Source organism: Streptomyces sp. R33 (genome assembly GCF_041200175.1).
In the GTDB taxonomy this organism is placed as follows: Bacteria; Actinomycetota; Actinomycetes; order Streptomycetales; family Streptomycetaceae; genus Streptomyces; species Streptomyces katrae_B.
In genome coordinates this window covers 1-56,105 of sequence record NZ_CP165728.1, presented here as the reverse complement: position 1 = coordinate 56,105, position 56,105 = coordinate 1, and the positions used below count along the sequence as shown (strand labels likewise).

Annotated in this window: 53 protein-coding genes and 2 pseudogenes (1 of these 55 running past the window's edge); 27 read left to right on the top strand and 28 right to left on the bottom strand. The window is 69.8% G+C overall.

What is annotated here, in order from left to right; genetic code table 11:
- Together AB5J51_RS40630 and AB5J51_RS40625 are read right to left on the bottom strand one after the other, a co-directional pair.
- Positions 1–585: the 5' portion of a bifunctional DNA primase/polymerase gene (locus tag AB5J51_RS40630; RefSeq protein WP_369780471.1), read on the bottom strand. 528 nt of this gene lie to the left of the window's left edge; the window shows 585 of its 1,113 coding nt (coding positions 1–585); it begins with the start codon at positions 583–585; its stop codon lies off the left edge, out of view.
- 482 nt (positions 586–1,067) lie between these two features.
- Entirely contained in the window at positions 1,068–1,922 is an 855-nt protein-coding gene (locus AB5J51_RS40625) for an alpha/beta fold hydrolase (RefSeq protein ID WP_369780469.1), read from the bottom strand.
- A gap of 117 nt (positions 1,923–2,039) precedes the next feature.
- On the opposite strand from AB5J51_RS40625, the gene AB5J51_RS40620 reads away from it, so the two are divergent.
- Positions 2,040–2,492, top strand: coding sequence for a MarR family winged helix-turn-helix transcriptional regulator (locus AB5J51_RS40620; protein ID WP_369780467.1), 453 nt, complete (start codon positions 2,040–2,042; stop codon positions 2,490–2,492).
- Between the two features lie 57 nt (positions 2,493–2,549).
- Here the strand turns inward: AB5J51_RS40620 and AB5J51_RS40615 are convergent, their stop codons facing one another.
- Both AB5J51_RS40615 and gdhA read right to left on the bottom strand, forming a co-directional pair.
- Complete coding sequence (locus AB5J51_RS40615; RefSeq protein WP_369780709.1) at positions 2,550–3,902, bottom strand: AMP-binding protein; 1,353 nt, start codon at positions 3,900–3,902, stop codon at positions 2,550–2,552.
- A gap of 180 nt (positions 3,903–4,082) precedes the next feature.
- Complete coding sequence (gdhA, locus tag AB5J51_RS40610; protein WP_369780465.1) at positions 4,083–5,486, bottom strand: NADP-specific glutamate dehydrogenase; 1,404 nt, start codon at positions 5,484–5,486, stop codon at positions 4,083–4,085.
- 179 nt (positions 5,487–5,665) lie between these two features.
- On the opposite strand from gdhA, the gene AB5J51_RS40605 reads away from it, so the two are divergent.
- Positions 5,666–6,160, top strand: a complete 495-nt coding sequence (locus AB5J51_RS40605; protein WP_369780464.1) for a DUF1772 domain-containing protein — start codon at positions 5,666–5,668, stop codon at positions 6,158–6,160.
- A gap of 21 nt (positions 6,161–6,181) precedes the next feature.
- Here the strand turns inward: AB5J51_RS40605 and AB5J51_RS40600 are convergent, their stop codons facing one another.
- The gene (locus AB5J51_RS40600; protein WP_369780463.1) at positions 6,182–6,709 is read right to left on the bottom strand and encodes an anthrone oxygenase family protein; all 528 of its coding nucleotides are present in this window, start codon (positions 6,707–6,709) and stop codon (positions 6,182–6,184) included.
- 112 nt (positions 6,710–6,821) lie between these two features.
- On the opposite strand from AB5J51_RS40600, the gene AB5J51_RS40595 reads away from it, so the two are divergent.
- Complete coding sequence (locus AB5J51_RS40595) at positions 6,822–7,301, top strand: GNAT family N-acetyltransferase (RefSeq protein ID WP_053789503.1); 480 nt, start codon at positions 6,822–6,824, stop codon at positions 7,299–7,301.
- On the opposite strand, the gene AB5J51_RS40590 is transcribed toward AB5J51_RS40595, so the two are convergent.
- From AB5J51_RS40590 to AB5J51_RS40580, 3 genes are all read right to left on the bottom strand, one after another.
- Positions 7,298–8,302 (bottom strand): AraC family transcriptional regulator, encoded by a 1,005-nt coding sequence (locus AB5J51_RS40590; RefSeq protein ID WP_133900164.1) that lies wholly within the window; start codon positions 8,300–8,302, stop codon positions 7,298–7,300. The two genes, AB5J51_RS40595 and AB5J51_RS40590, sit on opposite strands and share 4 nt — an antisense overlap.
- Before the next feature lie 40 nt (positions 8,303–8,342).
- Positions 8,343–9,182 (bottom strand): NAD(P)H-binding protein, encoded by an 840-nt coding sequence (locus tag AB5J51_RS40585; RefSeq protein ID WP_136226532.1) that lies wholly within the window; start codon positions 9,180–9,182, stop codon positions 8,343–8,345.
- Positions 9,183–9,268: 86 nt separating this feature from the next.
- Entirely contained in the window at positions 9,269–9,484 is a 216-nt protein-coding gene (locus AB5J51_RS40580; RefSeq protein WP_133900166.1) for a DUF4287 domain-containing protein, read from the bottom strand.
- 200 nt (positions 9,485–9,684) lie between these two features.
- On the opposite strand from AB5J51_RS40580, the gene AB5J51_RS40575 reads away from it, so the two are divergent.
- Positions 9,685–10,239, top strand: coding sequence for a flavoprotein (locus AB5J51_RS40575; protein ID WP_053789506.1), 555 nt, complete (start codon positions 9,685–9,687; stop codon positions 10,237–10,239).
- Positions 10,240–10,246: 7 nt separating this feature from the next.
- On the opposite strand, the gene AB5J51_RS40570 is transcribed toward AB5J51_RS40575, so the two are convergent.
- Both AB5J51_RS40570 and AB5J51_RS40565 read right to left on the bottom strand, forming a co-directional pair.
- Positions 10,247–10,753 carry a DinB family protein gene (locus AB5J51_RS40570; RefSeq protein WP_053789507.1) on the bottom strand — a complete coding sequence of 169 codons (507 nt, stop codon included), beginning with the start codon at positions 10,751–10,753 and terminating at the stop codon, positions 10,247–10,249.
- Positions 10,754–11,088: 335 nt separating this feature from the next.
- Complete coding sequence (locus tag AB5J51_RS40565) at positions 11,089–12,339, bottom strand: cation:proton antiporter (RefSeq protein ID WP_369780461.1); 1,251 nt, start codon at positions 12,337–12,339, stop codon at positions 11,089–11,091.
- A 340-nt stretch (positions 12,340–12,679) separates the two neighbouring features.
- Here AB5J51_RS40565 and AB5J51_RS40560 point away from each other — a divergent pair, with 340 nt between their 5' ends.
- The 5 genes from AB5J51_RS40560 to AB5J51_RS40540 all read left to right on the top strand — a co-directional run bounded on the left by AB5J51_RS40560 (position 12,680) and on the right by AB5J51_RS40540 (position 18,988).
- Positions 12,680–13,354 (top strand): ScbR family autoregulator-binding transcription factor, encoded by a 675-nt coding sequence (locus AB5J51_RS40560; protein WP_133900169.1) that lies wholly within the window; start codon positions 12,680–12,682, stop codon positions 13,352–13,354.
- Between the two features lie 194 nt (positions 13,355–13,548).
- Entirely contained in the window at positions 13,549–14,820 is a 1,272-nt protein-coding gene (locus AB5J51_RS40555) for a ParA family protein (RefSeq protein WP_053785231.1), read from the top strand.
- On the top strand, positions 14,817–15,725 hold the full coding sequence (locus AB5J51_RS40550; RefSeq protein WP_369780460.1) for a ParB/RepB/Spo0J family partition protein: 909 nt from the start codon (positions 14,817–14,819) through the stop codon (positions 15,723–15,725). The genes AB5J51_RS40555 and AB5J51_RS40550 overlap by 4 nt, the downstream gene beginning before the upstream one ends.
- Before the next feature lie 122 nt (positions 15,726–15,847).
- Positions 15,848–18,427, top strand: a complete 2,580-nt coding sequence (locus tag AB5J51_RS40545) for a helix-turn-helix domain-containing protein (RefSeq protein WP_369780459.1) — start codon at positions 15,848–15,850, stop codon at positions 18,425–18,427.
- A 6-nt stretch (positions 18,428–18,433) separates the two neighbouring features.
- Positions 18,434–18,988, top strand: coding sequence for an XRE family transcriptional regulator (locus AB5J51_RS40540; RefSeq protein ID WP_369780458.1), 555 nt, complete (start codon positions 18,434–18,436; stop codon positions 18,986–18,988).
- Positions 18,989–19,171: 183 nt separating this feature from the next.
- Here AB5J51_RS40540 and AB5J51_RS40535 read toward each other — a convergent pair whose 3' ends face one another.
- The 3 genes from AB5J51_RS40535 to AB5J51_RS40525 all read right to left on the bottom strand — a co-directional run bounded on the left by AB5J51_RS40535 (position 19,172) and on the right by AB5J51_RS40525 (position 22,356).
- Positions 19,172–19,549: a DUF6009 family protein gene (locus tag AB5J51_RS40535; RefSeq protein ID WP_030303970.1), complete on the bottom strand. Its 378-nt coding sequence runs from the start codon at positions 19,547–19,549 to the stop codon at positions 19,172–19,174.
- 180 nt (positions 19,550–19,729) lie between these two features.
- Positions 19,730–21,328, bottom strand: coding sequence for a phage/plasmid primase, P4 family (locus tag AB5J51_RS40530; RefSeq protein ID WP_136226527.1), 1,599 nt, complete (start codon positions 21,326–21,328; stop codon positions 19,730–19,732).
- Complete coding sequence (locus AB5J51_RS40525; RefSeq protein WP_369780707.1) at positions 21,325–22,356, bottom strand: bifunctional DNA primase/polymerase; 1,032 nt, start codon at positions 22,354–22,356, stop codon at positions 21,325–21,327. Before AB5J51_RS40525 ends, AB5J51_RS40530 begins: the two co-directional genes overlap by 4 nt.
- 1,209 nt (positions 22,357–23,565) lie before the next feature.
- On the opposite strand from AB5J51_RS40525, the gene AB5J51_RS40520 reads away from it, so the two are divergent.
- Positions 23,566–24,222, top strand: coding sequence for a DUF5701 family protein (locus AB5J51_RS40520; protein ID WP_369780457.1), 657 nt, complete (start codon positions 23,566–23,568; stop codon positions 24,220–24,222).
- A gap of 29 nt (positions 24,223–24,251) precedes the next feature.
- Here AB5J51_RS40520 and AB5J51_RS40515 read toward each other — a convergent pair whose 3' ends face one another.
- The 4 genes from AB5J51_RS40515 to AB5J51_RS40500 all read right to left on the bottom strand — a co-directional run bounded on the left by AB5J51_RS40515 (position 24,252) and on the right by AB5J51_RS40500 (position 27,368).
- Complete coding sequence (locus AB5J51_RS40515) at positions 24,252–24,620, bottom strand: VOC family protein (RefSeq protein ID WP_369780456.1); 369 nt, start codon at positions 24,618–24,620, stop codon at positions 24,252–24,254.
- 319 nt (positions 24,621–24,939) lie between these two features.
- Complete coding sequence (locus tag AB5J51_RS40510; RefSeq protein ID WP_030303978.1) at positions 24,940–25,725, bottom strand: ABC transporter permease; 786 nt, start codon at positions 25,723–25,725, stop codon at positions 24,940–24,942.
- Complete coding sequence (locus AB5J51_RS40505) at positions 25,722–26,684, bottom strand: ATP-binding cassette domain-containing protein (protein WP_369780454.1); 963 nt, start codon at positions 26,682–26,684, stop codon at positions 25,722–25,724. The genes AB5J51_RS40510 and AB5J51_RS40505 overlap by 4 nt, the downstream gene beginning before the upstream one ends.
- Before the next feature lie 15 nt (positions 26,685–26,699).
- A complete protein-coding gene (locus AB5J51_RS40500) occupies positions 26,700–27,368 on the bottom strand; it encodes a DUF4097 family beta strand repeat-containing protein (protein ID WP_369780453.1) in 669 nt (222 codons plus the stop codon).
- Positions 27,369–27,629: 261 nt separating this feature from the next.
- Between AB5J51_RS40500 and AB5J51_RS40495 the strand changes: the two genes are divergently transcribed.
- Entirely contained in the window at positions 27,630–28,364 is a 735-nt protein-coding gene (locus AB5J51_RS40495; RefSeq protein ID WP_369780452.1) for a helix-turn-helix domain-containing protein, read from the top strand.
- Between the two features lie 30 nt (positions 28,365–28,394).
- Here the strand turns inward: AB5J51_RS40495 and AB5J51_RS40490 are convergent, their stop codons facing one another.
- Positions 28,395–29,162, bottom strand: a complete 768-nt coding sequence (locus AB5J51_RS40490; protein ID WP_369780451.1) for a YqjF family protein — start codon at positions 29,160–29,162, stop codon at positions 28,395–28,397.
- Positions 29,163–29,199: 37 nt separating this feature from the next.
- A complete protein-coding gene (locus AB5J51_RS40485; RefSeq protein WP_369780449.1) occupies positions 29,200–29,736 on the bottom strand; it encodes a hypothetical protein in 537 nt (178 codons plus the stop codon).
- Positions 29,737–29,944: 208 nt separating this feature from the next.
- Between AB5J51_RS40485 and AB5J51_RS40480 the strand changes: the two genes are divergently transcribed.
- The 4 genes and pseudogenes from AB5J51_RS40480 to AB5J51_RS40465 form a co-directional block, all read left to right on the top strand.
- Positions 29,945–31,036: a PP2C family protein-serine/threonine phosphatase gene (locus AB5J51_RS40480; RefSeq protein ID WP_369780447.1), complete on the top strand. Its 1,092-nt coding sequence runs from the start codon at positions 29,945–29,947 to the stop codon at positions 31,034–31,036.
- 144 nt (positions 31,037–31,180) lie between these two features.
- On the top strand, positions 31,181–31,825 hold the full coding sequence (locus AB5J51_RS40475; protein WP_369780446.1) for a dihydrofolate reductase family protein: 645 nt from the start codon (positions 31,181–31,183) through the stop codon (positions 31,823–31,825).
- A gap of 568 nt (positions 31,826–32,393) precedes the next feature.
- Positions 32,394–33,032 (top strand): SRPBCC family protein, encoded by a 639-nt coding sequence (locus AB5J51_RS40470; RefSeq protein ID WP_369780444.1) that lies wholly within the window; start codon positions 32,394–32,396, stop codon positions 33,030–33,032.
- 62 nt (positions 33,033–33,094) lie between these two features.
- Positions 33,095–33,235 (top strand): annotated as a pseudogene (locus tag AB5J51_RS40465) (PadR family transcriptional regulator); the annotation flags it as partial.
- A 110-nt stretch (positions 33,236–33,345) separates the two neighbouring features.
- On the opposite strand, the gene AB5J51_RS40460 reads toward AB5J51_RS40465, so the two are convergent.
- Positions 33,346–33,612: a hypothetical protein gene (locus AB5J51_RS40460; RefSeq protein ID WP_133900183.1), complete on the bottom strand. Its 267-nt coding sequence runs from the start codon at positions 33,610–33,612 to the stop codon at positions 33,346–33,348.
- 245 nt (positions 33,613–33,857) lie between these two features.
- Between AB5J51_RS40460 and AB5J51_RS40455 the strand changes: the two genes are divergently transcribed.
- Together AB5J51_RS40455 and AB5J51_RS40450 are read left to right on the top strand one after the other, a co-directional pair.
- Positions 33,858–34,586 carry a helix-turn-helix transcriptional regulator gene (locus tag AB5J51_RS40455; RefSeq protein ID WP_369780443.1) on the top strand — a complete coding sequence of 243 codons (729 nt, stop codon included), beginning with the start codon at positions 33,858–33,860 and terminating at the stop codon, positions 34,584–34,586.
- Between the two features lie 38 nt (positions 34,587–34,624).
- Complete coding sequence (locus tag AB5J51_RS40450; RefSeq protein WP_369780706.1) at positions 34,625–35,074, top strand: nuclear transport factor 2 family protein; 450 nt, start codon at positions 34,625–34,627, stop codon at positions 35,072–35,074.
- Positions 35,075–35,330: 256 nt separating this feature from the next.
- On the opposite strand, the gene AB5J51_RS40445 is transcribed toward AB5J51_RS40450, so the two are convergent.
- Positions 35,331–35,645 (bottom strand): 4a-hydroxytetrahydrobiopterin dehydratase, encoded by a 315-nt coding sequence (locus AB5J51_RS40445; protein ID WP_369780442.1) that lies wholly within the window; start codon positions 35,643–35,645, stop codon positions 35,331–35,333.
- A 1-nt stretch (position 35,646) separates the two neighbouring features.
- Entirely contained in the window at positions 35,647–36,900 is a 1,254-nt protein-coding gene (locus AB5J51_RS40440; protein WP_369780440.1) for a Twin-arginine translocation pathway signal, read from the bottom strand.
- 179 nt (positions 36,901–37,079) lie between these two features.
- Here AB5J51_RS40440 and AB5J51_RS40435 point away from each other — a divergent pair, with 179 nt between their 5' ends.
- Together AB5J51_RS40435 and AB5J51_RS40430 are read left to right on the top strand one after the other, a co-directional pair.
- On the top strand, positions 37,080–37,415 hold the full coding sequence (locus AB5J51_RS40435; RefSeq protein WP_369780439.1) for a DUF6415 family natural product biosynthesis protein: 336 nt from the start codon (positions 37,080–37,082) through the stop codon (positions 37,413–37,415).
- Between the two features lie 200 nt (positions 37,416–37,615).
- Positions 37,616–38,095: a hypothetical protein gene (locus tag AB5J51_RS40430; protein ID WP_369780438.1), complete on the top strand. Its 480-nt coding sequence runs from the start codon at positions 37,616–37,618 to the stop codon at positions 38,093–38,095.
- A 303-nt stretch (positions 38,096–38,398) separates the two neighbouring features.
- Here AB5J51_RS40430 and AB5J51_RS40425 read toward each other — a convergent pair whose 3' ends face one another.
- On the bottom strand, positions 38,399–38,533 hold the full coding sequence (locus tag AB5J51_RS40425; protein WP_369780705.1) for a helix-turn-helix transcriptional regulator: 135 nt from the start codon (positions 38,531–38,533) through the stop codon (positions 38,399–38,401).
- A 457-nt stretch (positions 38,534–38,990) separates the two neighbouring features.
- Between AB5J51_RS40425 and AB5J51_RS40420 the strand changes: the two genes are divergently transcribed.
- Positions 38,991–39,356, top strand: coding sequence for a hypothetical protein (locus AB5J51_RS40420; protein WP_369780437.1), 366 nt, complete (start codon positions 38,991–38,993; stop codon positions 39,354–39,356).
- Positions 39,357–40,193: 837 nt separating this feature from the next.
- A complete protein-coding gene (locus AB5J51_RS40415; protein WP_369776429.1) occupies positions 40,194–41,465 on the top strand; it encodes an IS256 family transposase in 1,272 nt (423 codons plus the stop codon).
- An 835-nt stretch (positions 41,466–42,300) separates the two neighbouring features.
- Here AB5J51_RS40415 and AB5J51_RS40410 read toward each other — a convergent pair.
- Positions 42,301–43,477 (bottom strand): annotated as a pseudogene (locus tag AB5J51_RS40410) (IS110 family transposase).
- A 660-nt stretch (positions 43,478–44,137) separates the two neighbouring features.
- On the opposite strand from AB5J51_RS40410, the gene AB5J51_RS40405 reads away from it, so the two are divergent.
- On the top strand, positions 44,138–44,380 hold the full coding sequence (locus tag AB5J51_RS40405; protein ID WP_369780436.1) for a hypothetical protein: 243 nt from the start codon (positions 44,138–44,140) through the stop codon (positions 44,378–44,380).
- 78 nt (positions 44,381–44,458) lie between these two features.
- Here AB5J51_RS40405 and AB5J51_RS40400 read toward each other — a convergent pair whose 3' ends face one another.
- On the bottom strand, positions 44,459–44,848 hold the full coding sequence (locus AB5J51_RS40400; protein WP_369780435.1) for a hypothetical protein: 390 nt from the start codon (positions 44,846–44,848) through the stop codon (positions 44,459–44,461).
- Positions 44,849–44,909: 61 nt separating this feature from the next.
- Positions 44,910–46,820 carry a hypothetical protein gene (locus AB5J51_RS40395; RefSeq protein WP_369780433.1) on the bottom strand — a complete coding sequence of 637 codons (1,911 nt, stop codon included), beginning with the start codon at positions 46,818–46,820 and terminating at the stop codon, positions 44,910–44,912.
- Between the two features lie 1,175 nt (positions 46,821–47,995).
- Between AB5J51_RS40395 and AB5J51_RS40390 the strand changes: the two genes are divergently transcribed.
- Positions 47,996–48,277 (top strand): hypothetical protein, encoded by a 282-nt coding sequence (locus tag AB5J51_RS40390; RefSeq protein ID WP_369780432.1) that lies wholly within the window; start codon positions 47,996–47,998, stop codon positions 48,275–48,277.
- Between the two features lie 427 nt (positions 48,278–48,704).
- On the opposite strand, the gene AB5J51_RS40385 is transcribed toward AB5J51_RS40390, so the two are convergent.
- The gene (locus AB5J51_RS40385; RefSeq protein WP_369780431.1) at positions 48,705–48,926 is read right to left on the bottom strand and encodes a hypothetical protein; all 222 of its coding nucleotides are present in this window, start codon (positions 48,924–48,926) and stop codon (positions 48,705–48,707) included.
- A 174-nt stretch (positions 48,927–49,100) separates the two neighbouring features.
- Between AB5J51_RS40385 and AB5J51_RS40380 the strand changes: the two genes are divergently transcribed.
- Entirely contained in the window at positions 49,101–49,295 is a 195-nt protein-coding gene (locus AB5J51_RS40380; RefSeq protein ID WP_369780430.1) for a hypothetical protein, read from the top strand.
- Positions 49,296–49,663: 368 nt separating this feature from the next.
- Positions 49,664–50,206, top strand: a complete 543-nt coding sequence (locus AB5J51_RS40375; RefSeq protein ID WP_369780429.1) for a hypothetical protein — start codon at positions 49,664–49,666, stop codon at positions 50,204–50,206.
- Between the two features lie 495 nt (positions 50,207–50,701).
- Here the strand turns inward: AB5J51_RS40375 and AB5J51_RS40370 are convergent, their stop codons facing one another.
- A complete protein-coding gene (locus tag AB5J51_RS40370) occupies positions 50,702–53,131 on the bottom strand; it encodes a hypothetical protein (RefSeq protein ID WP_369780428.1) in 2,430 nt (809 codons plus the stop codon).
- A 109-nt stretch (positions 53,132–53,240) separates the two neighbouring features.
- Here AB5J51_RS40370 and AB5J51_RS40365 point away from each other — a divergent pair, with 109 nt between their 5' ends.
- Positions 53,241–53,441, top strand: coding sequence for a hypothetical protein (locus tag AB5J51_RS40365; RefSeq protein ID WP_369780427.1), 201 nt, complete (start codon positions 53,241–53,243; stop codon positions 53,439–53,441).
- Between the two features lie 1,249 nt (positions 53,442–54,690).
- Complete coding sequence (locus AB5J51_RS40360; protein ID WP_369780426.1) at positions 54,691–55,326, top strand: hypothetical protein; 636 nt, start codon at positions 54,691–54,693, stop codon at positions 55,324–55,326.
- The last annotated feature ends 779 nt before the right edge of the window (positions 55,327–56,105 follow it).

Here is a 56,105-nt window from a genome sequence, read left to right as displayed (position 1 = left end):
CGATCCCGCGGAGCACTGCCACCGGTGGCCTCCGGCGTTGCGGTACCACACGTGCAGGCCCCCGGAGGGCGTGCGCACGCGCAGGGTGGACTCGTCGTCGGCCGGACTGGCTGCGCCCCGCAGCGCCGCCAGCACGCCCAGGGTGTGGAAGCCGTTGGCCAGCCCGGTCAGGTCGACCGTGTCGGCTATCCGGACGCCCGGCAGCAGCCGTTCGCGGTCGGGGAGTTCGCGCGCGTGCGCGTCGATGTCGATGACGACCAGGCCTGCGGGGCCCGTGGCGACCCCGACCCCGAGCTCGGGGCGGGCACCCCACCACTGCTCGATCCGTTCGAAGTCGAGCGTGGCTGCATGGAATCCATGGCACCAGCCACCGGCCCGAAGGCAGTCGCACGCCCCGCGGTTGTGGCCCGGGGCGCGGCACGCGTCGCAGTTGCCCACCGGCGTCTTGCGGCCCGGGGCAAGGGGGTGAACCGGCCACCCCTGACGCGCACACCATCTGGCAGTCGTCAGAGGCTGCGATGCGACCGTTGCAGCTCTGGTGAACTGCCGTGGGTCGCTGCGCGAAACCCGCAGCTCAGCTGCCATTCACTTCCCCCATCAGCGACTGAAGCGACTCAACGCTCAAAATCAGATTAGCGAAACCCCTGAGGGACGAGAGGCATATGAGCCAGAACAGGTGTACGCGTCCACAGGGAGCCCCAGCGACCGAGCGACTGACGGGTCAGCTACCGAATCTCTTTCAGTCGCTCGCCGAGCAGCTCACAGAACACCAGGTCACAGGCCTGCGCAAGACAGAACAGCGACCGAAGCGACTCAAGTCGCCTATATATGACGCACACGCGCACACACGCGCACGCACGCCAATGTCTCCATATACCTGAGCCTTCAGTCGCTTCAGTCGCTGCCGCATCCAAATCAGCCCTCTGACCTGCACCTTTCCCCAACCGCCCCCAGCGACCCAGCAATCGTTCAGTCGCTCCCGTTCAGTCGCTGCCCCCGCACCCCCCGCTCCCGGGCCGTTCGAGTCCGCCTGGGCCCGGGATCTAGCAGGAAGCAAGCGACACGGGTCAGCGCGTCGTGGCGAGCAGCGACCGGAGCTCCTCCGCGTAGGCCCTGGGGTGCGTGGTGTTCCCGTTGTGCCCGCCCGGGAAGGTCCGTATCTCGGCACCCAGGAGGTCCGCCAGTTCCATGGCGCACCGGTGGTCGAACACCCCGGCCGGGGTCCCGGCGCCGACCGCCGGGATGATCCGGGTCTGCGTGCGGGTCAGTTCGGCCGGGTCGAGGGTGTCCCCGATGACCGCCGAGAGGTCGTGCTCGATGAAGTAGTCGAAGTTGACGCGGCGCTGATCATCGATCGGCTGCGGGGTCAGGCCCGGCTCGGCGTCCTGCCGGGAGGGGTCAATGCCCACCACCCGGGCCATCTCGGCGAACACCCCGCCGAGCCCGCCCGCCCGGTACAGCTCCTGCAGCCCGGCGAGCTCCGCCTCGTGACGGCCCCGCAGCTCCGCGGGCAGCAGCCGCGGGGCCACCGGTTCGTGGGCCACCAGGGTGCCCACCTGCCCCGGATACCGCGCGGCCACATGCAGCCCGATCAGGGCGCCCATGCTGCACCCCAGCATCAGGGCGGGCTCGTCGGTGACCGCCGCCAGCAGCCGGTGCACGTCCTCGGCGTGCTCCGCGAGCGACGTGGTCCGCCCGGGCTCCTCGAGCCGGCTGCGGGAGAGGCCGCGCCGGTCGTACGTCAGGACCCTGAACGCGTCGGCGAGATGGGGGACCATGTCGACCGTGCGGTCCGCATCCCCCTCCCCGCTCTGTGCGATGAGCAGTAGCGGGCCGGATCCCTGGACCCGGTAGTGCAGCGTGGCGCCTGCCACCGCCAGGATCCCCGTGGTGCCGCTGCTGCTGTGAACGGTCTCGGACATGACGACTCCCCCAAGATGTCTGCCGCAACGGCCTTCGTCCGCTGCTCTGCGACCAGCCTAATCCATCGAAACAGATACATCAAGAGAGATGTATCCACCTTGATGTACCTTGCCTCCATGGATGGAATCGAACTGTTCCTGCTGGGCCGCGCCCTGATGAAGCTCGGCGAGGAAGCTCTGCCCGAACCCCCCGGCGGACCGGGCCAGTACGCGGGCAGCACCCGCTCCGTGGTCATCGTCGCCGGGGACATCGCCGCGCACCCCGACACCACCGTCGGCGAGACGGCCCAGCGCACCGGGCTGCCCCAGAGCCAGGTCTCCACCGCCGTCGCCCGCCTGCGCGAGGCCGGTTCGGTGCACACGGCCCCCGATCCCGCCGACCGCCGCCGCACGCTGGTCCGCCCGTCCTCGACCGTCTCCGACCGCGTGGCCGCCGTCCGGGCCGCGGGCTCCTCCAAGGTCGAGGAGGCCCTTGCGAAGGCCCTCGGCAGCACCGAGGCCGCGCGCCTCCCGGCCGTGACCGAGGCCCTGGAGCTCCTGGCCCGCCACCTGGTCCGGGAAGGCCGCTAAGCCCGGCCCGGGCCACGGCCGGGGCCAGCGGCCGTGGCCCTGACCACGGCCCCGCCCTCAGCCCGCCTGCGGGTCGAACTCCCCCGTCAGCAGGAGCTTCTTCTGCGGCTTGCCCATCGCGTTGCGCGGGACCGCCGGCACGAACCGCACCTCGCGCGGCCGCTTGTGCACGGACAGGTTCGCGGCGACGAACTCCGTGAGCTCGGCGCCCGTCACCCCCTCCGCAACGACGAACGCGACGATCCGCTGCCCCAGGTCCGCGTCCGGCACCCCCACCACCGCCGCCTCGCTGACCTTGGGGTGGTCCAGCAGCGCGTTCTCGATCTCCCCGGCGCCGATCCGGTAGCCGCCCGACTTGATCATGTCGATGGAGGCCCGCCCCACGATCCGGTGCACCCCGTCCGCCTCGTCCACGGCCGCGATGTCGCCCGTGCGGAACCAGCCGTCCTCGGTGTACGCGGCCGACGTGGCCTCCGGGCGGCCCAGGTACCCCGCGAACAACGTCGGCCCGGTCAGCTGGAGTTCCCCGATCTCGGCGCCCGGCTCGGCCTCGACCCGGGTCCGGATCCCCGGCAGCGGCGTGCCGACCGTACCGGGCCGGACCTCACCGCCGGCGCGCCCGCTGATGGTGATCAGCGTCTCCGTCATCCCGTACCGCTCCACGGGCCGCAGCCCGGTCAGCCGCTCCAGGTCCCGGAAGACCGGCGCGGGCAGTGCGGCGCTGCCCGAGACCAGCAGCCGGGCCCCGGACAGCGCGGCCGCGGCATCCGGGGCCCCGGCGATACGGGACCACACGGTCGGCACCCCGAAGTACAGGCTCCCGCCCGCCGCCGCATACGCCTCGGGCGTCGGCCGCCCGGTGTGCACGAGGCGGCTGCCGGTGCGCAGGGCCCCGAGCACGCCCAGCACGAGCCCGTGCACGTGGAACAGCGGCAGCCCGTGCACCAACGTGTCCTCGGCGCTCCACTGCCAGGCTCCGGCCAGCGCGTCCAGGTCGGCGGCGAGCGCCGCGCCGGTCAGCACCACGCCCTTGGGCGCGCCCGTCGTGCCGGATGTGTACAGCACCAGCGCCGGGTCCTCCGGCGCGGCGGCGGGCCCGTTCCAGTCGGAGCGCCGGGCGAAGTCCACGTCCACGAGCGCCGCCCCGGAGTCACGCAGGATGTGCTCGCGCTCGGCGGGCCCGGCGTCCGGCGGCAGCGGTACGAACGGCACTCCGGCCAGCAGCCCGCCGACCACGGCGGCGACGGTCTCCAGGGAGGCCGTCGCGGTCACCGCGAAGGCCTTCGCCCCGGCCACGTCGGCGGCCACTGCGCGCGCCGCGCCCAGCAGTTCCTCGTACGAGGCGGTCCGCCCCGCGACGCCGATCGCGTCCTTCCGGTCCCCGTACACCCCGTCCAAAGCGGTCAGCACGGTCACGCCCCCTTGGTGTTCTCATCGCCTGGTCGGCCCCAGGCTACGGCCCGGCTCCGCCCCACCGGGCAAGACCGGGCCGCCTGCACTCGAGCCGGAGTCGAAGCCCGCCGCCGCCCGCCCGCTCGGCAGCACCGTGCCCCCGCACGGGCCCGGAGCCGGAGCCCCGGGCCCGCCCGGTCAGATGACGCCCTGCGCCAGCATTGCGTCCGCGACCCGCTCGAACCCGGCGATGTTCGCGCCGGTGACGTAGTCGCCCGGGGCCCCGTACCGCTCGGCGGTCTCGTACGCGACGGCGTGGATCGAGCGCATGATGTCCGCGAGCTCGTCCTCGACGCGCTGCGCGCTCCAGGCCGCCCGGCCGGCGTTCTGGCTCATCTCGAGGGCGCTGACCGCGACCCCGCCCGCGTTGGCCGCCTTGCCGGGCCCGAACGCGACCCCGGCCTCCTGCAGGATCCGTACGGCCTCGGGAGTGGTCGGCATGTTGGCGCCCTCGGAGACCGCCTTGACCCCGCCCGCGACGAGCGTACGGGCATCCTGCGCGGCCAGTTCGTTCTGCGTGGCGGAGGGGAAGGCGACGTCCGCCGGCACCTCCCAGACCCGCCCGCCGGGCACGAACCGTGCCGAGGAGCCACGGCGCTCCGCGTACTCGCTCACGCGCCCGCGCTCGACCTCCTTGATCTGCTTGAGCAGAGCCAGGTCGATGCCCTTGTCGTCGACGACGTAGCCCTTCGAGTCCGAGCAGGTCAGCGGGTTCGCGCCGAGCTGCTGCAGCTTCTCGATCGTGTACAGCGCGACATTGCCGGAGCCGGAGACCACCGCGGTCAGCCCGTCCAGCGACTCGCCGCGGACCGCCAGCATCTCGGCGGCGAACAGCACGCTGCCGTAGCCGGTCGCCTGCGGCCGGATCGCGGAGCCGCCCCAGCCCCGGCCCTTGCCGGTCAGGACGCCGGCCTCCCAGCGGTTGGTGATGCGCCGGTACTGGCCGAAGAGGTAGCCGATCTCCCGGCCGCCCACACCGATGTCCCCGGCGGGCACGTCGGTGTGCTCGCCGATGTGCCGGTGCAGCTCGGTCATGAAGGACTGGCAGAAGCGCATGACCTCGGCGTCCGACCTGCCGTGCGGGTCGAAGTCGCTGCCGCCCTTGCCGCCGCCGATCCCCAGGCCGGTCAGGGCGTTCTTGAAGATCTGCTCGAAGCCCAGGAACTTCACCACGCCGATGTCCACCGACGGGTGGAAACGCAGGCCTCCCTTGTACGGGCCGAGCGCACTGTTGAACTCGACGCGGTAGCCGCGGTTGACGTGGACGCGGCCCCGGTCGTCCTGCCACGGGACACGGAAGACGATCTGCCGCTCGGGCTCGGTGAGCCGCTCCACCAGGGCGACGGCCGGGTCGGCGTACTCGGGCCGGGCGGCGAAGACGGGTGCCAGGGTCTCGAGGACCTCCCGTACCGCCTGGTGGAACTCGGGCTGCGCGGGGTTGCGGCGCTCGATCTCGGCCCGCAGGTCTTCCAGCCTGTCCTTCGAGTCCTTCACGTGTGTCCCTCCAGGGAGTGCGTGGTGCGTAGACGACGGCAGGTGCATGGTGCCCGCTCAGAGAGTCGTTCCGGGGACGGCTTCCGTTCCCCGGACGTCGGACTTCTCCGTGAATCCCCCGCGACACGCGGCCGCGTGGCCCCTACGATCGGCAGCCTTGACAATTCGATGACCCGTGCATGACCGCGAACAGACCATGCGCAGACCACCAACAGGGGGAAACGGACGTGGACACCGCAGGGCTCGTCTCACTCATCGCCGCGACGATCACGACGGGCCTGATGGCGGGCCTGTTCTTCGCCTTCGACGTCTCGGTGATGCCGGCGCTGGGACCCTCGGACGACCGTACGTTCATCGCGGTCATGCAGCGCATCAACGTCGCCATCATCAACGGCTGGTTCATGACCGGCTTCCTCGGCTCCCTGCTGTTCACGGGCCTCGCGCTGGCCCTGTACCTCGCCTCCGGCGCGGGCGAGGTGGCGCCGCCGCTGATCGGTGCGCTCGTCGCGTACGCCCTCCAGCTCGGGGTCACCGGCAGGGTCAACATCCCGCTCAACAACGCCCTGGACCAGGCCGGCCCCGTCGAGCGCATCGCCGACCCGGCCGCCGTCCGGAACGCCTTCGCGTCGCGCTGGGTGCCGGCCAACCGCTGGCGGACGCTACTGTGCACGATCGCCCTCGGCTGCCTGGCCTGGGCCCTCGTACTGCACGGCCGCCTCTGACGCCTCTGACGCCGCTGCGGCTCAGCGCGCGGTGGCCCGCCCGTACAGCACCAGCGCCCGCGCGAGGGCCGTCAGGGCCGCGGTGCACAGCACGGTGCGGATGATGTTCGTGGTCACCCAGGTCCCCTTGAACTTGTCCACGATCGAGAAGTCGGTCAGCTTCGCCGCGTCGCCCGCGTCGGCGAGCTCGTTGTTCAGCGGGATGTTCACGGTGAAGGTGATCACCAGGACGACGAGGTAGAGGGCGGCCGCCGCCCCCACCCACACCGCGACCCCGCGCCGGCCCTTGCGGAACTCGACGGCCGCCGAGGCGACGGCGGCGAGCAGGGCCACCACGAAGACGGTGCCGAACAGCCCGTTCCCGTCGATGACCGCGTTGAAGTTCTGCATCGCGGTGACGTACGTGCGCTCGTCGCCCCGCGCCAGCCCCGGCATCACCGAGACGTCGAAGGCGAAGAACAGGCCCGCCATCAGGCCCACGAGCACGGTCGAGACCATGAGCAGGAAGGTAGCGGTCCGGTTGCTGCCGCCGGCTGTGTCCGTCTGCACGAGAGGCTCCCATCTGGTCGATCCGGTCGATCCGGTTGTAGTGCCACGGGTTCTGATCTGATCTCGAAATTTCCGGTGCCTGTGCAGGAGACGCCCTCGATAGGGTGCGGCCATGAGCACCTCAGCACTCCGCCTGGAGCCGGTCACCGCAGCCAACTTCGACGCGGTGTGCGCGGTACAGGTACGCCCCGACCAGACCCACCTCGTCTCCCCCGTGGTCAAGTCCCTGGCCGAGGCCTACGTCCACGGGGACACCGCCTGGCCGCGCGCCGTCGTCGACGGCGACGAGGTCGTCGGCTTCGTCATGGCCTTCGTCGACATCGCCTGGGACCCGGAACGGGACCCCGCCGACATCCGCTCGGGCATATGGCGCCTGAACGTCGCCGCCGCACACCAGGCCAAGGGCTACGGCCGCTTCGCGGTCCGGGCGGTCACCGCCGAGCTCCGGCGCCGCGGCGCCGACCGCGCGTACGTCACCTGGGAGCCCGGCCCCGGCACCCCCGAGCCGTTCTACCGGGGCCTCGGCTTCCGCCTCACCGGCGAGTCGAGCGGCGGCCAGACCGTCGGCGTCCTGGACCTGCCGCCCGCCTAGGTCGTCTCCGGCAGGACCACCGTGCGCGGGGGCCCGGTGCCCGCCGGGCCGGCGACCGGGGAGGCGCCCCCCGTACGGAACTCCTGCGGGCTGACCCCGCGGACCCGCTTGAACGCCGTCGACAGCGCGAACGCCGAGCTGTAGCCCACCCGTCGGGCCACCGTCGCCACCGTGGCGTCCGGCTCCCGCAGCAGATCGGCCGCCAGCGCCAGGCGCCACCCCGTCAGGTACGCCATCGGCGGCTCCCCCACCAGGTCGGTGAACCGCCGCGCCAGCGAGGCCCGGGAGACGCCGGCCTTCTGCGCGAGCTCCTCCACCGTCCAGCCGTGGGCCGGGTTCTCCTGCAGCAGCCGCAGCGCCCGCCCGACCACCGGATCGCCCTGCGCCCGGTACCAGCCCGGGGCCCCCGACCCGGGGTCCGCGAGCCACGTACGCAGCACGCCGATCAGCAGCAGGTCCAACAGCCGGTCCAGGACCAGCTCCTGGCCCGGCTCGTCCCGGGAGATCTCCGAGGCGAGCAGCCCGATCAGCGTGGTGTCCGCGGCCGCCGCCGGCCGGACCAGGACCGTCGGCAGCGCACCCAGCAGTCGGCGGCCGATCTCGCTCGGCGCCTGGTAGGTGCCGCTCAGCATCACCGCCGACCCGGCGTCCTGGAACTCCGCGCCCCAGGTCCGCACGCCCAGCGCCATGGTCTCGCTGACGTCCTCGCCCGCCTGCGTGCTGCACCGCTGCTCCGGGTCCACCGAGATCTGCACCGGCGTCCCCGGGGCGTCCGCCAGCGTGTACGGCTCGGGCCCCCGTACGACGGCCACGTCCCCGGGGCCGATCAGCACGGGCGTGCCCCCGTCGGGGAGCAGCCAGCCCGTCCCGTGCACCATCGTGACCACCGACAGCGGCGCCCGGTCCTCGATTCGCACCGACCACGGCGGGTTGAAGACGGACTTGAGGAGGAAAGCGCCCCGGGCCTTGGGGCCTTCGAGGAGGCCGCTCAGCGTGTCCATGGGCCCATCCTCTCCCGGCCGCCTGCCCGGCAACAGGGGCTCAGACGTCCCAGACACCGGTCGCCGCCGCCTCACGGGCGAACTCGGCGAAGTCCTTCGGCTTCCGGCCGAGCACCTCCTCCACCCCGTCCACCAGATGTGCGTTGCGCCCGTCCAGGATCAGCGTGAACAGGTCGGCGAACTCCTGCGGCAGGCCGTGCTCGCGCAGCACCGCACGGTACGCCTCCTGGGAGACGGGGACGTAGGTGATCGTGCGCCCCGTCGCCTTCGACAGCTCGGCGGCGACGTCGGTGAAGCTGATCAGCCGCGGTCCGGACAGCTCGTACGTCCTGCCGACGTGCCGGTCGTCGCTCAGCGCGGCCACCACCACGTCGGCGATGTCGTCGGCGTCGACGAAGGCCTCCACGGCGTCCGCGGTCGGCAACGCGATCTCCCCCGCCAGTACGGGCTCCAGGAAGAAGCTCTCGTCGAAGTTCTGGTTGAACCAGCTGGACCTGACGACCGTCCAGTCGGCCCCGGACGCCTTCAGACTCTCCTCGGCGCGCTGCGCGGCCTCCTCGCCCCGGCCGGACAGCAGGACCAGCCGGCGCGCCCCCGCGGCCACGGCCGCCTGCGAGAACGCGCCGATCTGCTCGGCGGCCCCGGGGAAGGCGAGGTCGGGGTGGTAGGTCACGTACACCCGGTCGACGCCCTCCAGCGCCGGGCCCCAGGTGACGGGGGCGTTCCAGTCGAAGGCGGGGGCTCCGGTACGGGAGCCGATCCGCACCGGGCGGCCCTGGAGCCGGAGCTTCTCGGCGACGCGCCGGCCGGTCTTGCCGTGGCCCCCGATGACGAGGGTGGCGGGGGCGGTGGACTTCGTGTTCTGCGGTGTCTGTGTCATGCCTCCAGTCAAGCCCGCCGCCGCGAGACGGAACATCGCCGAAAAGCTCAGCTCCATACGCGTACGTCCAGCGCCGGCGCTGTTCCTCAGGGCCGCCCGGCGTCCTCGCCGAGGGTGTGCGCGACCAGGGCGTTGGCGTGGCCGTGCCCCAGTCCGTGCTCGGTCTTGAGCCAGGAGACGAGCTCCATGTGCTTGGTCAGCGGGGAGGACCGGATCAGGTCCTTCCATTCCGCGACGGGGCGTCCGTACTTCTTCTCGATCGAAGGGAAGTAGCTGGCGGGGCCCTTCACCGGCTCGCTCATGTCTGCGGTGCTCCTGTCCTACGTGTGCTTCGCTGTCACAGGGGTAGACGCGGGCCGCGCCCGGAACTCATCGCCCGCAGCCGAAAATCTTGGAACGACCACCGGAACAACCATCCGCACGGTCATCCGACATTCGCCCGTATGGCCGATCACGCCACCTCAACTATGGTCGAGATCAACTCATGTGATCACATGGCGGTATGACCCCCACGAGGACGCTCTACCTGCTCTGCTCCGCCGCCCCGCCCGTCTTCGACGTGGCGCACGTCATCGAGGACGCCCAGTCCCGTGGCTGGGACGTCTGTCTCGGCCTCACTCCCACCGCCGCGCACTGGGTCGCGGGAAGCCTCGACGGCCTGGCCGCGCTGACCGGCCACCCCGTGCGCTGGCAGTACAAGCTCCCCGGCGAGCCCGACGTATGGCCGGCCGCCGATGCCCTGCTCTTCGCCCCGGCGACCTTCAACTCCCTCAACTCCTGGGCCCTCGGCCTCACCGACCGCTTCGCCGTCGGCGTCGCCGCCGAGGCGATCGGCAAGGGCATCCCCGTCGTCACCATGCCCTGCACGAACGCCGCCCTCGCCGCGCACCCGCAGTTCGACCAGTCCCTGGCCACCCTGCGCGGCGCCGGCGTCAGCGTCCTGTACGGCGAGGACGGCTTCGTCCCCGGACCGGCCGGCCCCGACGCCCCGGCCCACTTCCCGTGGCCGCGGGCCCTCACCGCCCTGGACGCCGTGACCGCCCCGCACACCTCCTAGGGGCCGGCTACTCCCCCGTCACGCCGTCGATCGCCTCGCGCAGCAGGTCCGCGTGCCCGTTGTGCCGGGCGTACTCCTCGATCATGTGAGCCAGGATGTAGTGCAGCGAGTACGCCTCGTCGCCGTAATGCCCCGTCACATCGAGGGACTCGGCGGCGTCCACGATCGCCCGGGACCGGGCGCAGGTCTCCTCCCAGACCTTGAACGACTCGGCCGGGTCCGCGTCCTCGACGTGGAACTCCGTCCACTCCCCGGCCTCGTTCTGCGGGAAGTAGCCGCGTACGTCCTCGCCGTTCAGGACGTTGCGGAACCAGCCCCGCTCGACCTCCGCCAGATGCCGCACCAGCCCGAGCAGGGACAGCCCGGACGGCGCGACGGCCTTGCGCCGCAACTGCTCGTCCGTCAGCCCCGCGCACTTCATCATCAGGGTGTCCCGCTGCCACTGCAGAACGCTGGTGAGGGTGTCCCGCTCGTCGCCCACCAGCACGGGCCGGGTCCGCTGTTCATCGGTCATCAGGCGATGATCACACCCGTACGGCACGCCGTTCGCGCCATTCCACATGCCGGACCGCAGCTCCCGGACGTCCCCAGCCCCTCCCACCGTTAACGCCGTTAATGCCGCGGGCCGACCGGGCGTGGGCGTTAACGCCGTTAATGCCCGGGGGCTCGACCCGGGCGGGGACCATTAACGGCGTTAACGCCGGACGACCGGCCCGGCGAGGACCGTGACGCCCGACGCCGCCCGGAGGCCCGGACCATTAACGGCGTTAACGCCCCCGGGCACCCGGCCGCCGGACCGTTAACGGCGTTAACGCCCCGGCGCTCAACTCCGGCGCACCGTTAACGGCGTTAACGCCGAAGGCCGACCGCCTCCTTCACCTCCCGCTCCCGCAGCGCCCGTACCATCGGCCCGGTCACCGCGGTCGTCACCAACGCCATCAGCACCAGCGCCGTGAACAGCTCCGCCCCGATCACCCCTAGCCCGAGCCCCACGTTCAACACCACCAGCTCCGTCACCCCCCGGCAGTTCATCAGCGCGCCCAGCGTCACCGCGTCCCGTACCGGCTGCCCCGCCAGCAGCGCCGCCCCGGTCCCCCCGCCCCACTTCCCGGCGACCGCGACGACCAGCACCGCCCCCGCCCACCACCACGCAGCGCCGCCACCCAGCAGCCCCACGTCCGTCTTCAGCCCGCTCCCGACGAAGAACAGCGGCAGCAGCACCGGCACCGCGAACTCCCGCATCCGCTCCGCCGCCTGCTCGACCACCGCCGTCCTCGGTACCACCGCCCCGAACACGAACGCCCCGAACAGCGCGTGCACTCCCATCGCATGCGTGGCGTACGCCGCCAGGCAGACCCCACTGCACAACCCCACGACCCCACCGGCACCGGCACCCGCACCCGTCCCGGACCCCCACCGCCTCACACCCCACCCGAGCACGGGCCGCACCCCCCACCACATCCCCGCGAGGAACACCCCGGCCAGCACCCCCATCCCGACGGTCCCCCACGCGCTCCCGCCGCCGCCCCCTCCCCCCAGCGGATGCGCCATGGCCACCACCAACGCCAGCAGGCACCACGCGACCACGTCCGCCACCGCCGCACACGCCATCGCCAGCGCCCCCACCGGGGTCCCGTACAGCCCCTGGTCCTTCAGGATCCGCGCCAGCACCGGGAACGCGGTCACGCTCATCGCGACGGCCACGAACAGCACGAACTCCGCCCGACCTACGCCCTCCGGCGCGAACGACCCGTACATCGCCAGCGCCAGCAGACTCCCGAGCCCCAGCGGGATCCACACGCTCGCCTGGCTCACCACCACCACGGCCCGCCCGCGCCCCCGCAGCAGCCCTACATCAAGCTCCAGGCCCACCAGGAACATGAACACCAGCAGCCCCAGGTTCCCGAGCACCCCCAGGTACGGAAGGACCTCGCCCGGCAGCAGCCAGCGGCTCCCCGCCGGCCAGAGCCATCCCAGCAGCGACGGACCCAGCAGGATCCCCACCAGGATCTCCCCGACCACGGCCGTCTGCCCGAGCCTGCGCATCACGGCGGCCGCCGCCCCGCACGCGAGAACGACGACGGGTACGGCAATCAGCACGGCTTCGAGCGGATCACGTGACGCTCCCACCGCCACAGGCTTCCGCCGAGACCCCCACCCCGGCAACGAACCGCCCCACACTTCCAGGGGTCGCGGCGTTAACGGCGTTAACGCCGTTAACGGTCCGCCCTCCCAGAAAGTAATAGCGAAAACCACCCCACAACCCCACGAACCATCATCCGCCCCTCATCAAAAAGTACTTGTCGACTGGTTTTCTTTGCCGTCGCCCCACTAGATTGACCTTGCACGAGCCTCCGCCGCAGCGACGACCCCAGCTCGCACCCCGGCAACAGGCACCAACCGCCAGACAACAGCGGGCGGCAAGCGGCAGGGAGAGCAGATGGCAAGGGCCCGCCAGGAACGCGCCGAGATCACCCGGCAGGCGATCCTCGACGGCGCAGCCATCGCCTTCGACCGCTTCGGCTTCGGCGGCGCCAGCCTCAGCGACGTGGTCAAGCACGCCGGCGTCACCAAGGGCGCCCTCTACTTCCACTTCCAGTCCAAGGAAGCCCTCGCCCGCGCCCTGATGGACGAGCAGTTCCAGGTCGCCGCAGGCGTCCCCACCGTCGAGGAACCGGGTCTGCAGACCGTCATCGACCTGACGCACCGGATGGCACACGGACTGCGCGCCAACGTCCGCATCCGCGCCGGCATCCGCCTCGTCATCGAGTTCGGCTCCTTCACCAACCCGGACCCGGCCCCGTACAACGCCTGGATCGACACCGCGCACAGCTGCCTGAAGCCGGCCCAGGAGCGCGACGACATCCTCCCGGCGCTCGACGTGTACGCCCTCTCGACGCTCCTCGTCGGCTCGTTCACCGGAATCCAGGTCACCTCGCACGTCCGCACCGGCCGCGAAGACCTGCACACCCGGGTCGTCGACCTGTGGAACTTCCTGCTCCCGGGGATGGTGCCCGCGCACCGCATCCCCCACTTCGACCCGGCGGGCTCGCCCGCGTGCCGGGCCGAACTCGGTCTGCCCGCCCCGGAGTCCTCCGCGGTTCCGGTCGGCTGACGACGTATCCAGGGCGGCCTCGCACACGCCGTGGCGAACCACGGGGGTGCTCGCTACGGCGTGCGCGAGGCCGCCCTGTCGCGTACCCGGATCCGGCCACGGCACCCCCGGGCACCCACACCTTCACCCACTTCGTTAGCAAAACCCAAGCGTGGCGCCCACATCCGCCCCCGAACGTTAGTAAAGTCCCTCTCATGACTTCGCCCTCGTCTCAGAGCGACCGAGAGAAGGTCGTCTCCAAGCTCCCCCCGTGGCTCCGCCAGGAGTTGAAAATCCGCACCGCGCAGCTGCGGGTGGACATCCAGGACGCCGTCCACCAGGGGATCGCCCACTGGAGCGCTCTCGCCTCCGCCCCCTCCCCCGTCGACACTTCGGGCGCCGAATCGTTCTCCACCTGGCTGCCCGCCGGCCAGTGGGAGTCCTTCCGCGCCGGTTCCAAGGACCGCGGCGTCTCCCTCATCCAGGGTCTGGCCCAAGCGGTCCGCCTCTGGCTGGAGATGAACCCGGCGCCCACGGTCAAGCGGCCCTCCGTCGTACGCCGCATCGTCGTGTGCAACCAGAAGGGCGGCGTCGGCAAGACCGCCATCACCGCCGGCACCGCCGAGGCCCTCGCCGAGGACCCGGAGACCCTCCACCCGGTCCGCATCGCCCGCCAGCTGGCCCGCGCCGCGGCGTCGGACGAGGGCAGGCAGAGCGACCAGCCGCCCCACCCCGAGACGACCCCCCTGGACCTGGAAGACCTCCCGGGCCTCGGCATGCGCGTCCTGCTGGTCGACTTCGACCCCCAGGGCCACCTCACCAAGCAGCTCGGCCAGCAGCCGCTGCCCATCGGCGGCGACAGCCTCACCTGCCACATGGCCGGCGAGGCCAAGGGTCCGCTCGCCGACCTGATCGTCCCCATCCCGGACCAGCGCTTCGGCAACCGCCTCCACCTGCTGCCCGCCTGCACGGACGCCTTCCTCCTCGACGTCCGCCTCTCCACGGTCCGCGCCCGCGAGGCCGCCCTCGAACGCGCCCTGGCGCCCGTCGAATCCGATTACGACGTCATCCTCATCGACTGCCCGCCGAGCCTCGGGCTCAGCATGGACGCCGCCATCTACTACGGGCGCCGCCGCGACACCGAACAGCCGGGCGCCTCGGGCGCGCTGATCGTCGTACAGGCGGAGGACTCGTCGGCCGACGCGTACGACCTCCTCACGTCCCAGATCAACGACCTGCGCGACGACCTCAGCCTCGACATCGACTACCTCGGCCTCGTCGTCAACCTCTACGACGGCCGCCGCGGCTACATCGCGACCTCCTCCCTCCAGGCGTGGATGGACATAAAGGATCCGCGTGTCGTCGCCGTCGTACCGGACCTCAAGGAACAGCGCGAAGCCGTCCGCGTGAAGCAGCCCCTCTTCGTCTACTCGCCCAAGGGCGACCAGGCGATCGCCATGCGCGCCCTCGCTAGGGAGATCTCATGAGCAAGGCCGACAAACTCGGAGTCTCGGCATCCTTCGCGCGGGCCCAGCCCGTCGGCGTCAGCTCGCGCCGCGCGGCGATCGCGGAGGCCACCGGCGCCCCCACCTCCGGGGTGGTCCCGCCGTCCGAGGTCCCCATCGAGGCCCTCGCCCACAACCCGTTCAACCTCCGCGAGGACCTCACGGAACTCGAGGAGCTGGCCCAGTCCCTCGTCTCCCGCGGCCAGCTCCAGCCCCTCGCGGTCGCGACCCGCATGGCCTTCATGGAGGCCCACCCGGGCCAGACCGACGGGCTGGGGCGTGCCCCGTACGTGGTCATCGACGGCAACCGGCGCCTCGCGGCGGCCCAGCTGGCCGGCCTGAAGACCATGCACATCCACGTGAACGACGCCCTGTCCGCCTCCGCGGCGGACATCCTCGAGTCCGCCCTGATCGCCAATGTCCACCGCGTGGACGTGGCCCCGATGGACCAGGCGCGCGCCCTCCAGGAACTCGTCGACGTCCACGGCTCCCAGGCCCAGGTCGCCAAGCGCCTGGGCAAGACGGCGGCCTGGGTCTCACAGCGTCTGACCCTCCTGAACCTCACTCCGAGCCTCCAGGAGAAGGTCGACACGGGCGAGCTCAAGGTCGAACCGGCCCGCCGCATCGGCCGCCTCCCGCAGGAGCACCAGGAGGCGGCGGCGGACGAGACCCTCAACACCGTCACCCCTCCCCGCCAACGCGCCCACCCGGCGCCGACCGTTAACGGCGTTAACGCCGTTAACGCTCCCCCCGCTCCCCCGGCGCCCCCCACTCGCCGGATCACGATCGCGACGGACACCCCGGAAACGATCGCGGACGCCCTGACCGCCCACCTCACCCCGGACGACCTCAAGGCCGTCACCGAGCTCCTGCTGCTGCGACTCTGAACGGGCATCCGAGGCAGCACCCACGACGGGGGCGCTGACGGCATTAACGCCGTTAACGCCCCCACGTGCGTTTCATGTGTGTTCGGTCGTGCGATTCACATAGGCTGCCCTTGGAGGTACCAATGCCCAACGAACAAGAGAGCCTCTTCGCAGCGGTCGACGCCCTGCTCGAAGAAGCCGCCGCCCAGGACCCGCTGCCGCACCCGGACGAGCGCAAGCGCCTGCGCGAAGCCGCGGGCCTGAGCCAGGACCAGATCGCCAAGGCCCTCTCCGTCCGCCGCGAGACGGTCACCTCCTGGGAAACGGGCCGCACGGCCCCCCGCCCTCCCAAACGCGCCGCATACGCCCGCCTCCTGGAGGGCCTCTCCACCCTCCACCCCATTAACGGCGTTAACGCCGAAGCCTCCACCCCTCCGCACCCAGAGGTCCACCAGGACAACGCGGCGCAGCCCCCGGCGCCCGCCATTAACGCCGTTAACGCCACCCCGCCCCCGGCGCCGACCCTTGACGCCGTCCACGCCACCCCGCCCGCGGCATCCACCCTTAACGGCGTTAACACCACCCCGCTCACCGTCGACGTCACCGCCGCCCCGGTGCCGAGCATTAACGCCGTTAACGCCGTCGCCCCGACCGCACCCGTTAACGCCCCCGCCGACGCCGAGCCCCCAGCCGCCCCGGCGAGCCCGGCGACCCCGGCGACCGCCCCGCGCGCCGCAGGCGCCGCGGCCCCCACCCCCCCGGGGTCTGGGGCGGAGCCCCAGTTTCGGGAAGGGGCGGGTCGGGGAACAGCCCCGCAGGGCCCCACCCCGACGCCCCGCACCGTTAACGGCGTTAACGCCGAACCCCAGGAGGCGGCGGCCTCGGCCCCCATCCCGGCGCCCACCGTTAACGGCGTTAACGCCAACCCCCCGGCAGCACCCGCGACCGCACCCGCACCCGCGACGCCCGCCCCCACCGTTAACGCCGTTAACGCCCACCCCCCGGCCACACCCCCCCGTCCCCGCCGCCGCCCCCACCCCACCCCCCTGGAAGGGAACGGCCCCCTCGCCGTCCTCACCGGCACCGGCCAGGCCCACGCCGCCTCCGGCCTCGTCCTCGACCACCCCACCACGGGCGGCCTCCCCGCCCTCCTCACCTGGGCCCTCGGCCCCGACGCCGACCTCCGCTCCCCCCGCCTCCACCGCAACGGCAAGGACGGCGACCCCCTCCTCGTCCTCACCGCCCCCGCGCTCGAGCGACTAGGCCTCCCCCCCACCCTCGAGGACCGCCGCAACCTGCGCCTCCCGGACAACCACCCGGTCATCAAGCAGCTCACCAAGGCCAAGTGGCAGCTGACCCGCCGCGGCTTCGGTCCCTGGCCCCGCATCTACCGCCCCGCCACCCCCTCCACCGGCCGCCAGTGCGTCCAGCTCGCGATCCTCCCGTGGGGCGCCCTCGACCCCCGCGCCTGGGGCGAGGACACCCCCGGCCTCCCCGCCCCGGAACTCGCGGAGCTCCTCACCACCTTCGCCTCCCGCGTCCTCACCCCCCGCGGCTCCACCGCCGTCACGGGCCTCGAACTCATGACGGCGCTGCGCCCGCCCACCCGTGCCGCGAGGGACGAAGCGACCAACACCTGGGTCTCGGCCCCGGTCCCCGGCTCGCTCACCCGCCCCGTCGACCCGGCCCCCCCGGAGGCCCCCGACGAGCACCCGGTGGTCGCCGCCCTCTACCCCCGCTCCCACCAGCGCACCCCGGCCGAGGTCCTCGACGAGGAGGCATACGACTGGATCCGCGACCCGGAGCTCCTCACCGACGCCGAGTGCACCCGCACCCACGCCGTCGGCATCGACGTGAACATGGCCTTCGCCGCGGCGGCCAACCGGCTCCCCGTCGGCCTCGGCCCCGCCACCCACCGCACCGCCCCCCGCTTCGACCCGAAGCTGCCCGGCTGCTGGCTGGCGGACCTCTCCTCCATCGCCCTCGACCCCCGCCTCCCCAGCCCCTTCACCCCGCACGGCCGCCCCCCCACCGGCCCCGCCTGGTACGCGACCCCGACCCTCGCCTACGCCCAGGAGCTCGGCCACGACGTCCACCCGTCCGAGGCCTGGCTCCGCCTCGACCACGGCCCGTACCTCGACGCCTGGTACACCCGCCTCCGCGACGCGTACATGGCCACGATGGCGGACCTCGGCATCACCTCGACGCTCCCCGAGCCCGAGTTCCTCACGGCGATGGCAGAGCTGCAGCAGCACGCCCACCCGGTCCTGAAGCCGGTCCTCTCCGCCATCAAGTCCACCGTCAAGGGCGGCATCGGCAAGCTCCGCGAACGCCCCCAGGGCGCCGGCTACCGCCCGGGCGAGCCCTGGCCCGCCCTCGAACGCCCCACCTGGCGCCCCGACATCCGCGCCGCCGTCATCTCCACGGCCCGCGTCAACATGCACCGCAAGATGAACAAGCTCGCCACGGCCGCCGGCCAGTACCCCATCGCCGTCCTCTCCGACTGCGCGGTGTACCTCTCCGACGGTCCCAGCCCGCTCGACTTCCTCCCCCGCACCCCCGAAGGCAAGCCCCTGCCCGGCGGCTTCCGCCTCGGCGTCAGCCCTGGCATGGTCAAGCACGAGGGCACCCAGCCCCTCCTCTGGGCCGTGCAGATGCTCGACGAGAACCACAACCCCGCGCGCCACATCAAGGGCCACGACGCGGCAGCCGACGGAGAGTAGTCCCCCATGACCCAGATCGACGACAGCCTGACCCGCGCGGACGAACTGCACTTCACCCGCCCCGTCCCCAAGTCGGCGGGCGCCCAGATGCGCTTCCTCGTCAAGCAGCTCAAGTCCACCCGGGAGACAGCCCGCCTGCTCGGCATCTCGCAGCGCACGGTCGAGCGTTACGTCAAGGACCAGATCAATCACCCCAAGCCGGCCCTCGCAGCCCGCCTCGAGTCCGAGGTACGCCGCCGCTGGCAGCCCCTGGTCCGCAAGCGCGCCCGCGACAGGGCCGCCTCCACCACCGGCCTGGTCATCGAGACCCGCGCCCGCTTCGGCTTCACCGCCGCCCCCGGCACCACCGACGACGGCCGCATGCGCCGTATCACCCAGCACCTGCCCCCGGAGTACGCGGCCCGCCTCTTCAGCGCCCAGGCAGCCGGCGCCGCCGAGTCCCGGCTCCAGCAGATCGCGGCCGAAGCCCTCCAGGAGATGTACTTCAAGGACAACGGTTCCCGCGCCCAGGGCCTCCTGGTCGAGTTCACCGACATCGACTACGTCGACTTCGCCTTCTGAAACGCCGGCCCGAGGGACCGAAGGGACCAGAGGGACTGAATTTCGCCATTACCCGAAGCGCTTTCCAGCCATCACGCCCGAAAGAAACCGGCCAGAACCGGACTAAACCGGGAGGAACCGAAGGGTCTGAAGGGACCGGAGGGACTGAATCCGGCAACTGCCGGCATCAGACGAAAGTCGGCATCAGGCAACCGTCGGCGTGGACAGCCCTCGCTGCGACCGCACGGTCTTCCGGCCGACCTGCCGGGGTTCGATCGTCCGGGGATCCACGGCCTCGCCCGGCGCGCCCTCGCGGTACAGGCCCTCGGGCTCGGCGTCCCGGTCGTGCGGCAGCAGGTAGAAGACGCGCCGCTTCTGCAGGCCGCTGTCGGGGTCCGCTTCCGCGGTGTCGCCGAGCTCGGTGAAACCGATCATGCGCCCATCGCGGTGGTAGCGCGGCTTCCCCCGGCGCCGGGGGGTCTTGTCCAGGGCCTGGCGCACGTAATCGAGCTCTTCAGGGTCCTCCAGCCACACCACTTTGTCCTCGTGGGCGAGATCGCTTGAAGTCAGTAGCGAGCTCATGGCCTGGATCCTTCCTCGTTCACGTAGGCCCTTCCGGGCCCCTGGTTCCGCCACGCCGCGAGCGGCGCCGAAGCCGGTATCCGGCAGGCCCCTGCGGACCGCCGCCGGCTGGTGGATCTGTTCATCGTCCTTGTCCATCGTAGGCGTGCCCGCCCCCGGGCGGCGGCACACGTCGGCCTTTCACGGCGCGCTTGCCCTGTTCGCCTCGCGCGGGGTCTGCGCTTCGTCGGCCAGGAGCGCCAGGCCGGGGTAGAACTTCTGCCCGTTCGAGCGGAGCATCTCATTGGGCGAGGCGACGCCGACCTCGGCTCGGATACGTGTGGCGAACGCGCGGGTCGTGGCGGGACGCAGGCCCTCGCCGTCGAGACACCAGGCACTGTACGCGCGGTACAGCGCTCCCTGCTCCACCTTCAGATCACGCGGATCGGGCAGCTCCACCCCGGTGGTGCAGCACTCGGCCAGGAACCGCCCGATGTGGTCCTCGGTGGTGGCGTACGCCTGCGTGGCGGTACGGACCACGCTCGGCCCGGTCAGGGCCGGCTTGGTGGCGAGATAGGCCTTGGCCCCCTGGATCATCCAGTGGAGGATGCCCGGGCCCTCCTCCTGTACGAGTGCCTCCGCCAGGTTGTCGATCTTCCTGTGGTCGGGGACGACCTTCTCGAAGGGGATCAGCCGGATCCGGCGCCAGAAGGCATGGCCGCCCGTGCCGACCTCCGGGCGGTGGTTGCCCAGGAGCCACAGCTTGTGCGTCGGCTCGAAGCTGAAGAAGTCCTGCCGCATCCGCCGCGCCTTGAGCCGGTCGCCGCCGGTCAGCAGTTTGACCCGCGCCTCGTCGAACTTGTCGTGCGGCTTGAGCTCGCTGCAGACGAACAGGCGCCGGCCGTGCAGTTCCGTCAGCTCGGTCGAGTGCTCGTTGAACTTGCCGCGCTCCATCAGGAACCCCGGCGGGGCCACGTCCGCGTAGTCCCCGAGGATCTTGATGACGACGTCGAGGAGCGCCGACTTGCCGTTGGCGCCGACGCCGTAGAGGAAGGGCAGCACCTGGCCGCCCACGTCACCGGTGATGGAGTAGCCGAGCAGGAGATGAAGAAAGTTGATCATCTCCTTGCCCTTTTCGTCATCTCCGAACGTTTGGTTCAGGAAGGCGTGGAACCGGGGCGTGGGCATGGCCTCGGGGGCCAGGTAGGTGGCGCGCGAGTGCAGGTCCCTGGTCGGGTCCGGCTTGTGCAGGTCACCGGTGCGCAGGTCGACGACACCCGCGGGAGTGCACAGCGCGTACTTGTCGCCGTCCAGGACGTCCGGGTCCAGGGCGAGTTCGGGGGAGGCCTTGGCCTGCGTGAGCATCGCCTTCACGCCCGAGGTGGACATGGCGCGCTTGCGGTGCTGCGACAGCTCCCGGTCGGTGAAGACACCCCGGGGGTCGTGGGTGGGCAGCTCCTCCGCCATGTCACCGGCGGCCCAGATCGCGGCCTTCTCCCCGCCGGTGCGCTTCCACCGGAACTCGTCCCACACGTACCAGCCCAGTCCCTCCACGTGCCGGAAGCGGTTGTGGTGGAGGTGGGCGAACAGCTTCGCGTTGCCGCGGTCGCTGAGGTTCTGCAGCAGACCCGTCGTGACGAAATCGGCGCCGCCGCCCCCGGCCGCCGGGGCCGCGCTCTGCTGGGCGGGCAGCCGCCTGCCGCGCGCGGCAGCAGGGACGTCGGTGTTCTCGGTGGTGAACGCAGCAAGCTGTTCCGCCGCTGCCTGGGCGTTGAACCCCGTGCTTCCGGCGCTGCTCATGGGCGTTCCTCGGGATGGATCGGTCGGTCGCTTCCAGCACGCAGCCCCGCTTCGACGATGAGGACGTTGCGGCGCGTCTGGTGGGGTCGTGCGTGGTCCGCGGCCTCGAGGAGCAGCCGACGGCATTCCCCGGCGGCGAGGTGGCCCCCCGCGGCCAGTCCACCGGCAGTGAAGGCCGCCCGGTTGAGCTTCTCGCTGAAGGCCGTTCCGGCCGGACTGGCCCCGCAGGCCCGTACCTCCTCCAGGAGCCCCGCGAGAGCCCGCTGCCCGACCTGCAGGGGCCCTCGGCCCCGCGGACCCCGCACGGGGCCCACAGGGGCCGCTACGGGCTCCACAGCGGCCGTGTCGACACCGTGGCCGGTCCGTACGAGTTCGGCGGTCAGCCACAGCGGCAGGGCCGCGGGCAGCCGCGCGCCGGGCAGCGCCTCGTACACGCCGGCGGCCGTGCGCGTGGTGGGCGCCACGATGTAGCCTCCGACGGCTCGTACGTCGACCTGCCAGGCCAGCGCGACCTTCGAGCTCGATCCGCTGGAACACCGCATGCGGGGGCCGCCCTTGGGCACCCGGTACCAGATGTGCATCCCTCCGGAAGGCGTACGGACCCGCAGGGTCGCCGTGTCCTCGCAGGGGTTGGGCCGGGACCGGTACGCGGCCAGCAGCGCCAGGGTGTCGTAGCCGCTGCCGAGTCCGGTCAGGTCGACCCGCTCGTCGATGGGGATACCGGGCAGCAACCGGTCCCTGGCGGGCACGGAGGCGGCATGCGCATCGACATCGATGACCACGAGCCCGGCAGGCCCGCAGGAGACCCCGATCCCGAAGTCGGGCTCGGCCGCCCACCATTCCCGCAGCGTGGGGAGGTCCGTGGTGGCCGCATGGAACCCGTGGCACCAACGTCCCCGGGAACGGCAAGTGCAGTCCTGCGCGGAATGCAGACCGCCCCGGCAGTCGGGGCAGTTCGGAGCGGGCGTCTTGGTCCCCGGGGCCAGGGGATGGACCGGATACCCGCGCAGGGCCATCCAGGTCGCCACGTCCAGTGCCGTCCCGCCACTCACGCCCTGGGGCAGGTTCTGGGAATAGACGGGCACTGGCTCTTCCTTGACGCGCGTTCAGGGACGGTTCTTCCTGTCCCGAGCTGCTCCCCGAGGTGCTCGTCCGACCTGCACATCAGGGACCAGAGGGACTGAAGATTCACTATCGCGGAGCGTACCGCAGACATCGCGCGGGCTCCGCCCGATAGAACCGATGTATTGAGAGTTCAGTCCCTTCAGTCCCTCAGTCCCTGAAGTTCTACCCCAGTTCGTCCGTAAAAGTTCCCCGATCAACCCCGGTGAACACCCGGGCGTGTCGCAGCACGAACCCCCGTCGGCAAGCGCCGCTCCACCCCTCCTCCACCAGGACCCGAGGGTCCCTCGGTACGCCGGTCCTCCCCCCTCGGAAACCGACCGGGGTCCCGAGGCCCCACCCCGGCACCAGCGCTCACAGGTACTGAACGGTCCCTGCCCTCGTTCAGTCCCTCTGATTTCAGTCCCTCGACAAACATGCAGGTCAGAGGCTTGGGCTCAGGATCTCAGGGACTGAAGGGACTCAGAATCACCACTTCCAGCCTTTACGTGCGTGTGTGTATGCGCGAGCGCGAGAAAGAGCAGGTAGAGGTACCCATGTTCATATCTGGCTCATAACTAGAAAGTTGAGTCCCTTCGGTCCCTGTTGCAGCGAGGCCGAGCCCCTGACCTGCAGGTTTATGCAGTGACTGAAGGGACAGGGACCGAAGGGTCCGAACCGGCCTTCAGCCCCTGGCGGGGCGGGAGTACCGAGGGAGGGGCCGGGCCCGGCACTGGACGCCCTGAGGGACCGAACCCCGATCCGGCCCCACATGCGGCTCGCAGCCCCTGGGACCCCCACCCGTGCCGTCGCCCGGACACGACCCTCCTCGATGGCCGGGCGCCTCTCCCGCTCCACCGCAGGCACCATCTCCCCCCGACGGGCGCCCGCACCAGAGCGCTCGTGCGCACCGGCTCCGGATGACTGGCGTACGAACCCCCGGAGGCCGGGCTTTCACCCTCCGGACCCTCTTGGGCGTTGGCGACCCTCACCCTGCGCTCGCCAAGGAGGTCGGGCCCCGCGGCATCACGGTCGACACGGTCTCCCGGACGGCCGTGGCCGCCACGCGGGGAACACCGCTACGAGCCACTTCGTTGCCATGGGGCCCACCGCTCCCGACCGAACCCAGGGGTACCGTGCCGACCTCGTCCACCCCCACCGTCCCCTCCCTCCCGCCCCTCGTCACTCAGGCCGAGCGCCTGATCGAGCTGGGGGTGCACCGGCTCGCGGGGATGCCCGCCGACGAACTGCGTGCCTTCGCGGCGGAAGCCGAAGGCCGATCCGGCGAGGCCTTGCTCGCAGTGCACCCGGACCGCGCCCCCGCCTCCGTCCTCGCACCCCTGCTCCGCCGCGACGGCAAGCCCGGCTTCGTCGTCACCGACATGCCCGACGTCGACCGCTTCGCGCCGGCCGACGGCATCGAGCCACCCGGTGAGCCGCTCTACCTCCTCACCGGCCTCGATCGCGGCGACCACATGGCCAACCGGAGCCCCGAGGAGGCCCTGCCCGCCCTCACGGAGCAGGACCGCACCCCGCTGCTGCTCACCGAGGGCATCCACTGGGTGCTCCAGCAACCGGCAGCCCTGGAACGCAACCACTGCTTCATGACCATCGGGTCCCGGCTGCGCAAGGCGAACGGCGCCCTGGACGCCCGTACCCCGGCGATCTGGATCAGCAACGGCACGGGCCGGGACGGCCGCGAGCGGCGCAACGCTCCGAAGGTCGGCTGGTGCTGGTGGGGCAACCGCCACACCTGGCTGGGCTTCGCCTCCGCCACGGCCCGCGAGGCATAAGGGGGAGGGCCGGGTACACCGGGGCCGTGTCAGCTGCGGCTGGCGTCGATGACGCAGAACCGGTTGCCGTCGGGGTCGGCGAGCACGACGAAGTCGGGGTCCTCCGGGTACAGCTCCCACTCCACCCGCTGGGCACCCAAGGACACCAGCCGGTCCACCTCGGTGGCCTGCTCGGCGGCGTCGTCCGCGTACAGGTCCAGGTGGACCCGCGGATGCTCCTGGACCGGCGTCCCACTCAGCCCGAGGGCCAGTTGGACCCCGGCCCCCGCTGCCGGCATCAACACCACCCAGTGCTCTTCGATCTCCCCGCGCGGCAGATACCCAAGAGCCTCCGTCCAGAAAGCGGCCGCACGCGGCACGTCCGAGACACCCAGCACCACAGATCGGATCGTCAGCACGGACCCATCCTGCCGGTCGCTCCGCGCGGTCGGGGCCCCCGGACTTCCTGAACATCTCGAAGAGGGCGGCTGCGCGACCGGCAACCCTCCGCCGGCGGGACTTCGCAGGGCAGGCCGCGCAGTTCGACCCGGACCAGCCCAGCGGCATCGGACCCAGTCGTGCCGAGTCCGAGGCCCTGCAGGCGAAGCAGTACTGCGGGAGTCCTTCAGGACGTGCCGTGCACGAGTGAGGGCGGCGTACGCCGACGTGGTGTCGGGGTACGCCGCCCTCGGGGTGGACGGGAGCGGCTGCGGGAAGCAGTCCGCGCGCTCACGTCGCCTACTTGGGGTCGCGCTTGAACTGTGCCGTCGACCAGCGGTAGCCGAGTGCGATGAGGGCGATGGACCAGCCGAGGGCGAGCCAGCCGTTGTTGCCGATCTCGGTGCCGAGCAGCAGCCCGCGCAGGGTTTCGATGGCCGGGGTGAAGGGCTGGTACTCGGCGATGGGCTGGAACCAGCCCGGCATCGAGTCGATCGGGGTGAACGCGCTGGAGATGAGCGGCAGCAGGATCAGCGGCATGGCGCTGTTGCTGGCCGCTTCGGCGTTCGGGCTGGCCATGCCCATTCCGACCGCGATCCAGGTGAGCGCCAGGGCGTAGAGGGCGATGAGGCCGAAGGCCGCCAGCCACTCCAGGACGGAGGCGTCGGTGGAGCGGAAGCCGATGGCCACGCCGACGAGGCCGACGAGGACCACGCTGGCGATCGACTGCAGGACGCTGCCGACGACGTGCCCGATGAGTACGGAGCTGCGGTGGATCGCCATGGTGCGGAAGCGGGCGATGATGCCTTCGGACATGTCGGTGGAGACGGATACCGCGGCGCCGACGACGGTGCTGCCGATGGTCATGAGCAGGATGCCGGGGACGATGTAGGCGATGTACTCGTCGCGGCCGCCGCCGCCGATCCCGCCGCTCATCGCGCCGCCGAAGATGTAGACGAAGAGCAGCAGCAGCATGACCGGGGTCATCAGCAGGTTCAGCGTCAGGGACGGGTAGCGGCGCGCGTGCAGGAGGTTGCGGCGCAGCATGGTGGACGAGTCGCGCAGGGCGAGGGAGAGGGAGCTCATCGGACGGCCTCCTTGGCCTCGTTGGTCTGGCTGGGCACGGTGGCGCCGGTGAGAGCGAAGAACACGTCGTCGAGGTCGGGGGTGTGCACGGTGAGCTCGTCCGCCTCGACACCGGCGGAGTCCAGCCGGTCGAGGACGGAGCGCAGGTCGCGCTGGCTGCCGTCGCTGGCAATCTGCAGCGCCAGCGCCTCGTCGTCCCGGGCGACCTCGCCCAGCACGGCGGCGGCGGCCTGGTAAGCGGCCGGGTCGGAGAACCTCAGCCGGACGTGTCCGCCGGGGATGAGCCGCTTGAGTTCTTCGGCGGTGCCTTCGGCGGCGATTTTGCCGTTGTTGAGGACGGCGATGCGGTCGGCGAGCTGGTCGGCTTCCTCGAGGTACTGGGTGGTGAGGAAGACGGTGACGCCGCCGGTGACGAGTTCGCGGATGATCTGCCACATGTTGTGGCGGGAGCGCGGGTCGAGGCCGGTGGTGGGCTCGTCGAGGAAGATGATCCGCGGGTTGCCGACCAGGGTCATGGCGATGTCGAGGCGTCGCTTCATGCCGCCGGAGTAGCTGGCGGCGGGCTTCTTGGCGGCTTCCACCAGGTCGAACCGCTCCAGCAGTTCGGCGGTCACCCGCTGTCCCTCGCTCTTGGACAGGTGGTGCAGGTCGGCCATGAGGAGCATGTTCTCCTCACCGGTGATCAGCCCGTCGACCGCGGAGAACTGCCCGGTGACACCGATCGCCGCCCGCACCGCCTGCGGATCGGCCGCCAGATCGTGGCCGGCCACGCGGATCTCACCGGCGTCGGCACTGATGAGAGTGGAGAGGATCTTGACGGCGGTGGTCTTCCCGGCGCCGTTCGGCCCGAGCAGAGAGAAGATCGTCCCCTCCGGAACGCTCAGGTCGATGCCGTCGAGAACGCTCTTGTCGCCATAGGACTTGCGCAGCCCGTTCGCCGCGATGGCCAGGTTGGTCATGGTGAGGTGCTCCCTTTAGAGGCTGCGGGCGGTGATGTTGCCGTACGAGGTGCTGGCGTGGATGTTCAGGCCGGGGGTGCCACCGGCGTTCTGGAGCGAGTTGTGCACACGGCCGTAGGTGGTGCCGGCGTCCAGGGAGGCGGAGACGCCGCGGGCGGCGACGACCGTGATCTCGCCGGCCTCGGTGCGCAGCGTGACCGTGCCGCGGACCGCCTCGGCGATGTGGAGGTCGCCCTTCTGGGTGCTGATCTGCGCGTCCCCGCCCAGGCGGCCGAGCGAGACGTCGCCGGCCATCAGGGTGAGGCGGGCGCTCGCGGCCTCGTCGATCTTGACCGTGGCCTGCGCGCCCTCGAAGGTGACGTCGCCGAGGCGCCCGACGCCGCGGAGTTCGGCGCTGGCCGTCTTCGCCTCGACGTGGGAGCCGGCGGGCAGCTGGACGGTGATCTCCACCGACCCGGAAGAGCCGAGGATCCGGTTCTTGGCCGGTGCGGCCTCGATGCGCAGGACACCGCCGTCGTAGGTGGCGGTGGTCTCCTCGGCGGCCTTCACGTCGCGGCTCTTGGAGGCGTCGGCGGGCAGGATCTCGACGGTGGTGTTGTCGCGGTCGGCGGCGATGAACCGGATGTGCCCGGCGGGGATGTCGAGGACGGTGGAGATCGGGGCGGGGGTGTCGAACTTCTGCATGGTTCTCTCCTGTTTTACGTAGCGCGCTCTCTCGGCCCGCTGTTTCTGATGATGGAAAAGCTACGTTGCATTCACGTATCTGGCAACAGGCTCGTTGCGCAAAATTGCCATCAGTGCAGGTAGAGGCCAAGAATTCATTGCAATGAGTTGAAATCTAATGCAACGTACCCCACCCCACACGTTGCAATGGATTGCGGGTGAAGGCTATACTGAGGCTCTGGAGACGCCCTTGAGCCACGACAGACCGCGAAGGAGCCCGCGATGCCGGGAGGCAGACTCACCCAGCAGGAACGCCAGCAGATCGCGCTGGGCCTGGCCGACGGCCTCGCTTACGCGGAGATCGCCCGGCGTCTGGACCGTCCGACGTCGACGGTCACGCGTGAGGTGATGCGCAACGGCGGCCCGGCCGGTTACCGCGCGGATCTGGCGCACCGGGCCACCGAACACCGCGCGCACCGCCGCAGGCAGGCCGCGCCCCGCGACCCGAAGGCGCCCGTGCAGACCCACGGCCGCGATGCCGAGGCAGTGCGCGAGTACGAGGAGACGTTCACCACCGTCCTCATGCAGGCGGGCACGCCCAAGATGATGGCCCGGGTGCTGGCCTGCCTCTACATCACCGACGCGGGCAGCCTCACCGCGTCCGAACTCGTCGAGCGCCTCCAGGTCAGCCCGGCGTCCATCTCCAAGGCGATCGCGTTCCTCGAGGGCCAGGGCCTGGTCCGCCGCGAACGCGACGAACGCCGCCGCGAGCGCTACGTCGTCGACAACGACGTCTGGTACCAGTCCATGATGGCCAGCGCCCGCGGCACCGCCCAGCTCGCCGAGACCGCACGGCAGGGCGTCGGCATCCTCGGCCCCGGCACCCTGGCCGCCACCCGCCTCGAGAACATCGCCCGCTTCGTCGACTTCGTCTCCGAGAGCATCGCCCGCGCCGCGGAACAGGCCCGCGACGTCCTCTACACGAAACCCGAAGCACCCTCGGACAGCACCGCCTGAACCACGGTCAGCGCCGGTGACGCGACAGCGCTAGAGCGGCCGGCGCGCGTGGGGCAGGGCAGCGGTGGTGCGGGACGGCCGGCCGAGTCGTACCGGGACTCCGGGGGAGTACAGGACGCTGACCGGGGCCTGCCGTGGTGCCGGGAGGCCGGCCGCATCGAGCAGGTTCTCGTCGCACGCGAGGAGTTCCGCTCGGTACAGCGGCCAGCGCGGGTGGTCGTTGGGCAGGTACGCCGCTCCGCCGAAGAAGGCGTTGTGCATGCCCCACCGGGCGGTGAGGAAGTGCTCCAGCTCGGTGGGCTCCGCGATCCGCTCGCCCCTGGCCACCGTGATGCGGCTGTGGGCCCCGCGCGGGCCGGGCCAGCGGCGGGAACTGGCGTAGTGGACCGTGTCGCCGTCGGTGCGGACGCTCATCCGGGACCACAGGTAGGGCAGCCGGAAGCCGAGCCGCCCCATCACGACCGGGATCAGCCGTGACGCATCCATCGACCGGAACACGACACCGCGCCGTCCCTGCGCGTCGACCGAGTACAGGCGCACGTTGGTCTCGGGGAACGAGCCGAAGTACGGCACTCCGGGCAGCCGGAGCCACCCGACCCGGTGCATCCGGAAGGCCACGAGGCCGACGTAACTGACCCCGTCGTGCGTATCGGGCACGGTTCCGCTCGGCAGCAGCGGCTCCACGACGCCGGGGTCGACGGCCCAGTGGATGAAGGCGAGATCGAGCCACTCCTGGGTGAGGAGCGGGTCGTGTATGCGGGCGGGGGCATCGGGCGTCACGGACGAGGCTGGCTGCACGGCCCAAGCATGTCAGTGGTCCGTACCCGCTCCTCGGTCAGTCCTGCTCCGCGCTGGACAGGGCTTCGGTGATGACGCGGGTGGCGAAGTCGCGGTCGTCGGTGAGCCGGTTGATGTGCTCCGCGAGCAGCAGGGCCGTGGCTTCCAGGGCGTTCATCTCGTCCCCGGTCCAGTCTCCGTACTGCTTGCGCCACAGGTTGGGGCTCAGGCCGGTGCCGGCCGCGATGATCAGGCCGGCCATGGTGGGGATGACTTCCGGGCGGATGCTCTTGGGCATCATGCGCATCGAGGCCACGAAGCCGGGCACCACGTACTCGATGACGTCCCGGTCGTGGTCCTCGTAGGCCATCCGCAGCCACTGCATGAACATGTATATGAGCGTGCACGCGCCGTCCACCAGTTCATCGGCTTCCTCGGGGCCCAGCGAGGCGGTGAACGAGTCGATCAACTGCCGCTGCTGCGGGTCGGTCCCGGCCTTGCCGTCGTAGACGGTCTTGAGCCGAGAGTCGATCAGCATGAGTGCTGCGCCCACGTTGCCGGCGGGAGCGTACTGGGAGTCGCAGGGCGATGGCACAGGATTCCTCCTCGGGTGACCGTGAGCTACGCGACGTGTCCGTACAGTAGCCCGCGGGTGAGAGGGCGGTCTGCCGAATCCCGACGGGAGCCTCGCCCCCAGCCGGCCAGGCGCTCCACCAGCAGGAAGGCGCCCACAGGCCCTGCCCGAAAACCCGGCTCTGCCTGTCAGGGCGCTATGCCCCAATTGCACGGATACTCTGGGAAGCGTGATCGAGTCTGGACGGCCGCGGCTCCGTCGGCGCTACGGCCCCGGGAGGCTTGTGCGGCTGTCGCCGGTCATTCTGACCGTCGTGATCGCCAGCCTGGCCTACGCCACTCCGCCGGAAATGGCCTTCAGCCGCCTCCTGCCCGCCGCGCCGGCCCTGGCCGCCGCCATGTGGCCGGTCCTCCCCACCGTCCTGCTCGGGACGGTCTGCCTCTTTCTGATGATCGGCCTCAGCTTCGTCTTCCCCGATCTGGGAACGTGGTGGACGTGCGCCGGGATCATCGCGGTCACCGTGGCCGCCGCGTACGGAAGCCATGTCCGGCTCCAGCGGGAGCGCACCCTCTTCCAGGTACGGCTCGTCGCCGACGCGGCGCAACAGGTGGTGCTGAGCCCCATGCCGCGCCGCCTCGGGAACGTCGAGATCGAGTCGCTGTACGTCGCGGCCGCGGCGGAGGCCCGCATCGGTGGGGACTTCTACGAGGTCGTCGACACGCCGTTCGGGGTCAGGCTGCTCATCGGTGACGTACGGGGCAAGGGCCTGCCTGCAGTGGGGGCGGCCGCAGCGATCGTCAACGCCTTCCGGGAGGCGGCCTACGGCGAGCCCGACATGGTCGACGTCGCGCGCAGGCTGGACGCCAGCAGCACCCGCTACAACGCCGCCTTTCCCCCCGACGAGCCGATGGAGCGCTTCGCCACGGCCCTTCTCGCCGAGATCCCGCACGGCGGCAGACGTATCGACATCCTCAACTGCGGACACCCCCCGCCGCTGCTCCTGAACCGCAGGAATCTCCGTGTCCTCGAGCCCGCCACCCCCTCGCCACTGCTCAGCCTCGCGGAGCTGATCGGCGATCACTACAACGTCGACACCTTCGACTTCGCCCCCGGCGACCTGCTGCTGCTCTACACCGACGGGATCGCCGAGACCCGCGCCCGCGACGGAGAGTTCTTCCCGCTGGCGGCATGGATGCACCGACAGCCCCCCACCCCGCCCCGCGAACTGCTCACGGCCCTCCACCGCGACCTCATCCGCTACAGCAGAGGACGCCTCGACGACGACATCGCCGCCCTCGCCGTACGCCTGTCCGAGCCCTGAGGCCGCACCCTGGCTCACCCCCTGGAGTTCCGTACGCTCGGCACGCTCAAGCCGCGCAGCCGGGGGCTCCGGCGCGGCGATGAGTCTGCGGGCACCCGCAGGTCTATCTCTTGACGGAGACAACCGACTCATCGGGAGCAAGCCATGGGCCTCATCCACATCGAGCTGTTCGCGACCCTCGACCTCGTCGGGCAGGCGCCCGGCGGCCCCGACGAGGACCCGGCCGGGTTCCCGTTCGGCGGCTGGCAGGCGCCCCTGCTGGACGAGGTCGCCGGGGCACAGGTCGGTGCCGCGTACGAAGGCACGGACGCCCTCCTGCTCGGCCGGCGGACGTACGACATCTTCGCCGCCTACTGGCCTCACCAGGAGGGCGGCGAGGACAACGAGATCGCCACGCTCTTCAACCGCGTCCCCAAGTACGTGGCCTCTCGCGGCCGACCCGACCTCTCGTGGGCCGGGTCCACGCAACTCGGCCCGGACCTGGCCGCCGCGGTGCGCGAGATCCGTGACCGCCACGAGCACGTGAAGGTCGTCGGGAGCCTGAACCTCGTGCAGAGCCTCCTGCGCGAGAAGCTCTTCGACCGTCTCGACCTCTGGGTGCACCCGATCATGCTGGGCGTCGGGAAGAAGGTGTTCGACGAAGGCACGGTGCCCACCAACGTCACGCTCCTCGCACCCCCGGCGGCCGGCCCGAAGGGCACCGTGTACCTCCGCTACGGACTCGCCGACGGCACGCCCGCGACGGGCGACATGAGCGCACCCGATCGCGGTGTCGGAAGCAACGACTGAGGCCGCCCCGCACCCCGGAGCAAGGCTGCCACTACCGCGCGGGGGAGGCCCGGCGGGCGGTAGGCGCCGAGCCCGAGCAGCCCGAGCCCTGCCCCGGCGGTGAAGGCCGCCACCGTGGCGGCGGAGGTGGCCAACCCGGCGAGGACCCCACCGGCACGAGGCGGGCGGTGAGTGCCCAGCCGCGCTGTCCGCACGCGGCGAAGTGCCGGGCGAGCAGCAGGAACGCGGCGTACAGCGCGAGGTAGCCGACCGATGCAGCTGCGACGCCTGATCACCCCCAACGCCGACGTCACGGGGCTTCGAACGAGGACTGGCCGGGGCTGGGCCGCGGGGCTGGCAGAACACGCCGGCCGCTGGTGGCCATCCCGTCCACGGACGGCCCTGACGTCCACACCACCCGCCTCCGCCATGACGAGCCGCCTTCCCCCAACCGGCCACCACCCGAGGAAGGTTAGAGGGTGTCACGCAACCTATTGCCTCTCACTCCACTTGGGTTATAGCCTCTAACGGACGCTTAGCACTCTGCCGATCGGTAACGCCCATCCACCGAACACCGAAGGGGAACCCCATGCCCGGCATCCACCGCCCCCACCTCCACGCCCTGTTCACCCTCCCGCTCGCCATCGGCATCCTCGCCGCCGCCGCGTTACCCGCCGGCGCAGCCGTCTCTCGCAGCCATCACACTGCCAAGTCCCTCACCTGCCGCGGCGCCGGAGTCGACCCCGCCGCCCGCGTCCGCCACCGGGCCGAGTTCCTCATCAACGCCCCGCTGCGCACGGTCTGGAAACTGCAGACCGACGTCGAGCGCTGGCCGTCCTGGCAGACCCCCGTGACGACCGTGGAACGCCTCGACCACGGTCCCCTCCACCAGGGTTCGACCTTCCGGTGGACAATGCCGCTACCCGCCAACCCGACTCCGGCCACCAGCCTGGAGATCACCTCGACCGTCGAACAGCTCAGGCAGCACTCCTGCATCCGCTGGACGGGCCCCGCGACCGGCGAGGGACTGCACATCGACGGCGTCCACGTGTGGAACTTCACCCAGACCCCCGGCGGCGTCAGGGTCAGCACCGAGGAGACCCACACCGGCCCCCAGGTCGACGCAGACGTCCCCACGGCAACCGCCATGCTCCGCCAGGGACTCGAAGCATGGCTGGGCGACCTCAAGGCCACCGCCGAGGCCCGCACCCACCACCGCCCGAACTGACCCGTATGTGCAGGGACCTCGCCGTCACGCATATATCGGCGGGCCGATATGTCCTCGCGGACATGACGAAACGATCACTCGCCGTCGGCACCCTCTACGGCGCACTGCAGCGGCTGGAACGGTCCGGGTGGTGGGTCGCAGCCGACCACGAGGAGATCGTGGACGGCCGGGCACGTCGCTGTCACCGCCTCACCGAGGACGGCGACGGAACCGTGACACCCTCGACGACGAGACCAGCACTCCTCAGCTCGCCGCGCCCAGTCCGACCGGCGGCGTGGGATCAGTCGGGTGACCGAGGGACCGCGCACGGGCCTCAGCCCCTCTCCTCGGGCGGCGTGGACCGCGATGCACGACGCCCCTGCCACCACACGGTCACGGCGGCGAAGCCACCGGCGGCCACGAAGAAGCCCACCTTCACCGCAACCTTGCCGGACAGCCACGCCGCGCCAACGCCCAGGTTCAGGCCCAGCCACCAAAAGGTCGCACACACACCACCTGCAGCGAGCAAGCCCGCCATGACACCCGTTGCAGCCCGCAGCCATCGGCGTCCGCCGGTACCGTCCCCCGTGTCACTGGTCATGCGGACCACGCTAGGGATCCGTGGCGCGGTCCTCGTCCGCAAGGAGGATGATCGCTCGCGCAACTTTCGTCGCGGAAAGCCCCCGAGGCGCGAGCCGAAAGTCTCTGCGGGCATGTCAGGACGCCGAGGCCGGCCCGGCCCATTTCGATCTTGCCACCCAGCCGTACTCATCACAGAAGCGCGGTCACCGCCACATACAACGAGCGCCATCAACAGGCCGGGGGACTGGGTTACGGTCCTTTCCCGTGAACCGAACCGATCGTCTGTACGCCCTGGTGGAAGAACTGCGAGCGGCCTCCCCCCGGCCGCGCACCGCACGCTGGCTGGCGGGCCGGTTCGAGGTCAGTACCCGGACCATCGAGCGCGACCTCGCCGCCCTGCAGCAGGCAGGAGTCCCCGTCTACGCCGAGACCGGCCGCACCGGAGGCTACGTGCTCGCCAAGGACCAGACCCTCCCGCCGCTGACGATCACCTCGGCGGAGGCGACTGCGCTCGCGGTGGCCCTGCACGCCCTGGCCGGCACCCCCTTCGCCCGGGACGCCCGGTCCGCCCTGCAGAAAGTCCTCGCCGTCATGCCGCAGCGCGAGCGACACGGCGCGGACGAACTGGCCGGCCGGGTCCGACTCGCCGCACCCGCCCGGCAACCCGCCGCCGTGCCCCAAGCCCTGCGCGAGGCGCTCTCGATGCGCCGGGTCCTGCGCCTGTCCTATTCCGACGCGCAGGGCGCCGCCACCGACCGCTGCGTGGAACCCCACGGCTTCCTCGGCGGCGACCACTGGTACCTCATCGGCTGGTGCCGGCTGCGCTCCGCGGTCCGCGGCTTCCGGCTGGACCGCATCCGGCACGTCGAGACACTGGCCGAGACGGTCCCGCCGCGCGTGCTCGACCTCGCCGAGCTCGACACGCTGGGTTGGGAGTTCATCGGCCTCGACGAACTCGTAAAGACCGACAGGGGGTTGTCGCCCGAGGCGTAGAGGCTGGTGCCCGACCGACAACAGGAAGGCACTTCCCCATGACCCGCATGACCACCACTACCGCTCCGACCAGCACCTCGACCGGAACGGCCCCACTGACCCGCGCACAGGGCACCGCACTGCTGGACGGATGGACACAGCTCTGGAACGGCGACCTCGCCCTCGCCGAGGCACTCATCGCGCCTGACTTCCGGCTCCGATTCGCCAACACGGTCCCCGGCACCGGCCCCGACGCCACACTCGACCGCCCGGACCTGACCGCGTTCATCGGCTCCCACCGAGAGGAACGCCCAGGGCTCACGTACGCGGTCGACGGTCCGCCGGTGGTCGACGGCGCCCGTGCGGAAGTGGCCGCCCGCTGGACCGCCACGTACACCGACGGCTCGGGCGATCGCGTCACCAAGAGCGGCATCGACCTGCTGGCGATCGCCGACGACCGCATCGCGGCCGTCTGGTCGCTGACCGGAGACCGCCGCTTCGCGCCGTGACGTCTCAGTAGTTGCGCCCCGTCTACGGGGAACCAGGAACCAGCGCCGGGCGGGCTGAAGCCGCCCGGCACACACCCCTGCCCGCTTCTCCAACCTGCTCACCGGGCAGACCAGCCTGCCGGCCTCGCTGACTCTGCCGTCGTAGTCGACGAGCATCATCAACACCGGCTGGGCCGGCCAGTGGTACGGAGTCTCCTGATGCGCAACGCCCCCTCTCGCCTACGGGCGGGAGGGGGCGCTTTCGTGCGTCCGGGGATCAGTCCAGCGGGAGCGACTGGTGCGCGGCCACGATCGCGTCGATACGGCGGGCAAGGTCGAAGTCTGCCGCGGTGATCTGGTTCCCGGCATCGTGTGTGGTGATCGACGCGCGCAGGTGGTCAATGCGCAGGTCGAGGTCCGCGTGATGATGAATGCGCCGGGACCGGTCAGCGATGGTGACGATGGCGGCGACGGCCGCGTGGTAGCGGATCTCGTACGTACGGGTGATCTTGTCGCCGTCCTGCTCCCACCCCGGCAGCTTCGCCAGGTGCTCGGCGATCTGCTCGTGCGTCATCGGCTGCGGTACGCCCATGTCAGCTCCCCTCGGTGACGGGCGCCAGGATCTCGGAGAGGTCCCGGCCTACCGGGGCATCCTGCCACGGACGCATGGCCCGCTTCAGGGTGGCCAGTTCACGGGCCATACGCACCGACCGGGTCTCCACTGCGATCTCCGCGGCGGCCCGTCCGATCTCCAATGCCTGGTCCGGCTGGCGGGCGGCGGCCGCCGCGGTGGCGTGCCGGGCCAGGTACACACCGCGGTCCCGGCGCGCGGTCGTCGGCACCGCGTCCAAGACCTGTGACCACAGGGAGGCGGCCTCCCGGCCGAGTCCGAGCCGGCCGTAGCAGGTGGCCCGTTGAACCTCCAGATAGCCCGGGGTGCGGCGGCAGGCGTTGCCCCAGGGCAGGTCATCGTCGACTCGGTGGATAAGGCTGCCGGCCGTGTCGATGAGCCGGTCGACGGCGGCCCGGTCGCCGGTGAGGCTGGCGCCGTGGGCCTGCTGCTGCATGGCCATGATCCGGACCTTCGGGACGAGGGCGTTGCTGTCGTCGAGGGCGGCCTCGCACAGGTCGATGACGCCGGGGCCGTCGCCGAGGTCAGTTCGGACCTGGGCTTGGTTGACGAGGGAGTAGCCGATGAGGTGGGGATCGCGCGACCGTACCGCTATCTCCTGCGTCACCCCCCGCCAGAACGCTGCCGCGCCGAGGTCGCCGGCGTCCTGGTACAGCCATCCGACGAGCGCCGCGTAGGCGGCACCGACCCGGAGGAGACCACGTCGGGTTTCACCGCGTGCGGAGCGTACCAGCTTGTCGATAAGTCGGTACTGCTCCGACACGGTACCGATCAAATCGTGTGGGCCGAGGAACATGTCGGCCCGGTAGTGGCCTTCCAACTGCGACTGGAAGTAGTCGATCAGCGCGGGGTCCACATGCTGTGGTGCGACGGGCCCGGCAACGAGTGCCGCGGCCGTGATGGAGATGAAGGTACGGCGTTCCACCTGGTCCTCATGCTGCCTCTCGGGTCGGATCCATCCGGCGGGCGCCGTGAATCCAAGGTCTTCGGGCCACCGGCCGAGCGCGTCGTGCAGTACCTGTGAGGTCTCCTCGGGCGGCCAGCCGCGGCCGTCCGCCCGCCCTTCCCACCGCCGCCAGGTGCGGGGCGCGACGGTGAAGTGCGGGTCTCCCAGCAGCGCTTGCCCGTGGGCGGTGAGCTCCGCCGCGGCCTGGTCCATGGTTCGCCAGCCGGCCCGAAGCCGGGCGGCTCGGAGCGCGTCGTTGCGGGGGCTCATGGCCCCAGTGTGAGGTGTCATCTCGTCAGTCCCCGGCCGTGGCCGCGACGTGGCCACGCATGGCCACGCGATGGCCTATCTGCCCATCAGAGTGCTCGACCATCATCCTCTCGTGGCCGCCACTTCCGCAGGCAACCAGCCACCTCATTACCCGCTGACGACGGTAGGGAGCCTCTGGCATGAGCCAGCCCCAGGACGACGATGACGACGTGAACCCTCTGGTCGCTCGCGCTCTCGCCGAGTACATGAAGCGCCCGCCGGCGGAGGATGTGGCCCGGCTTGTCGACATGCTCCTGACCCGCGGGCAGGAACTGCACGACCGCGTGGCCGAGCTCCCTGAACAGGACCTTCCGGTCGGGGCCGGTGACGTCCTGTCCTCGTGGGGGTACTTCTCCCAGGCCGGTCCCATTGGCTCGAGCCCCAACTCGAACTGGAACCACTGCCGCGCTCTGGCCCGCATCGTTCAGCGCCTGATCCCCATCGCGCGGGACTACACGACGGCGAGCGCTCCGTGATGGCCGGCGGCCTGGTGCGGTACCGCGGGATGGGCGTCCTGTGACCGAGTTCGGCCGCCAGGTCGCATACGTGCTGATCGTCGTCGGCCTGCTCGCCGTGATCATCGTCGGCACCCACTGACCCCCGCCCCGGCTCCCCGCTGGCCCCCCCCGCGGGCACCTGGGGCGGGTCCACCTCCTTGACCGAGAGGAAGCTCGACATGGCAACTCCCACCCTGGCCGCCACGGCCCGGCACCTCCTGACCGATGAAGGATTCACCCGCGTGGTGCACCTCGTGATGCGCGACAACGACGGCATCGACGAGCCGCTCGCCGTCCGGATCGTCGACGAAGCCCTCAAATTCACGGCGGCGGCCGGACAGTCCACGGGGCGGCACCTGCGCCCCTCCAAGCTCGTCGACATGGGGTGGCACGCGCTCATCCTCCACACAGCCATGTACCGCGAGCTGTGCACTGCGGTTGGCCGATTCGTCGACCACCGGCCGGAGGGCCCGGAGACACTGCGCCGCGACGCCGACACCCTGGATCTCACGATGGACGCGATCCGGGAGGCCGGGTACGAGCCGGACGCGTACCTGTGGGGGCCGCTCGCCGATACCGAGATTCACGCCGGGGACTGCATGCACTCCGAGTGCACGGAGGGCGGGTCTAGCTGCGCTGCCCCGCCGACGCTCGCCTGACCCGCTTCCGCTCCCCTACAGTCGACTGCGTTCCGCGTGGAAGGAGTTGCGGTGAGCGAAGATGAGGCACGGCGCGGGGTGTGGGTCGATACCCGGTACCACGAGATGATGGCCGGCTGGGGCCGATCCCGGGTTGTACGCCGACCGAGCGGGCGGCCGCGGCGGGTCTGCCCGCACGGGGCCGGAGTGACCGTCATGGTGGACCCAGAGACGCGTACCCCTCGGAACGTCGAGTGCGGGGAGTGCTACCCCGCCTGAATGTTGAATCGCGACACCGCCCCGGCCGGCGCCGTCCGGCCGGGGCTACTCCCTGACCAGGTCCGCGAGGGGCACCCCGGCGGCGCGCGCAATCCGCAGCCACACGCCGAGCTGGGCATCGCTGGTGCCAGCCTCCAGCCGTACGACCGTTTTCCGGTCGACGCCGGCGAGCTCGGCCAGCTTCTGCTGTGACAGTCCCGCCGCGATACGGGCCTCGCGTAGGCGTGCACCAATCGCCCGTCGGCGGGTATGAGTCCAGGCGGGCGGTGGATCGGCCCGCGGAGCGGGTACCTGAGCGCTGCGCGCTCAGAAGAGAACCGCCTCGCTGCGCTCGACGGGGCTCGGCTTCGCCGAGCCAGAGCCGGCCCTCCGGACCGGAGACCTGCGCTTCGCTCCGGACAAAGTTCGCAGTGCTGACCAGACTGGCCGCCATCGGAGCGAAGCGGTGTGATCCCGACCAGGTTCTTGCGTACGGGCGGGAGGCCGTCAGCCTGGCCCGAGCCTCAGCATCCGGGTACGTCGCCCGTAGACTCCAAGCTCTGTGCGACGAGTTCGGTCCCTTGAGCCGCGACCACCGCGTAGCGGAGCTGGGGGCGGAGATCGCCACGCTGAGCACGCCGTGACGAGAGGGGTAGGCATGTCGCAGACCGAAGGTGCACGACTGTTCCGGGAAACCTGGATCGCGGGAGTGCACCAGCACTTCCCCGGGGAGCCGAAGGCCGGCTACGTGACCCCGTGGGAAGCCACCCCGCAGTGGGAGCGCGAGGCCGCTGGCTCCGTCTACGACCAGGTCCGGCAGTTCATCGAGATCAGCGGTGGCCACACCTCGAGGCTGTCCCGCGAGCAGAAGAGCCGGTTCGTCGCGACATGCTGGACGGCCCAGATGTTCAAGCACTTCGAGGACCCGAAGCCGGGCTACGTGGCCGACTGGCCTGACCTCCCGTCCTGGCAGCAAGAGACTGACGCCGACGTCTTCGAAGCGATCGAGAAGGCGTGCAGCTGACCGCCGCTGAACGTGGGTCGGGGAAGAGCGGCTACTAATCGACCTATGCGCGCACGCCCCCGAGTCCGATGTGGACCGGAGGCGCGCCAGCGGCGGGGAGTGACCCAGAGGCGGGGGAACGTGCAGGTCATGCACGGCGAAGACGCTGCTCGCAGCACTCTCTTGAATACCCTCGTGGCGCGAGTCACCGTGGGTTCAGATCCCACACCCACCGCCACAGGCCAGACAACGAGCTGATCACCAGGGGTGTCCCGACCAGGAGCACCCCTTCGTCATGGGCCCTGTCTCACCCTGACCCGCCCGTGTGCCGCTTTGGATCATGGGGTGTGCACCAGGCGTGGACCACGACCGCTCCCACCCCCGCGCGGCCGATCGCCCGGTGACCGGTGACCGGTGACCGACGACTGGTGACCGACGACTGGTGACGTGACCGGTGACGTGCCCGTTGCCCGGTGACCGGTCATGGCTTGACTGGCCCCTGGAGGCGGCGCGACCGGTGACTAATCCGGTGAGCTACGTAATTGGTGAGTGACCGACCATCACCTCACCGGCACGCCGAAACTGGAGCCCACTCGACGCGAGCGGCCGGCCTAGGGCGAGGCGCGGCATGCGTAGTGCTCGGCTGTTTCCGCCGTGACCGGTCCAGTAGCCACACGCGTTTGACCTGTGGTTTGACCGATGACCGATGGTCAGGAGGGCCGGTGACCGATGACCGATCCGACCTCCATCGGTCATCGGTCATGACGAGCGTGTCTGAAAGATCGTGTAAGTCCGTGATGTGACAGCCTGGCCCGGGGCTCGGCCTCGGGCCTGTGGGCCAGGCGGATCGGACGAGTCATGGCAGACAAAGACGAAGCGGCCGCGTCCGTGGCCGGCGACAAGACGGTCGACGAGGTGGTCGAGCGGCTGCTCGACAAAGCTGACTCCTCGGGAGCGGCCCTGCTCGGCGAGGGCGGGCTCCTGACGGAGATCACCAAGGCTGTTCTGGAGCGGGCTCTGGAAGCCGAGATGAGTGAACACCTCGGCTACGAACGCGGAGATTCCGCAGGTCACGGCTCTGGAAACTCCCGGAACGGGACGTCGCCCAAGACGGTCCTGACCGATGCCGGCGCCGTCACTTTGGCGGTGCCCAGAGACCGCAACGGTGAGTTCGAGCCGCGTCTGGTCCCGAAGAACGCCCGCCGGCTGGCGGGATTCAACGACCGGATCCTCTCGCTCTACGCGCGCGGGATGAGCGTGCGCGACATCCGCTCCCACCTCGCCCAGATCTACGGAGTCGAGGTCAGCCCAGACCTGATCAGCAAGGTCACCGACGCCGTGATCGACGAGCTCGTGACCTGGCAGAACCGGCCCCTCGACGCGGTCTGGCCGATCATCTACATCGACGCATTGTGGGTGAAGATCCGTTCTGGCTCGGTGACATCGAAGCCGGTCTACCTGGCCGTCGGCGTCGACATGGACGGCCGCAAAGACGTCCTCGGCTTGTGGGTTGGAGCCGAGGGTGAAGGCGCGACCACGTGGATGGCGGTGCTGTCGGAACTGCGGAACCGGGGTATCGAGGACGTGTGCATCGTCGTCTGCGATGGTCTGAAGGGCCTGCCCGACGCCGTCACCGCGACCTGGCCCAAGGCCACGGTCCAGACGTGCGTGATTCACCTGACCAGGGCCTCGCTCAGACTGTCGTCCGTGCGGGACCACCCGAAGCTGGTGCCGGCTCTGAGAGCGATCTACACAGCGCCGACCGAGACGGCCGCCGAACAGGCCCTTGACGCGTTCGAGGCCTCTGACCTGGGCGAACGCTACCCGGCGATCGTGCGGACCTGGCGGTCGGCCTGGCCGGAGTTCACTCCCTACCTGGCGTTCCCACCGGCCATAAGGACGGTGGTCTACTCCACGAACATGGTCGAATCGATCAACTCGCGGCTCCGCAAAGCCACCCGCAACCGCGGCCATTTCCCCTCGGAACAGGCAGCGTTGAAGGTCCTCTACCTCGCAGTCCGCGAGCAGATCAACCCCAAAGCGCGCGATGCCAACCACGTCGCCCCACACTGGAAGGAAGCGCTGAACCAGTTCTCACTCTTCTTCGAGGACCGGCTCAGCATCCAATGACACCAACCGACTTACACAAGATCGCTGACACGCCCGTCATGACCGATCTTCCGAAGTCACCAGCCCTCTTACACCGCTGCATGCCCGGTGACTGGCAGCGTGCTCACCGGTCGCGGAAGCGGGCACGGCCGTGCCAGGGGCGGTGAGTTATCCGGGGACCCCGTTGCTCCCCGTTCGTCGGGGCAACGGCCGTTTGCCGGTCAGTGCCAGCTGATCGCTCCTAGGCTGATGGCTGACTTGGTGATGGTGATGAGGGGGGTCTGTTCGCTGGAAGATGCTGCCTCGTGACCAGTCGCTGGGCGTACGGGTGATCTGGCGGTGGAACTGGCACTGGGGCGCGTGGTCTTGTGTGGCGCCCAAAGCAGTACTTACAGACACTCTCCCCAACAGGCCTGTGTCGCTGGCGTGCAAGGGAATCGGCGGATGACTCCTGGAGCGTTGCCCGCGGCCCGGGCGGGCGTGCGCCACGGGGGGTAAACGTGGGGGGAGAGATGGGGGGGAAACAAAGGGGGAGAGATAGCGGGAAACAAGGGGGGAAGCGGTTTCTGTGGTCTGGCTGCATCGTGCCTGGTCAGGCCCCGAAATGCAGTCGGTGACTAGCCGGACTTATAGGTAGGAGGGGGTAGGGGGAGAGAGGAGCGGGTGGGGGAGGGAGCGGGTTGCAGGAGACGTGGGGGGCTGGGGGAGGGGACGGAGGAGAGGTGGGGAAGGGAAGGAAACGGAGCGGAGTAGAGGAGGGGGAGATCGAGCGGAGGGAGGGGAAGCGGGGAAGTGGGGTGTGTCTCTATGTCCTTCGTCAAGGACGTGGTGCCGGGTTTGAGACTGTTTGGGGTGGTCATGCGGCGAGGGTGACGGTGGAGGTTCGGGACTCGTAGAAGGTGCCGTCGCGGAGCATGGCGAACAGGACGCTGATGCGTTGGCGGGCGAGCCGCAGGAGTGTCTGGGTGTGGGTTTTGCCGCGGGCGCGTTGGCGGTCGTGGTAGGTGCGGGAGGCCGGGTCGGCGTTCATGCAGGCGAAGGCGGAGAGGAACATGGCCCGTTTGAGCTGCCGGTTTCCGCCGCGGGGTGCGTGTTCGCCGTGGATCGAGGTGCCCGACGACTTGGTGGTGGGGGCGAGTCCCGCGTAGGAGGCGAGGTGGGCGGCGCTGGGAAAGCCGGTGCCGTCGCCGACGGTGACCAGCAGGACGGCGGCGGTCCTGACTCCGACTCCGGGCATCGAGGTCAGGACCGGGTGAAGAGGGTGGGCCTCCAGCAGGGTGCTGATCTGGGCTTCCAGGGCCCGGCGCTGGTCGTGGACCGCGGCGAGCGAGGCGGCCAGGGACGGGATCACGATGTCGAGGGTGCCCGTGCCGGGAACGATGACGGTCTGCTCGTCGAAAGCGTCGAAGACCTCGTCGATCAGCCTCTGTGCCATCCGCGGGGCCTTGGGCCGGATGAGTTCGACGAGTCTGCGGCGGCCGGCCTTGCGCAGTGCGGCCGGGGATCCGTATCGCTCGAGGAGCCAGGTGACGGCGGGGTGGTCCAGTCGCGGGCCGAGCACGCGCTCCAGCGACGGGTGGAACTGGGTGAGCAGGCCGCGTATCCGGTTGGAGGTGCGGGTGGCTTCTGCGGCGAGCCTGATCGAAGCCGGTCAGCACCGTGAGCTCGGCGGTGATCTCGTCGGTCAGCTCCAGCGAACGTAGGGTGTGGGGCATGGTGCCGGCGGCGTCGGCGATGACCGCGGCGTCCTTCGCGTCGGTTTTCGCCTCTCCCGGGTAGAGGTCGGCGATCCGTCGCATGGCCAGTCCGGGCAGGTAGGCGACCTGGCAGCCGGCGTCCCGGGCCGCGGTCAGGGGCAGAGCACCGATCGAGGCCGGCTGGTCCACGATCACCAGCACGGTGCCGAACTTCGCGGTCAGCTTGTCGAAGACGGCCCGCAGTTTCGGTTCGCTGTTGGGCATCGGCTTGTCGAAGACCTTCTTGCCCGCCGGCGTCAGCCCGTGGCCGTGGTGAGCTGTCTTGCCGACGTCCATACCCAGGAAGACGCCCACATCGCCGGTGTCTTCAGGCACAACGGCCCGCAGAGTCCATACCGACCTGTTGCGGGAAACAGACACCACCCGATACGGCATGACCTGCAGAACCATGCCTCCACCGAGAATCACAAACAACAGGTAAAATATGCGAGAGAACCCTGGGCACCGGTCCGACGACGAGCACCAGGAGCACGGCGACGCCGTCCTCGAGTACGCGGTTGCTCGCCGCGGAACGCCTCGACGTCGAGCACCAGGACGTCGCCGACGAGTCGGCCGTGCGAATGCTGCGGGGCCGGCGCACTCTCGGCACCGGCCCCGCAGGCGGAGCAAGTTAGTGGATAAGACACGCTTACCGGCCCGTCGCCCCGTTGGTGGGGCGGGTCTTTGGTGCGGCGGGTTCAGGGGGCGGGACGGCAGAGTTCGAGGCCGGGCGTCATGTCGCGGCCCATCAAAGGACGTCTACGCGGAGCTCTCCTGGTCCTCCGGCCCGCCGACCATCGAACTCCTCGCCGCGCACAGGTGGGGTTGCGCGGCTAACCCCTGCGTTCCGCACTGTGCTGTCTGCCCCTCACCGGAATGCGCAGACTGCACCCCCCGGAGAGGTGGGCAGCGCCATGTCCGTGGACCATCCGCGGACACCTATCGGGAGGGAACCTCATGTCCACCGCTACCGACCCGCAGCCCCAGACCCCGCAGCAGCAGCCCCCGCGGCCGCCGCAGCCGGCCACGGACCCGCTCCTGACGCTGTGCCTGGTCATCGTCGGCGTCCTGGTCCTCGCAACGGCCGGCTACATGTGCCTCGCCCACCCGTCGCTCACCGGGCCGATTGCGACGGTGGCGACGGTGGCCGGGGCTCTGGCCGCGGCGGTCGGCGTCGCGTTCGCCGTCCGTCGGCGCTGACCGTGGCCCGGCAACGGGCCTGCTCGTGAACGACAAACGCCCCGCCCGGACTCCGGGCGGGGCGTGCGTGTTTGCAGGTCAGGGCCTGTCCTCGGCGTCGAGGATGTCGAGTGCGCGCGGGACGCCGTCCCCGCTGCTCCAACTGGGGTGCGGGAAGGCGGGAGGGGCTTCTTCCGTCCACGCGCCGGCGCCGGGTACGGCTGCAGGGTCCTTGCCGGCGGCGAGCGCGTCGAGCTGGGCGGTGATGGCGTCGAGGTTGAGGAGGCCGGCGGCGTAGGCCTCGAGGAACAGGCCGACGGCGTGGGAGATCGAGACCTCGTCCTGACCAGCGCGTTTCTTGCCCGCCTCCCACACGGTGCCGGCCACGTTCACCGTGCGGACGACCTTCTCGTCGGTGAGTGTCCGGTCGGTGGGCCTGCCGGTACCGGCGGGATAGACCTTGGGGACCTGGCGGGGTGCGGTGGCCATGCGGGCGTCGCCTCTCGTCTCGGGCGCGGACCGTATCAGGCCCGCGCCCCCACCCTACCCCTTAACTTATATAACTTCTCGGTTTTGACGTCCTTCGGAAATGCGGGGCGAGGTCGGGTGGCCAGGGTCGGTGCCAGGGTGGCGACGCCCCCACCCCTGTCGAGGTGTCCGGCGAGGGCGAACGCTGGGCGAACAAACTTGTATAACTTCTCGGTTTTTTGGGGACTGGCCGCAGGAGCGGGGGCGCGGCCAAGGCCTCGGCCTCGGCGGCAGCGTGCTCGCACGCGTCCGCCAGGAGGGCGGCGCGGTGGGCGAGTTCCGCCGCGCGGCGGGCGGGGAGGGCCGCGCCGGCCTCGGCGGCGTCGCTCGCCTCCCACCCGATGCGCATCCACAGCTCCTGGGCCACCGCGCCGCGGCGCAGGGCGGTCCGGGCGAGGTCCCGGATCCGGGGGAGGACCGGCGCGGCCCACCCGGGGGTGGTGGTCTCGGGGGTGTCGGTCCACCGGACGGCCGGCCCCTCAAGCGAGGCTCGCGCGGCCTGAACGGCCCGTCCGGCGCGCACGGCACGCAACGCGTGTCCGTCCGCTACGTCTTTCCACTCGGCGACGGTCCGACCGTGGTGACGGTCCCGGACCGTCACGGGCGCGATGCCGACCGAGTACCGGGCCGCGGGTACCGGGTCGGGACGGTGGGCGGCGGCCTCGGTCGTCGCAGCCACGGCGGCCGGAGCGTCGGGCACGGATTCCTCTTCCGCGCGCACCGATTCCTCCGCGGCGTGGTCCGCGGCTGCGGCCGCAACCATGGCGTGCGCGGTGTGCAGCCGCTCCAAAGCCTCGCGCATCGCGGTCTCTCCGCCGTAGCGCTGCGCGGAGACGTGCAGGGCCTGCGCGGTCGCCAGCTGGCCGCGCGCGGCCTCCAGCCGCACCTCGGCCTGCTGCACCCGGTCAACCGGCCCCGTGATGGCCCACGCGTGGACGGGGGCCGCGGCGTGGCCGGTGGTGTGCAGCCACGCGACGTACGCCGCGGCGAAGTCGTCACCCGTCCAGTTCTTCTCCGCCCACCCCTCGAACGCGTGCGAGATCGTACGGCCCTCCCGCTCGCGCGCCTCCGCCCACTCCTCGGCACCGCGCAGCACCCGGTGCCGGCGGTTGTCCTCGATGCAGTCCGCGGCGTACTGCCGCTCCTCGGCATCCATGGCGAGCACGGGCAGCGCACTGACCGGGACTCCGGCGCGCTCCGCGGCGTGTTCGGCGCACATGAGCCGACCGTTCCGACGGGTGCCCACGAGGTACAGGCGGACCCCGTACGCGTCACAGAAGCCGTTGAAGCCGTCCGCCACCGGGACGCAGCAGTCGCCGACGTCGACAGGTTCCGGCATCCCCGGGATGACCGCCGTACGGACCGCGGCGGGGATCACGTCCGCCAGCGTGAGTACGACCTGACCCTCGACCGGTTCCACCCGGAGGCTGTACTGGCCACCGGTGTCACCGTCCTCCCCCCAACCAGAGAGATCACCGTTCCGGGTCACCTGAGAGCCCCAACCGAACCGCGCATCGAACCGGTCCGGGCAGTACGCGTGCTCGATGCACACCCGCGGGTTGTGGACCTCCTCCGGGTCCTCACACCCGCACTCGCCGTACTCGAAAGGCCCCGTGACCTGGGACTCTTCCACCAGGGCCGTCACGGTCTTGAGCTGCATGTCCGCCAGCTTTGCCCCGTCCTGCACGCCCCGGGACTCCTTGGCCGTGTACCGGAAGCCCTTGGGCCCGCGCTCCCACAGCAGGAGCAGGGACACCTCCCCCTCGGTCGTGTACGCCTCCAGCCCCACCACCCACCCGTCCGCGGTGGGGCCCTTCAAGCCGGCCGCGCCGAACACGGCAGACGTCTGCCAGCCGTTTTCTTCTGCCTTGCGGATCAGTCGCTCCGCACTGCTGGGGAGGACCGCTGTCACACCGGGGGTCAGAGCAGACATCTCGCACCCTTTCGAGGGGGGATCGGGCGGCCGACTGGCCATAAGACAACCCCTAGAGCTGAAGTTATATAACTTCCAGTTCGTGACGGCCGCGCCACCCGAAAGGGGTAAGAGAAGTCTTGGAATGGATGCCAACACCCGTCCTGGATGCCGGGTGCGGTGTCGCATGCTCCTCAGCGGGGTACGGGCGGACGAGCTATGCGGCCCCGAGGCAGGCTGCCTCGGGGCCTTCCCGTCAATGGACGAGACCGCCTGCCTTGGCGATCGCTAGGAAGAACGTGCCACTGGTGATGAAGGCACCGAACGCTACTCCTACGACGCCAGGGACGGCGACGTGCAGGCACAGCATCAACAACGCGGCGCTAACACCGCAAAGAGCTGCCATAATCACTGCACCAAAGATGACCCACCACTTGTATGGGTATGTTCCTGAGCTCATTTTCCGATCCCCTTAGTTAATAACCTCCCTTCTGGAGGACGGGGGAGACCTGGTCCGAGTGCTCAATATTCGGTTATCGATATTTGGTTATCGACAGGTCTCCGAAACAAGGTTGGGTGGGTGGCGCAACACTCCAGGACTGGGAGTGCGGTTGGTTGATGGCCACCCAGTAATCAAGGGGGTCCTCGTGCCATTTTGTCCTTTGGAAATGACAGGCGGGAGCAGTACTGGCGGCACTGCTCCCGTTCAACTTATCGGCCAACTGCGCTGCCCACCAGCTGAACTGACGAGACGCCAGTGGATCGATCCCCGACCCTCGGGGGTGATGTTCTGAGGGCAGCCAAGGTTGGGTGCAACCCGTGCCGATATGTAGTGCGTGGGCCATGCCCGGCGCCCGGTGTCCCCGGGGGCAGTACCGTCGGCCGATCCAAGCAGACAGCCTGCCCAGCCTGGTGACGAGAGGTCAGTGGGAGGCTGTATTCGCGCCTGTGCCGAGCTAGCGGCTGGGGGGAGCGGGGGGTGCCGCCGCGGGCCCCTCGGCCGCCGGATGCGGAGCTGCGGTCGGTTCGACGGCGAGACTGCCCCTGCGGTCGGTTGTGGTCTGTGCTGGGGGAGTTGCGGGGCGACGGCGCGACGTTCGATCATGCGCCCAGTGTCTTGCCCAACAGGGCACCTTCGGCCACTTACGACTCAACCCTGCTCCGCAGAAAACGTTTCGAGAAAGGGCATAAAATCCATGGGGAACCTAGGGGCCTATGAGGCCTTCACGACCGCGGCCAAAAAGGCAGGCGGGGTTGAAAAACTTGTCAAGCAAATCGAAGAAGCTGCCGCTAAGAATGCATTCCCTAAGGCATTTGCAATAGGGGCACTCAGTACGGTAGCCGTAGGCGGCCTCTGGAAGGTGGGAGTGGATCGCTATCGGAATGCCAAAAATAATCGCGAAGAACTCGCCGAAGAGGCGAAGCGGCAGCTGAAGTCTTTGAGTGAGGAATCTACAAAAAGCGACAACGTAGATTAGAGGCGGTTTTGTCGCCGGTCAGTGAAACTGGGCAGTCGTCAAGGCTCTGACCTGGGGTTGTGCAGTTTGAGTGAGCGGGTTTGGTGATGGGTCGGCTCACTGAATCTGCGCAGCATCGGGGTTCGTTGGTATTCTGACTTGCGGTGTTCGTCGGCCTGACCGCCGCTGCGCAGTTTGGTTGAGGAGCGCGCAGTTTCACTGAGCGTCGCTTACGGCGGTGGCTACTGTCGTCGCAGGGGGGAGTGCGACGCCGCGTGTGAGTGTCACTCGGGGGCCGCAGATGCTGTCACTAGTGGTTTGACGTGATCGTTGCTGGTGGGGGATGTTCTGGTCGCTGATGGTGACATGTTGATGCGGTCTGCGGGGTGTCATCGACGTGAGTTGCTGCTGGACAGCGACGTGCGGTGTCTATGGCCTCGCGGGGGCGTCAGGCTATGTATCCGGCGATGAGGACGAGGGATCCGCCGAGGCCGGCGAGGATGAAGGAGAGCTGGACGTGGCGGTGCTTTTGCGAGGCGATTTCGGCTTGGTACCGATACAGCCGGGAGGTGTCGGTTTCAGCGTCTTCCCCGGGCGCTAGCCGAAACATCGGATGCACGAAATCGTCGGCGTCGTCCACCGCATCCACTGCCACGTCGACCCCAGCCACCCCCAAGCTGTACGCGCACCGCGAGCCCTGGAGGGGGCCGGTGAGCCGAACATCCTTAGGCGCATCACAGTCCGCATGCGGGACGTAACCGAGTGATTACATAATTCTGGAAACGATCAGACATTTGCGCCATCACCGGGGGCTACCGGCTCAGGGGCGGGATGCCCGTACACGTTGAGAACTGATCACCTGGGCTGCCTGGACGCCGTCTTGGTCCGCCCGGAGCTGGTGGCCGAGGTCAGCGCGGACCGGGCCGTCGACCGGGGCGGCTTTTTCCGCCCCCCGCTGCGCTTCAAGCGGCTGCGCTTGGACGTGACGGCGGAGGACGTTCCCCGGTTCGGTGAGGGGCCGACTGTGGCGGCCGGCTGAGCCTGCCGACCGGACTCGGGCTGCAAATTTGGTGAATGGGCCGCCTCTACTATTCGCCTGGGGCCCCTCGATGGCTGCTCCGCGTTGTGAGTGGGATGGACAGCGTCGTCGCGCCCGCCGTCCGGCCGTCCTGGTGGCAGCGGGTGGCCCGTCTCGCCGCCCGTCTGCCGGTTTCGGCCCGGGGCGCGACTTCTCTCCATGGAGGGGACAGGCCTGTCCATCGCGAGGAGACCGGGGTTTCGGCCGTCCCCGGTGGTGTCAAGTCCCGACATCCCGGGGCATGACCCCGCCGGGGTGGTTCCGGCCTACTGGAACCGAGGCGAGGGGCGCCACGTGGGCGCCTCTTCACTACCAGCGGGAGAAAAACCATGGCTCGCAGGATCCGGAAGAACTCCGTCCGTCTGGGTGTCGCGGCCATCGTGGCGGCGGCGGTCACGGGAGGCGTCGTTGTCCCCGCCACGACGGCGATGGCGGCTCCGACGACCGAGGTGACCACCGCGTCGTTCGAAGTAGACCCTTATGCCCCTCCGCGGAATTACGGGCCGGATAAGGCCCCGCCGAACCCTTACGAGGCCCCCCCGACCTGGGGGACGGGGATCTCTCTGGAGGAGTCTGATAAGCCGGTGGAGGAGCCGGAGAAGGCCCCGCCGAATGAGGAGCCGGAGGGCCCCCCGGTGTCGACCTGGGGGACGGGGACCACTCCGGAGGAGTCTGATAAGCCGGTGGAGGAGCCGGAGAAGGTCCCGCCGAATGAGGAGCCGGAGGGCCCCCCGGTGTCGACCTGGGGGACGGGGACCACTCCGGCGGAGTCTGATAAGCCGGAGGAGGCCCCGGCTGAGTCTGATAAGCCGGTGGAGGAGCCGGAGAAGGCCCCGCCGAATGAGGAGCCGGAGGGCCTCCCGGCGGAGTGATGAGCCGCTTGTTGCGGCTGCGGGCCCAGGAACGGCTTGTGCGGGGGCATGTGCGTCTTGTGGGGGAGTGTGTCTGGGGGTGTCGGAGCGGACGGTGTAGCGGTGGCTCGCGCAGGCCGAGGCCGAGCCCCGCTTGGCGGCCCGTCCAGGGCAGCGACCGGTGGACCGGTTCCGCCGGCGGACGCCGGCCGTGCGGAGTGGTCGCGTGCGGTGGTGAAGGCCGCCGACCCCGAGGTGGTCCGCGCGGGCCCTCGGGGCCCGGTCGGGGCGGGGTGGGCGGCGGTTCACGGAGGCTCTGGGCGTGCCGCTGCCGCGTTGTCGGCCGTGGGTGACCGCCTGGGCCGTCGGCCGCCTCGTCCGGGCCGGTCTTCTGGTCTGCCTGGGCGGTGAGGTCGAGTTTCCCGACGTCCACCTGGACCAGGTGGACGCCCTGGCCCGCCGCCGGGCTCTGCCCGGCTCGACCGCACGTCTCTCTAGCTGGCCGTTCACGCGTGGTCAGGGGGTGGGGGTGCAGCGGAGGCAGGTCCATGGATCTGCCTCAGAGCCGTCTGGGTTCAGGCCGTAGGGCCACCATGGCCAGTCGGACAGGAGATTGCCTCGGTCCGCTGCCTGTCGGTAGAGGTCCTTGGCTCGGTCTGCCTTGCCGAGGTGTTCCTGAAGGTTGGCCAAGGCGACAATGGCGAAGATGCTGCCGAGCTGTATGGCCTTCTCGTAGTTGTCCGCAGCGGCTTGGTAGTCCCCGGCTTCCTGGCGCCACGTCCCCAGTGTGATGAGTAACTCGGCGTGGCCATGCCCGTGGACGAGGGTATCGATCAACGCTTGCGCCCCCTCGTTGTCGCCGGCGCGCTTCAGAAGCGACGACGCCTCGATCCGGTCGTAGGGGTCGTAGGTGTTGGCCGTCAACCGGTAGGAGGCGCATGCGCCGACCTGGTCTCCTGCCTCTTGTCTGAGTGTGCCAGCGGCGAGCCATGCCTTGCTGTATCCGAGCTCGCCCGCCTTTCGGTACAGGGATTCTGCGCGTGCAAGGTCACCATTTTCGGCGTGCCTGGCCGCCAGCTGGGCCAGAAGGCGGGCGTCTTCGGATTCGGAGGCTTGCTGGTCCAGAGCTTCAGCGGCAGCCGTGTCTCCGGCCGCCCGGCGGATGGCGGATAGATCGAGTAGGGCGCTGTCGTAGCCTGCGTCGAGGGCCTCTTGCATGGCGGCTTCTGCGCCTGCTCGATCGCTGGCTTCCAGGCGGATCTGCATCAGGCTGCGAGCGGCGTGAAAGTCGCCGGCTTCGGCTGCTGTTCGATAGAGGGCTTCGGCTGCGCTTCGGTCGCCGGCTTCCAAGCGCCGCTGTGCCAGCCCGCGCAGTGCCGTTGTATTGCCGGTTTCAGCCGCCTGCCGGTAGAACGCTTCCGCGGCCTCGAAGTTTTGGCGCTCTTCACACCACCATGCCAGTTGGATCATGGCGTCGTCGCTTCCGGCTTCAGCCGCGAGGTGGAGAATGTGGTGCTCCCACTGTTTTCGTGCTCGGTTGCCAGCACTGACTGCGACATTCCTGAGGGCGCCGTGCTGGCTGAGGTGGCTGGCGGCGGCGTCCCAGAACGAGTCGGGTGGACATTGGTCCCCCCTAGTTGTTCGGCCGTGTTGTTCGAGGTAGTCAGCGAGCCGGAACACCGGCCCTGCCGACGGGCCAAGCGAGGCAGGAGTGGAGTGCGGGGTTCCTGGTGGGCGTCGCACCGGCCGGGCCGTGGCGCGGCGGAGGGGTGCTTGCCGCCCGTGGACGGGTCGGGCCAGTTCTGCAAATGCTGCTTCGGCCCAGTCGTCGGTGAGCTGGTCGTACTCAGTGTCGGTGAGGTAGTCGGGGGCTGCGTCGGTGAGGAAGGCTTGCGGCAGGTGAATCCCGACGTCGAGGCGGCGGGCGTCCATCGCTGCCTCGAGCAGGGCCCGGGCAGCAGGACTGCCATGTTGATAGGCCTTCAACAGCTGCGAGGCGCCGGCCAGATCCTGTGTGATCCGACCGTCCTGCCAGGCCCGGGTGAGCGCGTCGGCCAGCAGCCAGTCACCCGCATCGGCCAGGTCGTGAGCGGCACGCAATGCTTCGGAGTCGAAACAGTCCGGCATAGCGACGGTCTGCCCGGCCAGCAGTTCCCTTACGCGGCTGTGCGGATCCGGCCCACCGACAGGGGGCAGCGCTGTGTACTGACGCTCATAGTCGGGCCACAGGGTTCCCAAGATCAGGACCGGCCCCCGTTCTGGGGCGGTGAGCAGAGAGTGGAGGGCAGAGGCGATCTCCTCGCCTAGGTCCGGGTCGCCGAGATAGTGCTGGGCCTCGTTCAGCCACACCACCGTACGCGGACCCACTCGGCGGAGATCCTTCAAAGCGGCTGAAGCCCGAGTCGGGTCGAAGGGGTGCCACAAGCGCCAGTCTTGCCCAGCCAGCGGCTGCACAGCTTCCCAGCACGCCCTGGTCTTGCCCGTTGAGGAATCCCCCACCAGCACGACCAACCGGCTCCGCCCAGCGCCAACCTCCTGGACTACCGAGGCCAGCACCCGGTCGTGCGCCCTGCAGACGTAGCCGGGCAGCACCCGCTGTCCGGTGGCTGTGCCAGCGGGACGCACTTCGAGGGCGTGGGGCTCCCACTCGCCGATCAGCTGGCCCAGCCTTTCACCTTCTGCGACGCCAACGGCCTCCCCGACCGCAGTTCGCCTCAGGGCAAGCAGCTCATCGTTCGGCAGCTTTAGCGCCTTGCCCAACGCCGTGAGCGTGTTGGAGGAGGGTGCGGGTTCCGCGTAGTTGAACGCCGCGTGCACGGTGGTTCGGCCGAGCCCCGCCCGCCGGGCCAGTTCGCTCATACCCAGCCCAGCACAGGCCCGTCCGTCGGATAGCCGGTTCCGCAGCTCGTCCAGCGCGGCCTTCCGCACACCACTGTTCTCGCCCACCGGTCCCCCTGACGTGTTCACCGGTGTTCATTCTCCTCCGGTGAACCATGGCGAACACCAACTTCGAGACCGTCGGTCGCATAAGCCCAAACGACCAACGGAGCCCGTCATGACCGACCTCGTCCTTTTCCTTCTCACCACCGCGATCATCATCGTTCTCGCCCTACTCGTCGGGGCTGGTGCAGCCAAGCTTGCCCGCCTGGACGGCGCCACCTACCCCGCCGCCCTCAAGCACGCCGCCGCTGCTTTTGCTGCCGTCCTCACCATCGCGTCCACTGTCACCGCTGCCCTATCCTCTCTGCGATCGTGAGGGCCCGTGCCGACATGGCGTGCGTGAGTGAGGCTCGGTGCCCAGGTTGTTCTGGGGGCAGTACCATCGGGCCGCCTCCTTCCTTTGGTGGTAAATGAGAACGCTTTGACCTGCGGTTTTGTGGTCGTGTCCGGGCAGGTAGGGGCGGTGGGTTGCGGTTGTTCGACCATGTCCAGACGTGATCGTTTTCCATTCTCTATCTGCAAGTCATTTTGATGCACCGCTACGGTGTGGCCTTACCGAAGTGACTGAGGGGCAGTAACTTTCAGGGGCTGGTTCGGCGGCCGTGCTCGGCGCCGGAAATCGCTGGCCCGCACTGCTTGCCTGTCGGCCGGGCCGACGGCTGAGGCTGGATGTGATGGTGAGTGGAGCGCTGATGGTTCGCCATGGACGGGAGCGGCTGGTTCGTACCCGTGAGCAGCTTGCCCAAGAGATGGGCATGGCGATGGGTACGTTCCGGAACAAGCGGCCGTAGGCGGCCGAGGACTTCCCCGCGCCCGTCAGCTCCGACGGCGCCCGGGTCTTGTTGTGGGACGGGGAGCAGACGGCCGCCTACCTTGCCGGCGCCAGGCTCCCCTGATGATCTGCTGGACCGGCAGGAAGCTGCAGCCGAGCTACGCGTGAGCCCTCGGTCCTGGGACAGCTACAAGACTGATCCGCGGATGGAGCCGCACGCTGTAACCGTCTGCGGCGTGGAGCACTGGCCGCGCAGCGCCGTTCACGCCTTCCATGAAGGTCGGCCCGGCAAGCAGGCTGCGACGGGCAGGCCGAAGGGGAGAGGCCGGATACGGTGCCGCGCGGCGAGCTGCGCACGCGGGTCGCCGCGCTCCTCGAGGCCGATCCGGCCGTCGATGAGCCAGGTCATCGAAGCGCGCAGGTGGAGGCTGGCAAGGTACCTGTCAGGGTTCTTGTCGTAGAGGGCGGCGAACTCGAGCGGTGAGGTCAGGTGCGGGTGAACTACGGCGGGGTTCCAGTGCCCTTGATCTATGGCTGAGATGTTGTTCCCACCCAGCCGTCCTCCCGAGATGCGTCGGAATTGCCGCAGTGGGATTCTGTTGGAAGGGGTGGAGTGCCCCTCGCTACGACGCGGGCTCGTATGTCAGGGGTCCATTATTCGCGAGGTCCGAAGATGAAACTTGAACGTCTAGTAGCGGCCATGGTACTGCTGGCCCCTATCCCATTCCTGGGCGCAGCGGATCCTGCTGCGGCAGCTCAAGTTCATACCGTCGCCATTCAAGGATCTTTACGTGTGGAGGACTACGGTGGCACATTTGGTGGCGGGCACGAGGTGACTAAAAATTTCTTTGAAAGCATCAGACTTACACATGAGCACCCGACTGGGAGTATTTCGAAGGAGACGTGTGCAGGGGATGAGGCCAGGGGTGAGCTTCTAGTTAATTTTGATCTCCGCGGCGAGGAAATTGTCACGGTCGTAAGACTAAGATTGTACGAAGGAACGAACTGCTTCAGTAGAGACCTCGACGCTGAAGACTATCGTTTCCTGCGGATCGACGAGTCTGAATCGCGTGAGGTTCATGCTTACGGGAGGAATTATGAACCCGAGTCCTACGATAGGGTTTGGGCGGATTTCAGTGTGTCTCAAAACACCGGACCACCGCCCGAGCCTTCACACGTGCTCGCCAACAGGATATCGATAGGCCGGGTTGAAATAACGTGGGTCGATGAGGCCAGGCTTGAAACTGGCTACGAGATCCGATTTAACAGCATCGGAGGCGCGATCAAGAGTTTGCCGCCGAATACCACTAAATACATCTTCTCGATCCCCGGTCCCACGGGGCCGAAGCAATGCATTCAGGTCCGGGCGGTTGGCGCGCAGGGGCCATCAGAGTGGACTCCCGTAGGCCCCTTTGTGGAGTGTGGGTGACGGGGCAGCGGACCCCGGCTTTCGAACGCAAGGCCTCACCGGATTGTCAAAGCCCCAGACTAGATGATCTGACTCAAGGATTCTTCTCGCGGGAACGGGTGGAGTGATCGCCCTGGCGCACACGGCTCGGACCTACCGGCTCTCCAGGCGCGGCCAGGTGACAGATCGCCTGGTTAAGGCTCTTGAGCGGCTCGGGTCGGACCAGGAGTATGTGCGGCTTGGTGGGGTACTGGCGTTGGAGCAAGTTGTTCAGGACGCACTGGACCAGGCACAACACATTACGCAGATTCTGCACGCTTTCGTTCGGCGCCACGACCCCGAGCTATGGTCCTGGATGCGGAGCCGGAAGGATCCTGGCGGGGGAGCGAAGCGGAGCCGCCCAACGGGCCGAAGGCCCGAACCCCGTGAAACGGGGTCACCCAGGCCGCGGAGCCGGAAGGACCCGGGTGGGGGAGCGAAGCGGACCCACTCCAACGGGCCGGAGGCCCGGACCCCGTGAAACGGGGTACCTGAGCTCGCAGAGCGAGCCGTTAGGGGGAGAGCGAAGCGAAGCCCCCGAACTTTGTCCGGAGCGAAGCGCAGGACTCCGGCCCGGAGGGCCGGCTCTGGCTCGGCGAAGCCGAGCCCCTCTGAGCGTAGCGAGGAGGTTCGTTGGCGCAGCGCGTAGCGCTGCGGAACCCGGAGCGAAGCGGAGGGTCCTCCCGCCGAAGGCGGGACGGCCGAGCGAAGCGAGGCCGTTCTCTCCTCAGCGCGCAGCGCTGAGGAACCCGCTCCGCGGG

Excerpts from the sequence above, each read along its gene's own strand:
- AB5J51_RS40625 (WP_369780469.1), bottom strand. The coding sequence starts at position 1,922 with ATGTCCGAGACCGTTCACAGCAGCAGCGGCACCACGGGGATCCTGGCG.
- AB5J51_RS40620 (WP_369780467.1), top strand. The coding sequence starts at position 2,040 with ATGGATGGAATCGAACTGTTCCTGCTGGGCCGCGCCCTGATGAAGCTC.
- gdhA (WP_369780465.1), bottom strand. The coding sequence starts at position 5,486 with ATGCACCTGCCGTCGTCTACGCACCACGCACTCCCTGGAGGGACACAC.
- AB5J51_RS40595 (WP_053789503.1), top strand. The coding sequence starts at position 6,822 with ATGAGCACCTCAGCACTCCGCCTGGAGCCGGTCACCGCAGCCAACTTC.
- AB5J51_RS40590 (WP_133900164.1), bottom strand. The coding sequence starts at position 8,302 with ATGGACACGCTGAGCGGCCTCCTCGAAGGCCCCAAGGCCCGGGGCGCT.
- AB5J51_RS40585 (WP_136226532.1), bottom strand. The coding sequence starts at position 9,182 with ATGACACAGACACCGCAGAACACGAAGTCCACCGCCCCCGCCACCCTC.
- AB5J51_RS40580 (WP_133900166.1), bottom strand. The coding sequence starts at position 9,484 with ATGAGCGAGCCGGTGAAGGGCCCCGCCAGCTACTTCCCTTCGATCGAG.
- AB5J51_RS40575 (WP_053789506.1), top strand. The coding sequence starts at position 9,685 with ATGACCCCCACGAGGACGCTCTACCTGCTCTGCTCCGCCGCCCCGCCC.
- AB5J51_RS40570 (WP_053789507.1), bottom strand. The coding sequence starts at position 10,753 with ATGACCGATGAACAGCGGACCCGGCCCGTGCTGGTGGGCGACGAGCGG.
- AB5J51_RS40560 (WP_133900169.1), top strand. The coding sequence starts at position 12,680 with ATGGCAAGGGCCCGCCAGGAACGCGCCGAGATCACCCGGCAGGCGATC.
- AB5J51_RS40555 (WP_053785231.1), top strand. The coding sequence starts at position 13,549 with ATGACTTCGCCCTCGTCTCAGAGCGACCGAGAGAAGGTCGTCTCCAAG.
- AB5J51_RS40550 (WP_369780460.1), top strand. The coding sequence starts at position 14,817 with ATGAGCAAGGCCGACAAACTCGGAGTCTCGGCATCCTTCGCGCGGGCC.
- AB5J51_RS40545 (WP_369780459.1), top strand. The coding sequence starts at position 15,848 with ATGCCCAACGAACAAGAGAGCCTCTTCGCAGCGGTCGACGCCCTGCTC.
- AB5J51_RS40540 (WP_369780458.1), top strand. The coding sequence starts at position 18,434 with ATGACCCAGATCGACGACAGCCTGACCCGCGCGGACGAACTGCACTTC.
- AB5J51_RS40535 (WP_030303970.1), bottom strand. The coding sequence starts at position 19,549 with ATGAGCTCGCTACTGACTTCAAGCGATCTCGCCCACGAGGACAAAGTG.
- AB5J51_RS40530 (WP_136226527.1), bottom strand. The coding sequence starts at position 21,328 with ATGAGCAGCGCCGGAAGCACGGGGTTCAACGCCCAGGCAGCGGCGGAA.
- AB5J51_RS40510 (WP_030303978.1), bottom strand. The coding sequence starts at position 25,725 with ATGAGCTCCCTCTCCCTCGCCCTGCGCGACTCGTCCACCATGCTGCGC.
- AB5J51_RS40505 (WP_369780454.1), bottom strand. The coding sequence starts at position 26,684 with ATGACCAACCTGGCCATCGCGGCGAACGGGCTGCGCAAGTCCTATGGC.
- AB5J51_RS40500 (WP_369780453.1), bottom strand. The coding sequence starts at position 27,368 with ATGCAGAAGTTCGACACCCCCGCCCCGATCTCCACCGTCCTCGACATC.
- AB5J51_RS40495 (WP_369780452.1), top strand. The coding sequence starts at position 27,630 with ATGCCGGGAGGCAGACTCACCCAGCAGGAACGCCAGCAGATCGCGCTG.
- AB5J51_RS40475 (WP_369780446.1), top strand. The coding sequence starts at position 31,181 with ATGGGCCTCATCCACATCGAGCTGTTCGCGACCCTCGACCTCGTCGGG.
- AB5J51_RS40470 (WP_369780444.1), top strand. The coding sequence starts at position 32,394 with ATGCCCGGCATCCACCGCCCCCACCTCCACGCCCTGTTCACCCTCCCG.
- AB5J51_RS40460 (WP_133900183.1), bottom strand. The coding sequence starts at position 33,612 with ATGACCAGTGACACGGGGGACGGTACCGGCGGACGCCGATGGCTGCGG.
- AB5J51_RS40450 (WP_369780706.1), top strand. The coding sequence starts at position 34,625 with ATGACCCGCATGACCACCACTACCGCTCCGACCAGCACCTCGACCGGA.
- AB5J51_RS40445 (WP_369780442.1), bottom strand. The coding sequence starts at position 35,645 with ATGGGCGTACCGCAGCCGATGACGCACGAGCAGATCGCCGAGCACCTG.
- AB5J51_RS40440 (WP_369780440.1), bottom strand. The coding sequence starts at position 36,900 with ATGAGCCCCCGCAACGACGCGCTCCGAGCCGCCCGGCTTCGGGCCGGC.
- AB5J51_RS40435 (WP_369780439.1), top strand. The coding sequence starts at position 37,080 with ATGAGCCAGCCCCAGGACGACGATGACGACGTGAACCCTCTGGTCGCT.
- AB5J51_RS40430 (WP_369780438.1), top strand. The coding sequence starts at position 37,616 with ATGGCAACTCCCACCCTGGCCGCCACGGCCCGGCACCTCCTGACCGAT.
- AB5J51_RS40420 (WP_369780437.1), top strand. The coding sequence starts at position 38,991 with ATGTCGCAGACCGAAGGTGCACGACTGTTCCGGGAAACCTGGATCGCG.
- AB5J51_RS40415 (WP_369776429.1), top strand. The coding sequence starts at position 40,194 with ATGGCAGACAAAGACGAAGCGGCCGCGTCCGTGGCCGGCGACAAGACG.
- AB5J51_RS40405 (WP_369780436.1), top strand. The coding sequence starts at position 44,138 with ATGTCCACCGCTACCGACCCGCAGCCCCAGACCCCGCAGCAGCAGCCC.
- AB5J51_RS40400 (WP_369780435.1), bottom strand. The coding sequence starts at position 44,848 with ATGGCCACCGCACCCCGCCAGGTCCCCAAGGTCTATCCCGCCGGTACC.
- AB5J51_RS40395 (WP_369780433.1), bottom strand. The coding sequence starts at position 46,820 with ATGTCTGCTCTGACCCCCGGTGTGACAGCGGTCCTCCCCAGCAGTGCG.
- AB5J51_RS40390 (WP_369780432.1), top strand. The coding sequence starts at position 47,996 with ATGGGGAACCTAGGGGCCTATGAGGCCTTCACGACCGCGGCCAAAAAG.
- AB5J51_RS40375 (WP_369780429.1), top strand. The coding sequence starts at position 49,664 with ATGGCTCGCAGGATCCGGAAGAACTCCGTCCGTCTGGGTGTCGCGGCC.
- AB5J51_RS40365 (WP_369780427.1), top strand. The coding sequence starts at position 53,241 with ATGACCGACCTCGTCCTTTTCCTTCTCACCACCGCGATCATCATCGTT.